The organism is Kitasatospora sp. NPDC018619 (assembly GCF_044391605.1).
In the GTDB taxonomy this organism is placed as follows: domain Bacteria; phylum Actinomycetota; class Actinomycetes; order Streptomycetales; family Streptomycetaceae; genus Kitasatospora.
In genome coordinates, this window is sequence record NZ_JBISAI010000012.1 from 3785 (window position 1) to 60614 (window position 56830).

Here is a 56830-nt window from a genome sequence, read left to right on the forward strand (position 1 = left end):
GTTTGTGGCCAAGGCTTTGGCGCGGCTCCGGCAGCGGTCCGCAGCGGGCGCAGGGCAGGTAATAATTGTTGAGCTCGGACCCGGACACGGTACGCCCCCCCCCCCCCCCCCCCCCCGCGACGGCCTCGGCGGCGGCCGCTACCGTGCTGCCGCCCATGACCGCCCGCCCTCCGCCGCTTACTCCACCGTGGCGGTGGGCTGCGTCGTGGTGACCGGACTGTTGGTCGGTGGCCGGTACCGGTTCCCGGGTTGCCGACTTTCTACCCGGTCGGTGGGACGGCGGATCCGGGGAACAACCTAGTCGCCGAGACCTCTGTGCACTACGGCCGACCGGCGGCACCTCAGACGCAATGCGGTGGCCCCACGCAGGAGTCGTACGTGGGGCCACCGATAGTTGATGCTCCAGAGCAAGCGCCGTCCGGTGCCCTCCAGGAGTCGGATCCGCGCTGCCGGCACAGCCCGAAGGACTACGCGCAGCCAGCTTGCGGGATCTCCAGGTCACGACCGATGCGACGGTCGTAGTAGGTCACCTTCCAGCTCCCGCCAAGCTCCGCTGCGAGATCCTCGGCAAGGGTCCGGCCGGTCTCATAGAACTGATCCTCGGCTTCCTGCGACGCGAACCCGGACGACATCGGGTCATCTCGACACAACGTTTCGTCATATGCATCCGACCAGGCGTCCAGGCGGCCGATCAACCCCGCACTCAGCGCCAACGCCGGCTCCGCGGGAGACAGATCTCCCGCGTCCTCACCGGTCAACCACAGCGGGTAGCACTCGTAGTCCGCAAGCACGCGGATCAAACGCTGTTCAGCCATTCGGCACTCCGGTGCCCTTCATGTTCGCTCCGACGATGAATCCGTTGCTTCCCGTGGTCACCGCAACCGTCTGGGTCTTCCCGTTGAACTCGACCTCGTAGATCGGCCGTCCTGTTCCCTTGCCTTGGTAGCCCACGACCTTGCCTTCGGTGACAGCCTTCATCAGAAACTCCGGAATCTGCTTCTCGGAGATTCCGGCCCGGACGAACTCGTCTCCGTGCTCCATCACGTGCACGAGTCCGGCCTTGGGGCCGCCGTTCTCCAGGAAAACGACTTTACCATCTGCGGTGCGCGCAGTAGCGACCACGTCATCGGGGCTGAACTTGACCCCGTTTTTCGCCATCTCGCTCAGATGGCCGGCATCCGCCGAAACTCCGGTGAATCGGTTGAGCCGGGACGCTTCCGCCAAGCCCTCGAGCCCCTTGGCCGTCTTGGCGAGCTCGGCAAGCTTGGCCACCTTACCAGCGGGGAAGAATCCCACGGCGAGTTCAGCGCAGGAGCTGACGCTCTTCTGCTTGATGCACTCCTCGGCGCTGTCCACCCCGGCGAGGGCCTTAAATATTTGCTTCAGCGCCGCATAGTATTCCTTGTCGATGTTGACGACAACAGCCTTGTCACCCTTCATCCACTTGCACGCCTCGGTGGCTATAGGGCTGATCGGACCACCGGCAGGGCACTCGTTCTTCCGTCGCTCCTTCTCGTCCTTCTCAAGCTCCGCCCGAAGCTGCTTCTCGAACTCCTGCTTGAACTCGTCCTCGACCCGTTTGGCCTCGGCCTGGATCCGCTCCTCCTCGGCCTTCAGGGCGACGGCCCGCTCCTGCTGCTCCTTGGCGACGACGAATCCCCACGCTTCAGTGGCTGCCTGCTTCGCCGCCTCCGCATCGTGTCCCGCCGCGATCGCGGAGTCGTGGGCCTCGGAGGCGGCCTCACGGGCCGCAGCGGCGGAGCCGCGTGCCTGGGCTGCGGAAGCCTTCGCCCGGACGGCGGAGTAGGCGGCCTTGTTGGCGTCACGGGCGGCAGCCTGCGCCGCGGTCCGGGCAGTGGTCGCAGACTTCGCCGCACGGGCGGCCGAGTTCTCGCCGGCCTGCGCGGACTCCTTGGCTGCCGCGGCGAACGTACCGGCCTGGCTGGCGGCGGCCTGTGCCTGGACGCGGGCATTGCGCGCCTCGGCGGACGCGTCGTTCGCCACGGCCGCAGCCTCCGTGGCCTCCCAGGCGTTCTGCTGGGCCTTTGCCGCGACCTGTGAGGCCTCAGCGATCAGGCGGCTCATCTGCGCCGAGTGGTTGGTCGCGAGCTGGTCCTTGCGGTCAGCCGTATATTGGCCGGTCTGCACGAAGGAATGCACGGCCTCCGGCGGCCCTGACAGCGCGATCTTCGCTTCCGCCTGGACCTCCGGGCCACCGCTGGCGAGCGCCTGGAGCGCCTGGACGCGTTCGTCGATCTGACGGGCGGAGTACTGGCCGGACTGGAGGAAGGCCGCGATGGCCTTGGGGGAACCTTCCCGCAGGACCTTCTCTCCTGCCTCTTTCACACTCGTGTCGCCGGTGGCGATCAGCTGGTAGACCCGAACGCGGTTCTCGACGACCGCCGCGTCGTACTGACCGACCGTATAGAAGGTCTTGACCTGCTGGGCATCGCCCCTCAGAGCCTCGCTAGCCGCCGTGCGGACGGCCTCGTCGGGGCTGTCCTGGGCAACCTCCACGACGTTCTGGCGCAGGTCTTCCTGCTCGGCGTCGCTCCGGCCGGTGCGCACCCAGTCCAGGACCGTTTCATCGGTACCGGCCAGGGCGTCCGCTGCGGCCTCCCGGCTCCAGGGACCGCCTCCGGCGTTCAGAGTGCGAAGCGCTGCCCGGCGTCCCTTGACCGCGAGCGCCTTCGCGTCCGCCTCCGGGTGGGTGGCCTCCTCGGCCAGCGCGGCATCCGCCTGCTCCTGTGTACGCCAGTCGCCGAGGACGACGCCCAGATCGGCGGTGGCCAGATCGTCGGCCGTCTTCATGTCCCGGGCCACCTCGACAGCGGCGGCGGTTCGGGCAGCGAGGTCCTCGGCCTCCGTCTGGCGGGCGAGTTCGAACACTCCGTTGGCGGTCTTGACTGCCTCAGTCGCCTCGGTTGCGGCCTTGCGCGCCTCCTCCGCCTGCCGGGTCGCCTCGGCCGCCGCACCGGCCGCCTCACCCGCGTGCTGGGCGGCGTTGGCCGCGGCGTCGGCTGCGCTCTGGGCGTGCGTCGCCGCCGACCTCGCGGCGTCCCGGGCCTGGAAAGCGGCTGCGGCGGACTGGCGGGCCAACGCCGCGGATGCGGTCGCGGCCCGGTCTGCCTCCTGGGCGTGACGACGGGCCTGTGCGGCCGCGGTCTGGGCGCGATTGGAGCCTGCACCCGCGGCAGCCGCAAAACGTCCCGCCCGGTCGGCGGCATCGGCGGCGGCCTTCGCATTGCCGCCTGCGCTCTTCGCGGCGTCAGCGGCCTCGCCCGAGGCCAGGGACGCGCGGCCGGCGTTCTCAGCGGCCTGCGCCGCGCGCTCGGCGTCCCTGGCGGCGTTGCGGGCCTCCTCGGACCGCTGGCGGGCCTCCGCCGCCTTGCCCGCGTCCGAGGACGCGTCACTGGCCGCCCTTCGGGCGCTGGTCGCCGCCAGGGCAGCGCCGCTGGCAGCGCTGGCGGCCTGGGCCGCCGCGCTGGAAGCGATGCGGGCAGCCTGGTTGGCAGCTCCCGCCGCGGAGATGGCTCGCTGCGAGGCGGCCGCGGCGCCTCGGGCCGCATCCGCGGCCTGGGCGGCGGCCTCCGAGGCGCGGGCCACATCCTTGCCCGCCTCCTCGGTCTCCTTCGCCGCGGCCTCCGCTGACTCCTTGGCCAGCCGGGACGCCGCCACGGCGCTGGCGGACGCTGCCTTGGCCGCGTCGTTGGCCGCCTGCGCCTGGGCGCCGGCCTGTTCCGCTCTGTCGGCCAACTGCGAAATGGTTGCGCGCTCCTGGTCCCTGGCCTGGGCCACGAACTGACCCACTTCCAGGAACTCCGCAATGTCGGCGGGTGTGCCGCGCAACGCGACCTTTGCAGCGTCCTTCACCGCCGGGCCGCCGCTCCCGAGCAGAGCCATCACCCGTGCGCGATTGTCGATCTCATGGGCGTCGTACTGGCCCTGTTCGAGGAAGTTCTTCACGTCCTCCGGCGTGCCCTTGAGTGCGGCGGTGGCCTGCTCCCTGACGCTGATACCGCCAGTGGCGACCAGCTGGAACGCCTCGACGCGCCGGTCCTGCTCCAGCGGGGTCTTCCAACCGTCCCGGAGGAAGGCCCGGAGGTCATCCCCCGAGCCCTTCAGCGCCTTGGTGGCGGCCTCACGGACACCCGGACCACCGACGGCAAGCATCTGGAAAACCTCGACACGATCGTCGTGGTACTGCGCTTCGTTCCGCTCGGCCTCGAGAAAGCGCTTGACGTCGTCGTCCGAGCCCGTCAGCGCAGCTTCGGCGGCGGCCTTGACCCCAGGGCCGCCTGTCATCCACAGCCCGACGACGCGACCACGGTCCGTCAGCACCGGAACCACAGCGGGGCTTCCCTCGGTCGCGCTCGCGGGCGACGCACCGAGCAGACTGGCCCCCAGCGCAATCGTCAACAGGGCGGCGCAGGCGCCGCGCAGCCCCACCGATCGGCTTCGCCTCCGCCGATCTCCCCCGCCGACTCCCAGCGCCCCCGCAGGGCGCAAGGGATGCTTCACAATACATTCCTCTCAATGGCAGACCTGACTACGTGCACGGATCTACCAGGAGCCCGGAAGCGATGCCGATCGGCTCGAGAGACGGACGTCACCAGGGGATCCGGGCACGGAAAACGCATCGTCAGCAACCATCCCCGGCAATCGTGCTTGCACGATTCACCTGGTGATCGGTTCGGACACGATTGCTGATACCTTACACATGCTTTACCTACGCCACTCACATGTAAAGGCCCGGCCTCCGCCACGGCCCCTCGCACTTAAGGATCAGCGTTGGAGATATCCCGTTTCCGCACCTCCCTCCTCGTCGGAGCTACTGGTGCTCTGATCGCAGGCATCGGGGTCGCCTCCCTGACGGCCGCCGAGGCAGCCGGCGGAACCGGCTCGGCAGACCCGGCCATGCCAGTGGCCGTCGAGGACTTCCAGCACCCCGGCGCGGAACGGCTGCTCCTGGAGCGTCAGATCACGCTCCGCCAGGGCGACGGGCACATCTGGCTCAAGGAGGGCCAGAACAACGCCGTGCCGACCGACTGCCAGGCCTCGAATGAGATCTTCATCGAATCCCGCCTCGACAAGCGCGGCTACTGCTTCACCACCAACAGCAAGACGGGCTACCTCGCTATGGAGCTGCCGGACGTCTACGGGATATGGACAGAGGATCGCGCCGTAAGCGCCAAGCTCACCGCCGCAGGACAGGAGAAGCAGGTCGACGTGGCCCCGAACTCAATCGCGCCCGTCGGCGAGAGCCTGCCCGGCGGAAAGCGCTCCGTCCTCGTCGAACTGCGCGTCATGGGCTGAGAGGCCCCCTGCACAGGCCTCACCGGCCGCTGTCCCGCCCGGCGGGGGACCGATAGGTGCCGTCCGGACCCGCCCCGCGCAGGTCGGCGGAGCGAGCACCTGCGGACAGTGGACCCGCAGGACCCGGGCTGGGTCCGCTTCACGGTGCCCCCTCCATCTCCTGCCCCCTGCCAACCCCAAAAAGCGGCCTGCCCCGCCACCCACAGCACGGGCCCCCGCACGGTCGGGCGAGAGCACCGCCAGCGATGAACCCGTTCCCCACCCCACGCGTCGCGGGGTGTTATCGCTATGACATCCCGAGGAGACTTCTTCATGTTCCGCACATCCCAGGCCCACTCCCGGCGGGCGGGCGCACTGACAGCCGCCCTCGCCGCCGGCGCCCTGACCACCCTCGCCACGCCCCCGGCCGGCGCCGTGGCCGGCGACACCGCCGCCGACGGCACCCACGCCTACACGGCCCGCCTGGTGATCGGCGACAACCTGCGCGCCTGCACCGGCACGCTGGTCGACCGCAACTGGGTGCTCACCGCCGCCTCCTGCTTCGCGGACGACCCGACCAAGCCACAGGCCCTGACGGCCGGTGCGCCGAAGTGGAAGACCACCGTCACCGTCGGCCGCACCGACCTCACCACCAACGGCGGCAAGACCACCGACGTCTCCGAGCTGGTGCCGCGTGCCGACCGCGACCTCGTGATGGCCCGCCTCGCCACGCCCGTGGACGGCATAGCCCCGCTGACGGTCTCCGCCACCGCGCCCATCTCCGGGCAGACGCTGCGCGTTCCCGCCTACGGGCGGACCAAGGACGAGTGGGCGCCACTCAAGCTCCACACCGGCGCGTTCAGCCTCGACACCGTGACCACCACGGGCATCGGCACCACCGGCACCGGCGGCGCCGCGATCTGCAAGGGCGACACCGGCGCCCCCGTGATCCGCGAGACGGGTGGCAAGCCCGAGCTCGTCGCCGTCGCCTCCCGTTCCTGGCAGGGCGGCTGCCTCGGTACCCCGGCCACCGAGACCCGCACCGGCGCTTACAACACCCGCGTCGACGACATCGCCGGCTGGGTCCAGCAGACCCGCGCCACGTCCGTGGGCTGGAAGACCCAGGCCCTGATCCGCAGCGACAACAACCTCTACTCCGCGACCCGTCTCTACGACGGCTCCTGGACCCCCTACGAGGACGTCCAGGCCGCGGCCGGCAACGTCGGCGGCGTCCGCGCCGTCGCCACCGCCGGCATCAACACGGCCACCCACGTCATCGCGCTCGGCGGCGACGGGCACCTGCACTACGCCATCCGCAACCTCGACGGCGGCTGGGGCCAGAAGTTCGTCGACCTCAACGCCACCGTCTCCGACCTCGGCAACATCACCCAGGTCACCATCTCCCCCATCGGCGGAGACCTGCACGTCGTGGTCGTCGCGAACGGCTTCCTGTTCCACAGCATCCGCCACGCCGCAGGCCAGTGGACGTCGTTCAACGTGGTCACCGACGTCACCGGCCCCCTCAACGGCATCACCTCCATCTCCGCAGCCGGAGCCGCCGGCGGGGAACTCCACATCGCCGCCGTATCGGGCGGAAAGGTCTACCACACCCTGCGCACCGCCGCCGGGAACTGGGGCGCGTGGGGATCGGTCGCCGAGGCCGCCGGTGCCACCGCGCCCGTGAGCGCCGTCGCCATCACCCGCCAGAGCACGGGTCTCAACCTCGCGCTCGTCGCCAGCGACGGCCAGTACCACACCCTGCGCTGGGCCAACGGCAGCTGGCAGCCCATCGCCTCCCTCGGCGGCGTCATCGGGAACATCACCGGCACCAGCATCAGCGCCGCCACGGTCGACGAAGACGCCCAGTTCGCCATCGCCACCACCGAAAACAAGGTCCTGCTCACCGCCCGGCACGCCGACGGCACCTGGGCCGCCCCCGAAGCCCTTGACCTCACCACCATCCCCGGCAACCACACCGGAACCGTGATCACCAGCAGCCTCTGAATCGCCGCATCCAGGAGGGCTCCCGTTGGGGAGGGCTGTGGCCCTCCCCAACGGGAGCCCTGATCTTCACTCACCCCTTGGATGTCCGGTTCGGCGGCAGCCTGATGCCTCCCTACGCCAAGGAGCTCCGAGCTCGGCCTCCTTCGAGCCGGCGACCATCGGCAGGCTGTTGTGCGCCTCGCTCTCGGCGCACTGCTGGGCGCCCCGGCCAGCGGCGCCGACGTGTCGATCTTCCCGCTGAAGGCGGCGGCCACCGAGCCCTGGACGGCCAGGTAGCCTGCGGCCATCGTCAGCAGGCGGCTGGAGATCGTCGCCATGGCCTGCCCGGCCGTCCCGATCGCCTTGACCACGCTCTTGGCCGCCGACTCGTACTTCTTCGCGAAGCTGTGGGCTACCGTGTCGTCGCCGGCCGTCCCCGCCGAGGACGCCAGGTCGCCCGCCACCCCCGACGCGATGTTGTAGACGAAGTCCTTCGAGCCGAGGAACTGCACCGACGCCCGGAACACCACATCCGGATCGACCTCGAACCCACCAGCCGTGCCCCCACCCGCTCCTCCCCACGGCGGCCTCCAGCCCGTCTTCGCCTACCCCGCCAGACCCGGGCACCAACCCGTGGCCCTCGGCACGGCAACCCCGCTTGCAGCGGATCGCCCCGGACTCGAAGACCAGCCTCTCCGTGGGCTTGGGCAGCTCACCGCCGCCCGGCCACCGTCCGCTGCGCGTGGACGGCCGCTGCCCTGCTCTCCGCGGCCGCTGCTACTCCTCGGTGCGGGCCTGACGACGGCGCCGGGGCGAGCCGGCAACCGGGCGCAACCGGGCGCGGCACCGCGGGGCGCGGCGGGCCGGCGGCAGAGCCGGACGGAGGACACCCGGAGCCCAGCAGCAACGGGGTGCAGGCACAGCCGCCCCAGCATGGCGGCCAGGCCCTCAACGCGGAGCGCCCAGCAACGGCGGGAGTCAGCCAGGCGGTGGCAACCGAGCCGCCCTGCTGCCCGTGTCGCCGGGCCGGCCCGACGGCACGGGCAGCAGGTCGCCAGGTGGCGGGACAGCGACGGTTGGTCAGCGGGCGAGCGCGACGGTGATCACCGGGTTGTCGCAGGCGGCGGTGATCCGCTGGACGGCGGCGTGCTCGGCCGGGTCCACGCTCAGGCCCCAGCGGGTCTTCACGGTGACCCAGTCGGAGATGTAGCGGCAGGTCGCGGCGGCGGCCGGGGGCATCCACTGGACCGGGTCGCGGTCGGCCTTCGACTGGTTGGCGCGGTCGTGGACCGCGAGGAGGGAACGCGTGTCGTCGAGGTCGTTGGCGTAGGCCTGGCGCTCGGCCGCACTCCACGCCGCCGCCCCCGAGTCCCAGACCTCACCGAGCGGCACCATGTCGTCGATGTCGACGTCGTCCTTCGTCATCTGCGTGGTCTTCCTACCAGGACCCCCACACACCGGTGCCGGCCACGATGGTGCAGCGCCCGGTGACCTGCGGCGCGACGATGGCATCCCTGAGCAGCACCTCGTTGCGGGTGTTGCAGCCGTCGTGATCGGCGTCGATCCAGTGCTTGAACTGCTCACGCGAGTAGCCGTCGCGCTGCCCTTCGTCCTCGACGGGCAGCGCCTCGACCAGCGCCGACAGCGGCGCACGCACCACCTCCCCCGACACGCGATGGAGCCCGTGCGCAGCGTGGGGGGCGGTGGCGGTGGCGCGGGCCGGGGCGGCGGGCAGCAGGGCGACGGCGGTGGCCAGGGCGGCTGCGAGCGCGGGGCGAAGACGCATCGGGTTCTCCGGGGTCTCGACGACGAGGTCGTCTGGAGAACCCTCATCCGGCCGGTCACCGGCCGGACCGGCCAGCCACCTGAACGAGCGTCACGCACCGACGGGAGCCACCACTTGGCGGCTGCCGGTTCCATCGTCGACGGCACGACCGGTGGTGCGCGCCGGGCCTCGAAGCACCGTCCGTGCCGGGGACGGCGCAGCGGCGGGTGGCGTGGGCAGCAGCGCGGTGGCGAGCCGGGTCCGGCGGCTCCGAGGCCGGCGGCGGCCGCGGAGCGGGGCAACGGCCGCCCGCGCGCAGCAGCGGCAGGCGGAGGCCGGCCGAACCAGACGGCGATCAGCGGCACCTGGCGGGGGCGCAGCGGCACGGTGTGCCCCGGACCGGACAGCGGCAGGACGACGGCGGCACCGCCCCGCAGGCCGCGGCTGACGTACCCGCCCGTCGCCGGGCTCGTCTGCGCCGCGGCCATCGGCGGCTGACACCGGCCGCTGCGCGCCTTCGTCGGGCTTCGGGGCGGTGTAGCAGAGGGCGTCTCCGGCGGAGTTCGGCGGTGGATACGGTCAGCCGGCTCCGGCGTCTACGACCGGCTGTCTGGGGGGAGGTGGTCGCGAAGCCGCGCCCGGTAGAGCAGCCAGCGTGCCAGGAGACCGACCACTGCTCCGATCACAATTGTCCCGAGAAGGCTGAACCAGCCCGAAACACCACGGGACAGGGTTGCTGACACGACGGCGCTGACGGTCACCGCGACCATGGTGATGATTTGTTCACGGAATTCGTTCGTCCGGCTACTCATCGAGGCCTCCGGTATGAGTTGGTCAGCATTTGAAGAGCCCGGTGGCAACACCGCCGAGGGCCCCCGCGAAGCCACCGACGACCGCCCCGGGAACGCAGCCGGTCTCTGCACCGGCGACGCATCCGGTGACGAGGCCTCCGGCCAAGCCGCCCTTACCCGTGTCAACCACGCAGTCCAAGAAGCCTCCGCGCGACTGGGCGTCGGGCCCGGCCACGAGAACTCCCTGCACCGACTCCTCCGCGATATCAACGTGCTGACGGAGCACCGATCCTTCCAGCGACCAGGTTATTTTGTGCACGACATCCTTGGCGTCGATCACGGAAGTCAGTGCGTACTCCGCAGTGACGGCGCCACTCGCGTCGACGAACCGGATGCCACCCCTGTCGTTCGCCTGGACGGTGGTTCCCGTCGGGGCAACCAGCCGCCACAGGGTGTCGCGGTAGAACGTCGTCGGCCGGCCGGACTCGGCCAGCACCCCGTCGAACGTGGACGCACTGCTGGCGGATCGCCCGGGCGGCGCGGCGGACTCCGGCGAGCCGGAACCCCCATACCCGACGACAGCGGAGGCACCGGGTGCGGCCAGGGCCATGGCAGCCCCAATGGTCAGCCCGACGATGGAAATTCGAGCAGCACGAATACCGGACAGCTTCACTTGAGTCTCCTGATTCCGCGACGATAGGTCAGGGGCGCTTTCAGATCCAGCTGCACCGCAATCACCACCCCGAAGCAGCCGCCAGTCCGGACGCGGCGACACCGCACCGCTCAAGCCGAATCCCATGGCGAAGCAGCCGAATAAGAGGCCGATGAGGAGCGACTAGGTGCATACGGCGGCCGCATTGCTCAGCCTCATTCAGCTGCCGCAAGGCTTCACTGAGCGGTCCAACAAAGCAGTTGCAACTAGTCCCGAAGTTCCTTTTTGCTTCGGAAGGATCCTGGGACGCGGCCTAAGGGAAGCGGAAGGCTCGATATCTGATTCCCGCTAAAATGGTTCGTTGGTCCCTGCCTCCGGGACCAACGGCCCTATGGTCACCTGCCGCCCGGCTAGCGAGCACCAGCACGGGCTGCGCTGGCCCTCGGTGGTGCTGCACCAGATCCCTGGCGGACTCCCGGGCGGCGGCACCGTGCAGCAGCACAGCCACCTGGACAACAACGAGCCGGCCGCCCGGGCGGCCTGGCGGGACGCGCTCCTGGCAGGACGACGGCGGCAGCGGCCCCGCGGCGCGCCGGACGACGGCACCACGACCAGCCGGAGCGGGACAGCACAGCAGCGGGGACGGCGGACCGGGCCCGGGCAACGGCCTGTCGCCGAAACCGCCGCCGCCCGACGGCAAGGCAGGCAGAGCCCTCGGCGAGCAGCAGGGCGGGAAGCCGACAGCACAACACCGGGTGGCCCGGGCAGCGGGCGGCGGATGGCTTCGCCGGACGTGTCCACCGCGCCCAGCCCGCCGTCGGTGCCAGGCCCGTAACCGGCCGGTCCGAGCGGGGGTTGGGCCGGGCATGACGAACCTCCTGCACTTCCCCGGCCCGGCCCGTCCCCCGCTCCGGGACAACGCCGAGGCCGATCCGACGTTCTCGGCCCGCTTCGCCGAAGAACGGGCGGCCTTCGCCGCCCACCATGCCACCCAAGCGCAGCGCGAGCTGCAGGGCGGGCCGAGGACGAGCTGGCGCAGGAGCGGCAGCGCGCCGAGCTCGCCGCCGCACTGACGGAGGCCGGGCACGCGGCCGAGCGCGCGGCCGCCTGGGTGGCCGAGCTGGCCGACCGAACCGGCGACCGGGCACTGCACGAGTTCGCCGCGGCCGTCCACGCCTGCGGCCGGGACCTGGACCCCGACGACAGCGACGACGGCGGCGTGCCCGCGGACACCACCCAGGTCCTCGACGGCTTCGTCCTGCTCAACGACCGCCTCGGCGTCCAGGAAGGCCTCGCCCTGGCCGCCGTCGCGGCGATCGCGCTCGCCATGCCCCGCACCATCACCGAACACCACCAACAGCAGTAAACCCGGACGGCACCGGGAACCACCCTCACCGGGCCAGGCCGCCAGCAGACGACGGACAGCGGCCGGGAAGACCCCGGGCATGGAGGTGCCCGGCGGCAACCACGTCCCCGAGGACCGCGCACCGTCGGGGTGCTCACCAACCCCCGCGCACGGGGGCCGGCCGCCCCGACGACATCGCGCAGGCCCCCACGGCCTGACCAACCCACCACCCGGTCGGCGGCCTCGGCCTTGTCATCGCCCTGCTGGCCGACAAGCTGGACGCCGCGACCGCCGCTGGTCGTGCCGCCACCACCAGCGGTGCCGGGGCTGCTGGGTGAGTACGACCAGGAGCCGGGCGCTCGGGCCCGGCGCCGCCCGGGTGCTGGCCGACACCGTCCGGGCGCGCCGCCGGGTTCGCCGGCCGCCGTCGAGGCCGCGCTGCACACGGTGATGGAGGAGTTCGAGCGGACCGCCGAGCCGTGGCGGGAGGCTTTCGACGACGAGGACGTCCTTGCCGAGATGGCGCCGGGCCCGCCGGGCGCTGCTGGAGGCCGTCGCCCGCCACCACCACGGCGCTGTGCCGACCGAGCCCGCCGCCGACCGGCCGTGGTGATCACCACCGGCCGCCGACCGGGAGAATGGGCGGGTGACCAGCACCCAGCCCCTGCCCCGGGGCCTCACCTCCCTGATCCCCGACGCCCGCACCCACGCCATCCCCGGCGAGCTCGCAGCCGCCCAGCTCCTCCACCTGCGCGAGGCCACCCTCCCGGTACCGGTCCTCGCCGCGGCCGCCGGGCTCATCGCCCCCAGCTGACGAGCGAGGACCCGGCCACCCAGGAGGCCGCGGCCGCCGTCCACGCCCGGCTGCTCGCCGCCATCGACGGCGCCTCCCCGGGACGCTAGCCGCCTGCCCGCGCAGGGGCTGTCCCAGCCCTGTCCCAGCGCCGACGCGCAACGCCTCCACCAGGGAGAACAGGGTGGGCCAGTTGACCCGTCTCAACGAGTTTGACCACTCGCTGCTGGATTCCAGATCAGGTGAAACGCACGGTCAGCCTCTCGTCCGGCGCGCTCGATTCGTCCCCTTCAGCAGCTCGAACCAGGACGGATACGACCGCCTCGAACGCCTTATCGCCCATCAGGCTACGACTGACTTCGGCGTTCTCCCAGACAATCTCGACCGGACGCTCGACATCCCTGCTCAGCCGATCCCACAGGGCGTTCAGGTTGTGCCCGTAGTACGGACCGAAGTCCAAAGGCCCGGCAAGAACCCGGTGCAGGTCCGCCTGGCTTCCGATGTGTGTCCCGTCAATGACGACCCGCATGGTCCTCTCCACCTCTTCAACCAGCCAAGCGACTCCACAGAACCCCCTGCGGGCATCGCGTCCCGAACCCTGGCAGTCAAACTCCGCTGAGACAACCGCCACCGGTCACACTTCGTTGAAACTCGTCAAACTTCGGTGAGACGGGTCAACAGCCCCAGGACCGCCCCAGCAAAAGGCCCGGACCGGACGCCCTGGGACAGGGCTGAGACGCCGCCGTGCCGCCGTGCCCCCAGGCCCAGTGGATCCGGCCCCTGGTCGATGTAGGACGTCCACGCCGCCGTGCCGTGGTGGCCGGACAGGACCGCGTAGCGGTGGCTGCGCAAGCCCGGGCGGTGTGGGGTCCACGGCCAGCTGCTCGAGCGCCTGGCGGGCCCGGCGCGGGTCGGCGCGGCGTCCCTTCTCCAGGCGGGCGAGGGCGCGGGCGGCGGCGGGGTGTAGTGCAGGGTCGGCATCGGTCTCCTTCGTCGGGGCATGCGGAAGGGCCCGTCGCCCCCTGGTCGGGGGTGACGGGCCCTTGGCGGGTCGTGCCGGACTTAGAAGTCATCTCATTTGGATGAGTCTGCGGATACAGATGAGGGCTGCGGCGATACTGGCGAAGCCGGCGAAGTGGTCGGCCTTGCGCTCGTAGCGGCGGTGGAGCCGGCGGAAGCCGCCCAGCCAGGCGACGGTGCGCTCGATCACCCATCGGTGCCGGCCGAGGCGCTTGGAGGAGTCGATTCCTCGGCGGGCGATGCGGGCCGGGATCTGCCGTCGTCGCAGGTAGGAGCAGATGAAGCGGTGGTCGTAGGCTTTGTCGCCGTGCAGTTTGCCGGGCCTGCGACGCGTGGGGCCGCGCCGTGAGCGGATGGGCGGGATGGCGTCGGTCAGCGGGATCAGGGCCTGGCTGTCGTGGACGTTGGCTCCGGAGATCGAGCGAGAGGGGTAAACCGGTGCGTTCGGTGAGCAGGTGGATCTTCGACCCGTACTTGCCTCGATCGACAGGATTCGGACCTGTCAGCTCCCCCTTTTCAGGGCCCGCATGTTCACCGAGTCGACCGCGCACCGCGACCAGTCCAGGTCTCCCCGCGCCCCGAGCTCGTCCAAGACGACGCGATGGAGCTTGGTCCACACCCGGGCTTTGCTCCACTCCGTGAAGCGGCGATGGGCGGTCGGCCCCAACGGGCCGAAGCACGTTGGCAGTTGGGCCCACGTGCACCCAGAGGTGGCGACGAACACGATCGCCGCCAACACCTCCCGGTCCCCGTGTCGCCGCCGGCCACCGCCCTGCGGACGTACCGGAGCCTCCGGCACCACCAACTGGAACAGCTCCCACAACTCGTCCGGTACCAGACGCTCCACGATCAGCACGCCCGGATACTACTCAAGCATCCAAATGAGATGACTTCTTAGCCCCGGAGCCGGGCTGCCCCGGCCCCAGCCGGCCGCAGGTCACCACCAGAGCCCGACAGCGCACCACCGCCCACCCATCCCACCCCCACAAAACAGGAGGACAAGGGGCGCAGAGAGGGTAGGCGGAATTCCCGGCTGCCTTGGTAAGGTCACTGACCTGCGCAGGTGCCACCGGTCCCTCAGGGCGGGGGTGTCGGCGGCAGGAGCCGCCGCACGACGCCCCCGACGGGCCGCTCCCGGGCCGCACGGGCCGCACCCGCCCCACCGGCCGGGCGCGTGGCTCTGGACACGAAACGGACGGCAGATGTTCACCACTTCGGGAGGCGGTCCCGAGGGGCGTCGCGTTCGAATTGTTCGCGATCCGCGGCAGCACCGATCGCCAGGTGTTCAGTGACGGTATGCGGCTGTCGCGATCTCGATGAACGATCGGATCAACGGGTTGGTGTCACCCTCGTTCCACACCGCCACCGCTCGACTCGGCGGCATGTCGATCAGCGGCACCGCGGTCAGCTCTGCGGGCAGGTTGTGTCCGAGCGGGGCCAAGCCGACCGTGCCGTTCCACAGCACGGCCTGCAGGCATTCCTGGACGACGCGCACCAGCGGGCCCTCGCGCGGCTCGCCGCCGTTCCAATACGACTGCCAGATCGGGTCGGTTCCCTGCGGGAACTGGAACCAGCGGCGGTCGCGCAGGTCGGCCAGCTGCAGTTGGCCGCGGCAGGCCAGCGGGTCGTCGGCGCGCAGGACCACGCCCACCGGATCGGTCCGCAGCTCACGCACGGTCAGGGCGGTCTCGTTGAACGGCGCCCGAGTCAGGGCGACGTCGACCAGTCCGGCGCGCAGCCCGCAGGTCGGGTCGGTCAGGTCGGTGTCACGGATGCGGATGTCGATGCCGGGGTGGCTTCGGCGGTAAGCGGCGGCCAGCCTGGTGGCTCCCGGGTCGGTGCTGTCGCCCAGGATGCCGACGGTGATGGTCGAGGAGCCGGCCGCCGCGCTCACGCGTACGCGGACGCGGTCGGCCTGGTCGAGCAGGGCCCGCGCCTCATCACGCAGCACGACGCCTGCCGGTGTGAGGGTGACGCCGGCGGGCGAGCGGGCGAACAGCAGGGCGCCGACCTCGGTCTCCAGCTGCTTGATCGCCCGGCTCAGCGGCGGCTGGCTCATGTGCAGTCGAGTGGCGGCCCGGCCGAAGTGGAGTTCCTCGGCGACCGCCACGAAGTAGCGCAGGGTACGTAGCTCCACGCTGCGACGATACCCACAAGGTATGGGTGGTGCGGAACTGGTCTTGGACAGTCGCAGGGCCCAGGCGGTGCACTCGGAGCATGAACGACGAAGCCAAGACCAGTGAACCGCAGGGCGAGCCCGCCGTATCGGTGGTCGGTCCCGGCGACGGCGAGACGATCGTCATGGGCACCACGCGCATGCGCGTCCTGGAGGACGGCAGCCATACCGGGCACCGCCTCGCAATCGCCGAGTCCGTCCTCGCCCCGCACACCTCCGGTCCGCCGCAGCACCGCCACACCCAGCACGACGAGGGCTTCTACATCGTCTCCGGCACGGTGCGGTTCACCGTCGGAGACAAGGACTACGACGCCACCACAGGCACGCTCGTGATGGTCCCGCCCGGCGTCCCGCACACCTTCGCCAACCTGACCGACCAACCCGCCGCCATGCTCAGCACGTTCACCCCCGACCTGTATGTGCAGTACTTCCGAGACCTCCGCGACGTCATCGCCGACGGCCGGCCGCTGACGCCGCAGGCCGGCATCCACGCGATGAGCCGCTACGCGACCGAGCCCGCCACCGACTTCACCTGAAGCAGCCGGGATGACATCGCCCGGCCGTCCTCCACCCGCCCAGCGCAGCCGGGGCGCTCACCTTTCAGTTCCGGACCGCTCAAGCAAGGGTCCGGCCTTGTCCAGGGGCTGCCCCGGGACCGACAAGTCACCTGCAACCCGTGACCGTTGATGGGGATCATGAACATCGCATATTGGATCGTCGCCGGACTGCTCGCTCTGTTCTACCTCTATGCAGGGGCGATGAAAGTGATCCGCACCCGCGATCAACTTCGCCCGATGATGGCCTGGGTCGACCGCATACCCCTGCCCGCCGTCAGGGCACTGGGGACGGTCGAAATACTCGGCGCGATCGGGCTGATCCTGCCGCCGCTGACCGGCACCGCACCCTGGCTGGCACTGGCCGCGGCCACCGGGTTCGTGCTCCTGCAGATCGGTGCGATCGCCATCCACCTGACCGGCGAAGAACGCCACATCACACTCAACGTCGGGCTCATCGCCACCGCGGCCGTGACCATCTGGCCGGCCACCACCTGGCTGTGATCCAGCGCAACTGTCGGCCAGCGGAGGCGACTGCAGGCCAGCCGCTGTCCTTCTCATGAGCATCGAACACGCCGTCATCCGGGTGCTGCCCGATGACGCGTACATCTGCTGCCGCAACTCGTGAACAAAGCCAGACGCGGCACCGCAACGCCGTGAAGGCCCGCCAGGGGCCGTCAGGGGCCCGCCCGGAAGCGGGCCCCGGCACACCCGGGCCGGCACACCCGGGCCGGAACGGGCCGGGCCGGCGACCGGCCCGCACCGGGCGCCCACCATCACCACGGCCCCGCCGGGTGGGAACCCCTGCCGTCCGGACCGTCACCCACCCACGCACCCACCACCAGCAACCAGGGCACGGAGACGGACAGAAGGGGTCGGGCGACGGATACGTGCGGTCGCACCTGCGGGGGCGCCCTCCGGTCCGAGCGGGGGACGGGCCGGGCCGGGGAAGTGCAGGAAGTTCGTCATGCCCGGCCCACGGATGCCCCACCACCCAACTGCCCGCCTCGCCGAACACCTCGACCAGGCCCACACCGCCGGCCACACCACCACCACCGAACACCACCCGCGGCGGTAAGCCCGGCCGGCACCGGGGAACGCGGGGTGGCGCGCACGGTGCGCGTGCACCGGGTGCGGGAGGTTTGGGGCCGGCCCGGCCGGCGGTGTCGTCGCCGTCGGCCGCACCGTTGTGCGGCTGCGGTGCCCGCGCTGTGCGCGGCCGCCTCAGAGGAGCAGCCGGGCAGGGGCCGCCAGAGCAACACCTGCCGCCGTCCGGTCGGCCCAGGCCCGCCTGCGGGCATACGCCTGCTGCGGTCAAGCTGCAAGGGACGCCGCACCGCTCGTTCGGTAGCTACGGTGCCCAGCCGGGATCACGGCTCCTGATGAGGCTGTGCTCCCGCATGGCTCCGGTGCTGCTGGAGACGGGACGTGCGCACCGCCGGCGCGGGTGTCCGGCCGGACACCCGCCGCTGGCAGGCCGCCGTGGAGCGGGTGGGCGAGGGCCGGTTCGACGCCCTGGTGGAGACCTCGCTGGCAGCACGCCGCCGACCGCGCCCACACCGCCCTCGGCGGCCGGTGGGCCGCCGCCGGCGGCGACCGCGCCCTGCTGATCGGCTGCCTGCCCCAAGGCCTTCGCCCGGCCCGCGACCACCGCCTCGACCTCGGCTGGCTCGCCGCCGCCACCTGGACCCACGTCTCCGACTCCGTGCGGGAGCCCCTCGCCCCGCCCACGCCCGCCACCCCCGCCGGGCAGGCCCCGGCCGAAGGCCTGGACGGCGTGCCCCTCGCCGTGCTGACCACACCGGCCGACGCCCTGGTGGAGACCCTCAGCGCGCTCGCCGCCCGCCGGCGCGAGCACCGCACCCGCACCGCCGACCGCCTCACCCGCGTCATCGACAGCGCCCTGCTCCCGGTAGACCTGACCGACCTGGCCCTCTACTACCGCGCCAAGGCCCACCGCGACCTCGGCCGCGGCACCGCCTCCCGGCAGGGCATGCAGCAGGTCGCCGCCGGCACCACCCGCCCCGCCCCCGCCGCCCGCCGGGGCCTGGCCCCCTCGCCCGCCTCGAAGGCGACTCCCCCACCGCCCTGGCCTCCGCCCAGACCCTCGGCCGGGCCGGACGCCGGCACCGCGTCCTGGGCGACCTGTGGTGGGTGCACGCCGAGCTGGACCGGGCCGCCGCCTACCAGGCGCAGCTCTCCTTCGTCCGCGCCTTCACCGACCCCGCAACGGCCGACGACGACCTCCACCTCGCCGCCCAGCTCCTTGCCGGCCCCGACCTGCGCGCCACCACCCTCACCACCCGCATCGCCGCCCTCGTACGCGACGCCGGCACCGGCGGACAGGACTTCCTCGACCGCGTTGCCCTGCTCGACGCCGAGGTCCGCGTCTCCGGCGTCCGCACCGCCCTCGCCCTCGCCCTGTGCTTCCACCACGCCGTCCTCGACGACCACGACGCGCTGGACACCGCGATCCGCGACCTCGACCACCTCACACCCGGGACCACGACTACGCCTACTACACCGACATCGCCCACTTCATGGCCGACCGCGACGTCCTGTATCCCTCCGGCGCCCGCTGGTACGACGGCGACCAGGCCGTCCACACCCGCCGGCGCGCCCTCGTCACCGCCCGCCAGACCCGCACCGCGCAGTAGCAGCCACTTCCCCTCCCCCGGTCCGGTCCGCACGCAGAAGGGATACCGATGAGCAAGACGACCAGCGGCCCGGCAGCAGCCTGGCACCCCGGGCTGACCAGCGCCGGCAAGGACGGCATCCGCCATATGAAGCCCCGCCGGCGCAACCGCTCGCGCGTCATCCCCCTCTGACCGGCCGGAGAAGGCCACCCGCGGACGGGAAGCAGCACAGGCCCGGCCCCGGGGCGGCCCCGAGCCGCACCCGCGCGCTCGTCGGCGGCCGGAGGCGGTCAGACCCCGTCCGAGAGGGAGACCCGGAGCCGGCCCCCGTCGCCTGCCTCAAGAACGAGGTGCTGGAGAACCTTGGTCGCGGCGTCACCTCTCCCGGCCGGCGCTGGCGTCGATCTCCTCGACCAGGTCCTCGATCAGCGCCTTGATGGCGTCGCGGATGGGGCGGACGGCCTCGATGCCTTGCCCTGCCGGGTCGTCCAGCTTCCAGTCGAGGTACTTCTTGCCGGGGAAGTAGGGGCAGGCGTCGCCGCAGCCCATGGTGATGACGTAGTCGGAGGACTGGACGGCCTCGGTGGTGAGGATCCTCGGCTGCTGGTCGGAGATGTCGATGCCGAGTTCGGCCATGGCGGCGACGGCGGCCGGGTTGACCTGGCCGGCCGGGAGGGAGCCGGCGGAGCGGACCTCGACGCGGTCGCCGGCGAGGTGAGTGAGGAAGCCGGCGGCCATCTGGGAGCGGCCTGCGTTGTGGACGCAGACGAACAGCACGGCGGCGAGCGGCGCGGCGGTCATCGGTGAGCGGTCCTTCGTTCGGTTCGGGCATCCCGGCCGGGGCGCTTCCCATCAGCTGCCGCTGGTGTCGGCTCCGGCCGACGTGAAAGTATCAGCCCATGGTGATGTCAGTCGACACTGATTTGATGCGCGTGCTGTCCGATCCCCTCCGGCTCCGGATCGTGACGCTGCTGGCCCGCGAGACCCTGTGCACCACGCACCTGGTGGAGGAGACCGGCGCCCGCCAGACCAACCTCTCCAACCACCTCAAGGTGCTGCGGGAGGCGGGCGTGGTGGACACCGAGCCCTGCGGGCGCTTCACGTACTACCGGCTCAAGCCGGAGGTGCTGGATGCTCTGTCCACCGGGTTCGCCGACCTCGCCGCCACCGCCCGTGCCAACGCCGGCGCCAGGAGGTCCTGCTGATGTCCCGCGCCTCCGCGCCGGACACCGGAGCCGACCAGGGCGCCCCGGTCGCCGGGAAGCTGTCCTTCGGCGACCGCTACCTCGCCGTGTGGATCCTCGCCGCGATGGCCGCCGGTCTCGGCCTTGGCCGCCTGGTCCCGGGACTGAACGACGCCCTCGCCGAGGTGGAGGTCGGCGGGATCTCGCTGCCGATCGCGCTCGGCCTGCTGGTCATGATGTACCCGGTGCTCGCGAAGGTCCGCTACGACCGCCTCGACACCGTCACCGGCGACCGCAGGCTCATGGCCTCCTCGCTGGTCATCAACTGGATCGTCGGCCCGGCCGTCATGTTCGCGCTCGCCTGGACCTTCCTGCCCGACCTGCCCGAGTACCGCACCGGCCTGATCATCGTGGGCCTCGCCCGCTGCATCGCCATGGTGATCATCTGGAACGACCTCGCCTGCGGCGACCGCGAGGCCGCCGCCGTCCTCGTCGCCCTGAACTCCGTCTTCCAGGTCGTCATGTTCGGCGTCCTCGGCTGGTTCTACCTCGACCTGCTGCCCGGCTGGCTCGGCCTCGGCAAGGGCGAGCACCTCGACGTCCCCATGTGGAAGATCGCCCTCAACGTCGTCGTCTTCCTCGGCGTGCCCCTCGTCGCGGGCTTCCTCACCCGCCGCCTCGGCGAGACGAAGCTCGGCCGCGAACGCTACGAGACGAAGCTGCTGCCGAAGATCGGCCCGTGGGCCTTGTACGGGCTGCTGTTCACGATCGTGGTCCTCTTCGCCCTCCAGGGGAAGAGGATCACCTCCCAGCCGCTGGACGTCGCCCGCATCGCCCTGCCGCTGCTCGCCTACTTCGCCATCATGTGGTTCGGCACCTTCGCGCTCGGCAAGGCCATCGGCCTCGGCTACGACCGCACCGCCACCCTCGCCTTCACCGCCGCCGGCAACAACTTCGAACTCGCCATCGCGGTCGCCATCGCCACCTTCGGCGTCACCTCCGGCCAGGCCCTGTCCGGCGTCGTCGGCCCCCTCATCGAGGTCCCGGTCCTGATCGCCCTGGTGTACGTCTCCCTCGCCTGGCGCGGGAAGTTCCGCACCGACCGGGCTGTCTGACCTCCCGCACCACGGACGGGTCCGCCCCAGCAGGGGCGGACCCGTCCGTGCTCCCCCGTGCCCCAGCGCTCGTCCACCGCTTCCGGCGCCCGGTGCTCACCCGACGGCGGCGCTGCGTCGTTCGATCAGGACGGTGTCGCGCCGGCGGCCGTGGTGGCGGGCGACGCGTTCGCGGGTGCCGGCGACCCGGAAGCCGCCGCGGGCGTGCAGGGTGGGGCTCGCGGCGTTCTCCGGGAAGAAGGCTCCCGGGAGAAGGCTCCCCGCCTCGCAGTCTCGGAGGGAGATCAGGCGAGGCAGAACCCGTTGCCCTCGATGTCCTGCATGGCGATGCACGACTCGTTGACGCCATCGGCGCGCTGCGTCAGCACGTGTTTCGCGCCGAGCGCCATCAGCCGCGCGCATTCGGCCTCGAGCGTGGCCAGGCGCTCGTCACCCACGAGCCCTGCGCCGGCCCGCACATCACGATGCACCCGGTTCTTGACGACCTTGCCCTCGGGGACTCGCTGGAAGAGCAGGCGCGGGGCCACACCCGAGGGATCAGTGCACGCCAAGTAGATCGCATCCTCGGGCGGCAGCGAGCGGAAGCACTCCTCCCACGTGGCGAAGCCCTCCGGGACCGCCGGCATGACGTACCCCAGCACCTCGCACCAGAAGGCGGCGAGGCGCACAGGCTCCGCGCAGTCGAAGGCCACGTGGAACTGTCTGATCGTTGACATTGGCGCACGAAAACAGGGGCTCTGCTCATCTCCGCAGGTCGAGGGCCCCACCGGTTGTCAGGCGGAGGGCTGCTGCCGCGGGCGCCCACCACCGACCACGGTCGGTACGGGACACCCGGGAGTGCTTCCTCCCGCCGGCGACCCCGCCGGACGGAAGAAGTCGGCCCCGCGCCGAACGGGTTGTCCCCGGCCGCGGACCTGCGCCCTCACAGCCAGCGCGGGGCTGCCCCGACGCAACCCCCGGGGCGACCGTCCGGACCGGCAACGAAGGCGGACACGGCGGCCGGACCGCAACAGCAGCGGTCCTCGGACGGCACGACCCCGGACGGCAGCAGCAGGACGACGGCGCCGAGGCGGGCCGGACACCGGAGCGCCCGGCGCACCGACACCGTCGCGGTGGGGCCGTCAAGGAGGCCGCGGATCAGGTGTAGACCTCGTGGGCGTACTCCTCACGGCTCAGCTTGAATTCGTCCGGCCGGTCACGGCGGAGTTCTTCGTATCGCGCGCAGAAGACCCTGAGCGCCTCGTGGAGCGTGCAGCCGGACGCCTCCCTGATCGTCCGAAGCGCCGGGCCGATGCGGCGATCCAGGATGTAGCGGTCCAGGACATCGCGGTCCACACCCTCTGGCAACTCTTCCATGCGTCAACCCTAGTGACGACGGATACAAGCGCGCCAGTCAAGATCACTTGCAAGCGGTCGGGTTCGTGATCCCCGCCTCAGGCTGGCCGTGCGAAGACCGGCACCGCACCGCGGCCGGCCGCGGTGAAGGTGAGACGCATCGGCCGGCCCCCTTCGGGAAGGGGACCGCTCCCGTGCGAACTCGCCGCCAGGGCGAGCGGCAGACCGGCCCCAGGACGACGCAGCGCAGCAACGGCCGGAAGGCGAGCCGGGTGGAACCCAACGGCGGAGCCAGCACCGGGGCGGCCGGCAGCACCCGACGACCCGGACGGCGGCCACCCCGGCTTCCTCCGTCCACGGGCAGCACGCTGGTCGGACTGCCGCCGGTGCAGGTCGTTGTCCCTCCACAGGGAGAGCAGGTGCGGGCTGGACGGCGCCGGAACGCGCCCCGGACAGACATCCCAGTGGCAGACCCGGCACCGGTCGGTCGGGTTCGCCCGGCCGGTGTTCAGTGCCGTGTTGTGCTGGTCGATGCGCCAGCGGTTCCCTTCAGGGATCAGGTAAACGGACCAGACGACAAGCCACGGGCCGCACCCATGACGAGGCGCACGACGGCCAAGGCGCGCTGCCGGCAGCAGCAGCCCGGAGACCTGCAGGACGGGGCCCTTGCGGATGCCTTGGGACAGCGGGGCTGCGAGGGCGGGTGCGTTCCCGGTGGTGATGACGGTTCTGGTCATGGTGTGTCCTTGGGAACGGTGGCCGGAGGGTCAGCGCCAGGCCTGTCGCTCCTGGCTACGGGGGTCGTCGACCTGGGTCCACTCGGCGTCGATGCGCATCGTGGCCCGGCGCTCGTCGTCGTACGCGTCCCAGCCGGGGTTGCCGGTCCTGGCGAACCGGACCCATGTCTCGTGCATACGGGCGGCGAGATCCGCAGGGGGCTCGTCAGGGCCGAGCAGTGCGGCGGATCCGTGCAGTTGCGGAAGGTGGGCGGCATCGAAGACGAAGGGCAGCTCGACCGCGTGGGTGGCGCCGAGCTCTCCGTCCAAGGCGTGGGAGCGCCAGGCGAACTCGTAGGCGTAGGTGGCGGATTCGAGGTGGGCGGCATGCGCGTCGGCCAAGGCCCAGCTACCCGCGCCGAACAGCGCGTCGCCCATGAGGGCGGAGCGCAGCTCGCCGAAAGACGCCTCGGGGCGTGCCTTCCGGTACGTCTCGACGAGTCGTGCCGGTTCCGGGTGTGCGCGCGCCGCCGCATCGTCGACGTCACCGGTGGTCGAGGTGGCGTACTTGCCCACCGGGACCAGGTAGAGGTTTCCCTCTTCGGTGTTGGTCCCGATGAGCAAGTGGATGGCGCTGCTGAGGCCGGCGGCGACGGACTCGGCGGGCTGCGTGTCGAGGACCAGGCTGAAGGGGCTGAGTCCGATCAGCGGGTCGTGGTGCGTCTCGGTCTGCAGGTCGATGCCCGCGAGCCGGGAGCCGGCCTCGACCAAGCGGTCGTCGGAGATGTCTGCGAAGGCGTCGACCTGGGGCTCGATGCCCAGGGCCTCGGCTGCTGCCCTGGTGACGCGGGCGGCCTGCTCGGTGGTGAACGCCCCCAGGCCGCTGCCGCTCTGGACGATCGCCCGGTGGAAGAGGCCAGCGGCTTGCGGTGCGGCGAGGACGCCGCCGACGATGGTGGCCCCGGCCGACTGGCCGAAGAGGGTGACGTTGTGCGGGTCACCGCCGAAGGCCGCGATGTTCTCCCGCACCCAGCGCAGCGCGGCGACGACGTCCAGCAGGCCGCGGTTGGCTGGCGCGCCGGGGATGTCGAGGAACCCGGCGATGCCGAGCCGGTAGTTGAGGGTGACGAGGACGACGCCGTCGCGGGCGAAGGCCGAGCCGTCGTACAGCGCGGACCGCGTCGATCCGGCGACGAATCCGCCGCCGTGGACGAACACCATGACGGGCAGGTCGCCGGTCGCGGCGGCGGGCGTCCAGACATTGGCGGTGAGGTAGTCCTCGCCGCGATGCCAACCGGTGCCGAAGTAGGGGGACATGTCCACGCTGCCGAGCCGGCGTTCCGACTGCGGCGCGTTGGGCCCCGGCACGGTGGCGTCCCGTACGCCGTCCCACGGCTCGTGCGGCTGCGGCGGCTGGAACCGGCCGGCGCCGCGGGGCGGGGCGGCGTAGGGGATGTTCAGGAAAGCGGCGGTGTCGCCCTGGCGCAGGCCGCGGACGGCTCCCTGCGCCGTGGTCACGACGGGCTCGGGGTGGTGGCTCATGTCTCGTCGTCCTTCCGCAGGACTCAGGCGTGCTCGGTGTACGGGGCGAAGGGGGCCCAGCCCGTGATGGCGAACTTGTCCCCCTCTCGTGCCACTTCGGCGGCACCGTGGCCGCCCAGGTGCGCGGGGATCACGAGTGCGTTGTTGTCGGCCGCCCAGCCCAGCACCTTGCGGCGGGTGGCGCGGGCGCCCGCGGGGTCCTCGCAGAAGCAGCTGTTGGAGTCGGGCTCGATGATCTGCACGGGGCTGTGCAGCATGTCGCCGACGAACACGGCGCGGTCCGTCCCCGAGGTGAGGGTCAGTACGGAGGATCCGGGGGTGTGTCCGGGAGCCGCGTCCAGGCGGAGGCCGGCGTCGATCTGGTGGCTGTTCTCCCACAGCAACGTCCGGCCGGCCTGGTGCACCGGGGCCACGCTGTCCTCGAAGACGTTCTGGTTGCCGCGGCCCAGCAGCGGCTTGTGGCCGTTCTCGGGGTTCCAGAAGTCGAAGTCGTCCTTCGGCATCAGGTAGGTGGCGTTGGGGAAGGTGGGCACCCACCGCCGGCCGTCCAGGTACGTGTTCCAGCCGACGTGATCGATGTGGAGATGGGTGTTGATCACGATGTCCACGTCCTCGGGTGCGACGCCGACGCGCGCGAGATTGGCCAGGAAGCCTGTTTCGAGGCGGTTCCAGACCGGCGCGTACGGGCGGTCCTTGTGGTTGCCCACGCCGGTGTCGACGAGGATGGTCTTGCCTCCGCTGCGCAGCAGCCAGGTCTGGATCGCGGAATTCACGATATTGGTCTCGGAATCCAGGAAATGCGGGGTCAGCCAGGGCGCGCCGTCGTCCCACACGTGCTTCGGGCTTTCCGGGAAGAAGGTGTCGGGCGTCATTTCGACGGAGCCGAAGTACTCCCATACCCGGGTGATGGAGACGTCGCCTAGCGTGATTTGTTCCATGAGGCGTCCTTGGGAATGCGGAGGTTTTCCTGGAACCGTACGAGCGGCCTGGGCGCGCGCGGTATCCGTAACGTGACTGCACCTGCGCGCATGGCCCGGGCACCGGGCCCGGCCGCTTGTATCCTGGACGGGCCGGGCAAGGCCACCCCGGTCGAAAGCCGCAATTCCGGGAGACTCCGTGGACGAGCACGCTGGCGGCCGCGGTGCGGTCGTGGGACCGGAGCCGGATCCGGGGGCGCTGATCGTCGGCCGGGACGCGGAATCGGCACGCCTCTTTCGTGCGGTGGACTCCGTGTCGGCCGATCCGGTGCTGATGCTGGTCGGTGACGTGGGCACGGGGAAGAGCGTGCTGCTGGAGCACGCGGTGCGCCGGGCTGAAGCCGGCGGTGCTCGCATCCTGCGTGCCGAGGGGAGCGAGTCGGAGTCGAGCCTGGCCTTCTCCGCACTGCATCAGTTGCTGCGGCCGGTGCCGGCCGAGGTGGACAGACTGCCGGGGAGGCAGCGCGCTGCGATGCAGGACGCGTTCGGCGAGGGGTCGGCCACGTCGGGACCCGGTCTCATGCTGGTCGGGGTAGCCGTCCTGAGCCTGCTGTCCGGCCTGGGCGACCGCCGTCCCGTGCTCGTGGTGCTGGACGATGTGCAGTGGTTCGATCGTGCTTCCCTGGATGCGCTGTCCTTCGCTGCCAGACGGTTGGACGGTGAACCGGTCACGATGCTGATCGGGGCCCGTGACGGCGATCACCTTCGGGGACTCGACCGTCACGTGCCGATGCTCACCCTGGGGCCGCTCGACAACGCTGCGGCCAATCAGCTGCTGGACCTGCAGCCGAAGAGCCCCGCCGGCCACACCAGGTCGCGGATCCTCGACCAGGCAGGCGGCAACCCGCTGGCGCTGGTGGAACTGACGAGGACGGCGTCGGCACACGACACGGCTGCGGGGCTGCCGTCCGCAGGTCCGCTTCCGCTCACCGATCGCCTGGAGCGGATCTTCGCCGCCCGCCTGAGCGGCCTCCCCGCCTCCACCACGCGGGCCCTGCTGCTCCTGGCCGCCATGGACAGCGCCGACTCAGCGATCGCCGCCTCGGCGGGACTGCCGCGCGCCGAGGACGCGGCCTGGCTGCCGGCCGAGCAGGCCGGGCTGGTCCGGCGGATCGGCCGGGACGTCCGGTTCCGCCACCCACTGGTCCGGTCCGCCGTGTATCACGCCGCGTCCCTGGCTGCCCAGCGCGAGGCACACCTCGCGCTCGCCGAACTGCTGCGGGACGAACCGGACCGGCGCGCCTGGCACCTGGCCGCCGCCAGCCCGCACCCGGACGCGGCCGTGTCGGCGGAACTGGAGCGGACCGCCGACCGGGCCCGCCGCCGCGGCGGCCATGCAGCGGCGGCCCAGGCCCTGCAGCGCGCCGCGGAACTCGCACCGCGGCGCGAGGACAGCGCCCAGCTGCTGGTCGAAGCCGCCGCGGCGGCCGTGTTCACGGGAGACATCGCCTGGGTCGAGGAACTGGTCGCCGCGGCACACGCGCGCACGGATGACGCAACCCTGCTGGCCTCCGCCGCTGTGCAAGCCGGACGGCTGGCGGTCTTGACCGGACGCCACACGATGGTCTTCTCCCGACTGGCCGGCGCTGCCGAGGAGTTGGCGGCCTCCCAGCCCGCCGCCGCGCTGGACCTCGTGGCCGGCGCCGCCGTGGTCCGCTTCTACTCCGGAGAGGAAACCCAGCGCCACCGCATCCAGGACCTCCTGCGGCGCATTCCCGAGAACGCCTCGCAGGCAGGCTTGCGCACCTGGGTGGGTGCCGTCTCGGACCCCTTCGACGACCGGGCCCGACTCGTCTCTGCGCTGCCGCGGTTGGCCACCGAGGCGGAAGCCCGGCCGGAGCGGCTCACCACCGTCGGGATCATGGCGTGGCTCCTGGATGAGACCCCACAGGCCGTCCGCGCCTTCGACGAGGCCTTCGACCGCTGGGAGCTGCAGGGAGCGCTGCCCGAGGGGTTGGGCGGCGCGGTCGCCTGGGCCTACGTGGAGCGAGGCAGGTGGGAACAGGCCCGTGAGGCCTGCACCCGCACCACCGCGGTCGGCCGGGCGGCCGGCCTCGACCACGCCGTGGCCTGTGCGGCTGCCGTGGACGCCACCGTGCTGGCCTTCCAGGGCGATGCTTCCTCGGCCCGGACCCGGGCCGAGGAAGCGCTCGCTCTCATCGATCCGCTGGAAAGCCGCTCAGTCTCCGTCTATGCCCGTCGTGCGCTCGGTGCCGCGGCAGCCGCGGAAGGCGCCTACGAGACCGCGTACGACCAACTCCGCATGGTCTTCACGGCCGACGGCGCGCCCGTGCACTACCACGCCGCCTACCCGGCCGTCGCGGATCTGGCGGCCGCCGCTGTGCGCTGCGGCCGCCATGAGGAGGCTGTCGCGATCGTCGAGCGCTCGGCGTCCGCGCTGGCGGACAACGCTTCGCCTCGTCTGCGTGCGCTGATCAGCCGAGCCCGTGGCCTGCTGGCGGACCCCGCGGCCGCCGAACCGCACTTCCGGGCGGCTCTGGCGGATCCGGTACTGGAGTACTGGCCCTTCGAACGCGCACAGACCCTGCTCGACCTCGCCGAGTGGCTGCGGCGCCGTCGGCGCGTCGCAGAGGCGCGGGGGCCGCTCACCGAGGCCCTGGAGACCTTCCGTCGCCTGGGCGCGCGCCCGTGGATCGAGCGGGCCCGGGCCGAATCGCGCGCCGCCGGCCTCGACGTCACGGACGCGGCCCCCGACGCGCTCGCCGAACTCTCCCCGCAACAGCAGCAGATCGTCCGGCTTGCTGCCCGCGGGCTGACCAACCGTGAGATCGGCGAGAAGCTCTTCCTCTCCCCGCGCACGGTCAGCTCGCACCTCTACCGCAGCTTCCCCAGACTGGGCATCACCGCCCGTTCCCAACTGCGCGACCTCATCGAGGGCACCCCCGCGACGGCGGCCCACCAGGAATAGGGGCACGCCCGGCCACGGAAGCAGTCACCTGTCTGCTCAAAGGCGGCGGAGCCGGCGTCCGCGGAGTCGAACGACGTCTCGACCGGCTGCACACCTCCGCGCTGCTGCTCCAGGAATTCCTGTACGAGGCTCCCGTCGGGCTGCTCCGCGGCGGGCGATCGACGGGCTGGTGGCCGGCGCCCGTACCGAGGCTCTGATGCAGGACCAGGGTGCTGCCGGGCTGCCGCTACCTCGTCCCCGGGGTCCCGAGGCCATCGTTCATGAATACTTCGCCGAAATCGTATGGATTCCCCGAGTCGCTCGCACGTCGTCTCTGGTATGTGATGAGACGTCATTTCACCATGCTGGCAGGCCACTTGAACCACATCTTGGCCAGGTCACGTTCCTCCGGTTGAACCACGCCCCGTGTTTCGACCGTTGAGATGGAACAGGACTCAGATGAGAAGAACGTTCGTACAGCGAATACGACTTCTGACCGTCCCCCTTGCCGTATCCCTGCTCACCGGACTGGCCGCCGTGTCCACCGCGCAGCCCTCGGCGGCGGCCGACACCCCCGCCGTCCCTGCCGTGAACGACTTCAAGGCCGCGACCTTCGGCCTCGGGTTCGGCAACTCCGACGAGCGGTGGGCCACCCAGGTCGCCAACCTGGCCGCCGACAACGACGTCGTGGCGCTCCAGGAGGTGCCGGACGCCCCCTACCGGGGGTACGCCGCGAGCGAGAAGGTGCTGTCCTCGCAGCCCTACACGGACGAGAACGGACAGCCGGGCCTCCTGCGCACGCTGCACTACGACTGGAACCCGAGCGGCACCCAGCCGCTGCACGTCTACAAGCTGACCACCCAGGGCCGCGACCGGGCGGTCGCGCTGGTGACCCGCGTTCCGGCCACCAGCGTCATCTCGCTGCCGCAGGACGGCAACCTGAGCAACTTCCGGGCCGTCCTGGGGGCCGACCTCACCAATGCCAACGGCCGGCGCGCCGTCTTCTACAGCCTCCGCACCACCGCGCCCGGCGGCACCGACGGGCCGGGCCTGGTCGAGCAGGCGGCGGCGAAGGCCGACGGCGCGCAGTGGGCCGTCCTGGGCGGCTTCGAGCAGGAGCCGACCTGGAGCCCGACCCCGGCGGGTGCCCGCATCGTGGCCGGCCAGGGCAACACCTACGACTGCACCACCCCAGCCCCGGCCCATAAGTACGACTACATGGTCACCAACTCGCCCGACCCGCTGCTGACGGCCGCCGCCGTCCCCGGCGTGTGCTCCGGCCGCTCCGCGGTGCAGGTCAAGGGCCCCCTCGCGTCCTGCGGCAACTTCGGCGCGAGCAGCACCCCGTGCGCGCCGCCGAGCTCGAACGCGGCGCGCAGCACCAGTGTGAGCCTGCAGAACCGCACCGGCTGCAACCTGGTCCTGGAGCAGCGGGACCTGCCGCACGGCATCTGGACGTACGCGGCCCCGGCGCAGATCGGGCGGGACCAGAGCGCGGCCTGGGCGTCCGAGAGCAACGGCATCCTGACCGGCACGGAGGCGTCCGTCCGGTACACCACGGCGAGTTGCCTGACCCCGAGCAACGACAACCGCCAGGTCAAGCTGCACTGGGACAACCCGTACGCGGGCGCCAACTCCTACGACGAGGCGGGCAGCGACCGCTCCGCGTTCAAGATCACCCGCGAGGGCGGCGTCGGCAACAACGCCACCGTGTACTGGACGGTGCAGCAGAAGCCGCTGGCCATCGTGTCGATGGGTGACAGCTACATGTCCGGCGAGGCCGGCCGCTGGGCCGGCAACGGCAACGGCCAGGACAAGGGCTCGGCCTTCGGCACGGACCGCTCGTCGGTCGACTGCAACGCCAACGAGACCGGCTGCCGGCACGACCTGACGAAGGTCTACGGGTCGACGAGCTACGAGGGCGGCAACAGGTGCGACCGCTCCGACGTGTCGGAGATCGCCGGAGCCGTGGTCGAGAACATCCCGCCGGAGCGCCGGTTCAACCTGGCCTGCTCCGGGGCGGTCACGGACAACGTGCTCCAGAGCACGTTCAAGGGCGAGGCCCCGCAGATCCAGCAGTTGCAGACCCTGGCGCAGAACTACAACGTCCGGCTGGTGGCCCTGTCCATCGGGGGGAACGACCTCGACTTCTCGGGGGTCGTGACCGCGTGCGCGTCCGCCTTCATGCTCGGCAGGGCGCACTGCGCGCCGGGGATGAAGGACGAGTTCGCGGCCAGGCTCCCCGCTGTCGAGGACAAGGTGGTGGCCACGCTGAACGCCGTCCACACCACCATGGGCAACCAGGGCTACGACCGCAAGGGCTACCGCCTGGTGTCCCAGTCCTACCCGGCCCCGCTCGCCCGGGGCAACACCGCCACCGACACCAGGCAGTTCCGGTACCCGGGCGAGGGGTACGAGCGCCAGAACGACGGCGGTTGCCCCTTCTACAACGAGGACGCCACCTGGGCCCGGGACACGGTCATCCCGTCCATCGCCACGATGCTGAAGAGCGCCGCCCGGCGCGCGGACGCGTTCTCCCTCGACCTGCAGGACGCCATCAACGGGCACGAGCTGTGCCGCTACGGCACCTCGCAGGCCGTGAACGGCAACACCCTCGCCAACCCGCTGCCGGCGGAGAAGGCCGAGTGGTCGCGGTGGGTCCCGACCGTGCTCCCGTGGGGCGGCCAGGGTGATCGGCAGGAGGCCATCCACCCGAACGCCTTCGGCCAGAAGGCGATGAGCAGCTGCCTGAGCCAGGCGAGCGTCCAGATGAGCACCGGCGGACGCGAGTTCGCGTGCCGCTCCTCGGCCGGGTCCGCGACGCCCTCCCTGCAGACGGTCACCACCGACCCGAACTACCTGAACGACTCGGTGAACCGGGCCGCCGCGTTCCTCGCCGCCGCCCAGGACCGCACCGGTTCCGTCATCGACGTGGACCACACCCCGCCGCCGGTGGACCCGATCACCGGGCTGCCGCTGCCGGTGGTCCCCGCGCAGCGGGCGAAGCTGGGCGTGCCGTCGAGCTACATGGGCGGCCACTTCGGCCCCGGCGCCACCTTCGGGCCGGACGGCTACCAGTCCTCGTTCACCTACGACAACGCCCTCGTCGTCTACGCGTTCCTCACGCAGGGCGGCGACGGCGTCGCCCGCGCCAGGACCCTGGGCGACAGCCTGCTGTACGCCCAGGACCACGATCCGGTGAACGACGGCCGGATCCGGGCGTCCTACCTGCCGAACCCGTTCATCACCACCCTCGGCCGGGACTACCCCGTCGGCACGCCGTACATCGGCGGCTGGTCGGTGTACACCGGGAACATGGCCTGGGCCGGCATGGCGTTCTGCCAGCTGTACAAGGCCACCGGCGACTCCCGGTACCTCAACGGCGCGCTGCGGGCGGCCAACTGGATCCAAACCAACTCCGCCGACGACCGCGGCGCCGGGGGCTACACCGGCGGCTTCGCCGACACCTCCCCGCTGGAGAACGGCAGTGGCATGGTCAAGCGGACGTGGAAGGCCACCGAGCACAACATCGACGTCGGCGCCTTCTTCACCATGCTCAACCAGCAGACCGGCGACCAGGTGTGGAAGGACCGCGCGGACAGGGCGTTCGCCTTCGTCAAGAGCATGGTCAGCGCCGACAGCAACCACCTGTGGACCGGCACCGGCCTGGACGGGGTCAGCCTCAACGAGGACTCCGTCCCCGCGGACGTCCAGGTCTGGGCCTACCTCGCCACCCTGGACCCGGCCTACAGCCGCACCTCCGACTGGGCCGCGGGCCGCATGGCCGCCACCGACGGCCCGGTCGACCCCGCCACCGGCCAGAAGATGTTCAAGGGCATCAGCTTCGGCACCGCCGACGTCTCCGGCGTCTGGTTCGAGGGCACCGCGCACCTGCTGGCCGTCTACCAGACGCGCAAGGCGCCGGGGGACGCGGAGAAGGCCGCGGAGCTGATCGCCACGCTGCAGAGGGCCCAGAACCACGCCGAGAACACCGACGGCACGGGCATCGTCGCGGCCTCCCACGACGGCCTCCAGACCGGGCAGGGCAAGGACGACCTGTACTACTCCGCCCTCCACACCGGCGCCACCGCCTGGTACGTCGCCGCCGCGAAGGGAGGCAACCCGTTCCGCCTCTGATCCGGCCGGTCCCGTGACCTGATGACCCGCTGAACAACTGAAACCCTGTGCCCGGTACCGGATGCCTCCGGTACCGGGCACAGGCGCAGCGGGTTCGTCCGGGTGAGCGTGCGAGGTGTTGCGGGGGCGCACGGGGCGGCGGGCGTGGTCTCATGGCGGCTTCCGGTCGGGGGCCGGGCGGCGCGGGCGGGTGGAGTGGCCCGGCGCCCGAGGACTCCCGCGGGTGGGCGGCGAGCAGGTGACGCTCCGTGCACCCCTCTTGCTTCAGAGCCGCCGAACAGCGCCGAAGCCACGCCCCAGTGCCCGTCTCCGCCGGTCTCGACGAGGCCGTCCGGAGGACCCTCAGCCGGCCCGGCCGGTGACCGGCCGGACCGGGCGGTCACCTGATCGGGGGTCACGGGCGCGCGGATCCGGCTACGTGGTGGCCGAGGTCGGCCATCGCCTTCCCGGCCGGGGTGATGACGGTGGTGCAGGCGGCTGTCCGGTGGAGCAGCTGCGTGCCTGCGACGGCCGGCCCGGGCCGGCGGGCGTGCTCGGCGGCCGTACCCGCTGCCCGGCGTTGGAGTGGCGTCCGGCCGCCGCCCGGGGGGATACGTGGTTCCGGCGGCTGGGAGGGGCGGCCCCGGGGGAACGGAGGAGGTCCGGGTGCTTCGGCGCCTGTGCTCTTGTCCCCGAGCTGTGGAGCTTCCATGCCGTTCGTCCCCGCGATGCTGCGCCGTCTGTTCGTCGTCCTTCTTCCTCTGCTCGTGTTCGCCACGGTGTTCGGAGGGCCGGGGGCGCCGCCCGCCGTCGGAGCGCCGACGGGGGTGAAGGCGGGCACGGACTGGGACGCCCTGGCCCGGTGTGAGAGCGGCGGACGGTGGGGCATCAACACCGGCAACGGCTACTACGGAGGCCTTCAGTTCGACGCGGCGACCTGGCGTGCCAACGGTGGGCTCGCCTACGCACCGCGCGCGGACCAGGCGACGAGGGAACAGCAGATCGCGGTGGCCGAGCACCTCGCCGCGCGGCGGGGCCTGGCCCCGTGGCCGGCGTGCGGCGCCCGGGCGGCCCGGGACGCCGGCCGTCCCGCCGCCCACCACGGTGTCGACGCTCGCGCCCACCGGCCGGTGCAGGCCCGCCCGCACACCACCGTCCCGCACACGGGAGCCTCGGACACCTGGACGGTGGAGGAGGGGGACACCCTCAGCGGCGTCGCCCAGGAACTGGGTTTCCCCGGCGGATGGCCGGCCCTCCATGACCTCAACCGCGACACCGTCGGCGACGACCCCGACCTGCTCTTCCCCGGCCAGGTACTCTCCCTGAGCTCCTGAGCCCGGCCCCGGCCCGCCACCGGCGCCCTCTGCCGGGCCCCGCGGGGAACCGCGCTGCGAGCGGCCGCGCAACCGCCACGGCGAAGACCGGCCCGGCCCGCCCCGGCCTCGCCCTCGGTCCCGACTTCAAGGGTGCCGACCGGGTCCGTTGGAGTGAGCGGAGGCCGGACCACCGGGCGGCGCGGACAGGCTCAGCGTGCGGCTGCCCCACGGCTCGATGGAGGCGGCCAGCATCGCGGCCGGCTCGGTGTGGGCGCGGATACGCGGCTGCATGAAGGCGCGCGCCTCGTCCTGGACGGTGTCGACGACCGACTGGAACAGGTCCTCCTTGTCGTCGAAGTGGTAGGAGATCAGACGCACGCTGGAGATCCTGGCCCGTTTCGCGATCTGTGCGAACGAGGCACGGGCGTACCCGAGTTCGGCGACGGTCTCGATGGCGGCGGCGATGATCTGGGCACGGCGCGCGTCGGTGACGAAGCTGCGGCCGGACGGCGACCGCCACGGCCCGACAGCGGGCCGGGACAGCAGCGCGGCGCCGCGGGGCACAGCGGGCCGGTGGCGGGACGGGCCGGGGAGGCGAAGGCGCCGGGCTGCGGCCGGATGACGACCGCCACGGCCCGACGCCGGGGCGGCGGCCGAGGACGACGCCCCCGGGCACAGGTGCCGGCAGCAGCGTTGCCCCGCCGTGCGCCGGCCTGCCGCCCGGCGGGGCGCGGTTCGCCCTACCTCAGCACTGCACGTCCACGGACGTGACCAGGACGTTCCGGTCCAACCCCCGGGTCTGCCACGCGAAGACGGTGTCCGTCAGGAGGTTCTCGTAGTGGACGACGAACGTGTTGCCGTGGGCCTGGCCCAGGCGGTAGTAGTCGTGGATCGGGTGCACGCCGCAGCCGTCCACGTTCCAGACCGGGGTCGCCCCGCCCTTGGCGAGGGCGATGCACGCCCTGCCGTAGTCGCACTGGACGCTCCAGTACCCGCCGGCGGCGGAGGCCGGCCCGGCGGCGAAGACGACGGCGGTTCCGACGGCGGCGGCCAGCGCGGAGGCTCGGCCCAGGCGACGGGTGTTCGACTTCATTCTCGGACTCCTCTTCGAAGAACGGGTGTTCCACACGGATTCACTGAATGTCGTGTACATACCTTTCCGCTCGCGTAAGCCTGCCAGGCCGGGGCAGGCTCCCCCAGTGGCAGTTCTGCGTATTGACACCGCCGCCTGCCCGCTCCGGCACGCCGTCACCAGGAGGGACAGTGCCCGACAACGCCCGGTACACCGCGCGGCTCTACCGGCGGATGCACGACCTGGCCGTGGCGGCCTTGCACGAGCGGGACCCTTCCGCGCTCCACGGGCTCGTCCTGGCCGAACTGCTGAGCGCGTGCGCTGCCGAGGTCGTCGTGTTCAAAGAGGGGGACTGGCGCATGGACGCGGGGCCCATGACCATCGCCACCAGCAGCGGCGCGGCCACCGCGCTCACCGACGAGAGGGCACGCCGTCAGATCAGGACCGGACGCCCCTTCTCCGACTACTACGCGACGACGCCCGGCACCGCGCCGCTCACAGCCCAGGAGATCGGCCGGACACTGGACCTGGGGGACGTCCGCAGGTTCGCCCCCGGCCGCCGCTTCGCCTTCGGCATCCCCCTGCCGGGCACGTACGACCCCGTCCGCGGCTACGTGCTGCTCCGCCCGGACGACGCGTTCACCGCCTCGGACTGCGCCTACGGAGCCCGGATCCAGCCGCTGCTCCGCGCTGTCGACCGGCAGTGGGAACTGCTGTCCCAGTGGCATGCCGTGCGCCGGCCCCCGCCCTTTGGCGGCGAGGCGACCGGGGATCAGGCTCCGCCCGTCGACGCGGGGCTCACGCCACGTGAGGCGGCCGTCCTCCTTCTCCTCGCGGACGCGCTCACCGCCGCCGCGATCGGCCGACGCCTCGGCATCACCACCCGCACCGCCAACAAGCACATCGAACGGATCTACCGCAAGCTCGGCACCCGCGACCGCGTCTCCACCCTCAACCGGGCCCGGACCGGCGGGCTTCTTCCGCACTGACCCCGCGCCCCGGGAACGGGGTTCTCACCTCCTGCGGCGGCACCCGCCAGGCGATGGCTTCGCCGGCCGGGTCCGCCTTTGCCCGCCGACCGGGACGGCGAGGCGGGCCGTGGCCTCTGCCTCGGCGGCCGTCGGGGCGGTCGCGCTCGCCATGCCCCGCCACCCGGCCGCCCCGCCTCGGCGGCCCGCCGGGCGGTGGTCAGTCGGCGGCGGCCGGAACGGCGGCGGGGACCGGGTCGGGCGGCGGCAGCGATGCCGAGCCGGGGCTTTGCGGCTGCTGCGGGACGGCGGAGGAGGCGCCGCCGCGCCGGGCGCCCCGGGCGTGCTCGGTGCCCGCTTCGGCGGGTTCCCGGCGAGGGGCCGTCGGAGGCTTCGCGGTCACCGCCCGGGCCGGTCCTCCAGGGCGGGCAGGACCTTGTCCAGCGTGATCGGCAGGTCCCGGACCCGCACGCCGCAGGCGTGCCACACGGCGTTGGCGACCGCGGCGGCCGTGCCGACGATGCCGATCTCGCCGATGCCCTTGGTCCCCATGGCGTTGACGTGGGGGTCGTGCTCGGCGAGCCAGTGCGCCTCGACCCTGTCGACGTCCGCGTTGGCCGTGATGTGGTAGTCGGCGAGGTCGTGGTTGACGACGTGGCCGGTGCGGGGGTCGAGCACGCCGTTCTCGTGCAGCGCCATCGACAGCCCCATCGTCATCCCGCCGACGAACTGGGAGCGCGCCGTGCGGGGGTTGACGATCCGGCCCGCGGCGAACACGCCCAGCAGGCGCGGGACCCTCACCTCGCCGGTGTCCGCGTGGACGCGCGCCTCGGCGAACTGCGCGCCGTAGGCGTGCATCGCGTAGCGGTCGTCGGCCGGCCCGACGGAGCCGGACGCCTCGGCCCCCTCCGGCGGCCGGCTCCCGTAGCGCGCGCGGAAGGCGCTCGCGGCCTCGACCACGGCCGAGCCCCACGTCGTCGTGCCGGAGGAGCCGCCGGCCACCGACGCCACCGGGTAGCGCGTGTCGCCGATCCGCACGTCCACCTCCGCCACCGGCACGCCGAGCGCGTCCGCGGCGATCTGCGCCAGCGTGGTCCACGTGCCGGTGCCGAGGTCGGCCGCGCCGATCTCGACGGCGTGGCGCCCGCCCTCCCACCGGATCGTGGCCGTCGACGTCGGCATCCGGCTGACCGGGTAGGTGGAGGCCGCCACGCCCGTGCCGACCAGCCAGTCGCCGTCGCGGCGCACGCCGGGCCGCGGGTCGCGCCGCGACCAGTCGAACCGGGCCGCTCCCTCCCGCAGGCAGCCGACCAGGTTCCGGCTGGAGAAGGGCTTGCCGGAGCCGGGCTCGACGGCGGGCTCGTTGCGGATCCGCAGCTCGACCGGGTCCAGGCCCAGGCGCTCGGCCAGCTCGTCCATCGCCACCTCGGGGCCGAACATGCCGGGGCACTCGCCGGGCGCGCGCATCCAGGACGGCACCGGGACGTCGAGGGCGGCCAGCCGGTGGGTGGTGCGGCGGTTGGGCGAGGCGTACATCGTGCGCGCGGGCACACCGGTCTGCTCGGCGAACTCCTTGACGCGCGAGGTGTGTTCGACGACATCGACGGCGAGGGCGGTGATCCTGCCGTCGCGGTCGGCGGCCAGCCGGCAGCGCTGGAGGGTCGGGGTGCGGTGGCCGGTGAGGGAGTACATCTGCGCGCGGGTCAGGGCCAGGCGCACCGCCCGGCCGGGGAGCGCGCGGGCGGCCAGCGCGGCGAGCACCACGTTGACGTGCGGCTGCCCCTTGGAGCCGAACCCGCCCCCCACGTACGGGCAGACCACCCGCACCCGCGCCTCGTCGAGGCCGAACACCGACGCCACGGTGGCACGCGCCGGGTGGACGCCCTGGGTGGAGTCCCACAGCGTGAGCCGCCCGCCGTCCGCCGGCTCCCACAGGGCGACGGTGGCGTGCGGCTCCATCGGGTTGTTGTGGTACATCGCGGTGGTGTACGTGCGGTCGACGCTCACCGGCGCGGCCGCCATCGCGGCGTCGACGTCGCCCTCGGCGGTGTCGGTGGGAAGGTCCGGGTTCACCGCTTCGGGCGCGTACAGGTCGTCGCGGTCGGCCCGCAGCCCGACGTCGTGCGCCTGCTGCGCGTAGCCGACCCGGACGAGGGCGGCCGCGTGCCGCGCCGCCTCCGAGCTCTCGGCGACGACCAGGGCCAGGGCCTGGCCCCGGAAGTCGACCCGGGTGTCCTGCAAGGCGGCCAGCTCGCGGTCCCCGGTGGAGGCCAGGCGCTCCGCGGTACGCGGGGTGAGCACCGCGAGCACGCCGTCGAGCGCCTCGGCGGCGGCGGTGTCCAGCTCCGTCACGTGCCCGCGCGCGATCGTGGACCGGACCACGTGCAGGTGGGCCGCGTCGGGCGGCGCGGCCTCGTCGGCGTAGGGGGCGGTGCCCAGGACCTTGACGGCGCCGTCCCGGCGGGGCAGGTCGCGGCCGACGGCGGCGGGCTCGTCCGGGAACGTCATGGGGCGTCCTCTCCGGCCAGGCCGCGCAGGGTGGCGGCCAGGGTGCGGCGCAGCAGGGGGATCTTGAACGCGTTGCCGCCGTCCAGGCCCTCGGCGGGGCGGGCGGCGGCGAGTTCCGCGTCGGCGGCGGCCCGGTAGGCGTCCTCCGAGGCCGGGGCGCCGCGCAGGGCCTCCTCGGCCCGGTGGGCGCGCCAGGGCGCGTGCGCGACGCCGCCGAACGCGACGCGGGCGTCCACGATCACCCCGTCCCGGACGTCGAGTGCGGCGGCCACGCTGACCAGGGCGAACGCGTAGGAGGCGCGGTCGCGCACCTTGCGGTAGGCCGAGCGGCGGGCGATGGGCTGGGCCGGCAGGTCGATCGCGGTGATCAGCTCGCCGTGTTCGAGCACCGTGTCGCGCTGGGGGGTGTCGCCGGGCAGGCGGTGCAGGGCGGTGAAGGGGACCGTGCGCTCGCCGTGCGGGCCGAGCACCCGCACCTGTGCCCCGAGCGCGGCCATCGCCACGGCCATGTCGGAGGGGTGGACCGCGATGCAGTGCTCGGAGGCGCCGAGGATCGCGTGGTTGCGGGTCCACCCGCCGATCGCGGAACAGCCCGAGCCCGGCTGCCGCTTGTTGCACGGCGTCGTGACGTCCCGGAAGTAGACGCAGCGGGTGCGCTGCAGCGGGTTGCCGCCGGTGGTGGCCATGTTGCGCAGCTGGCCCGACGCGCCCGACAGCAGCGCCTGGGACAGCACCGGGAACCACTCGCGCACCCGCGGGTGCGCGGCGAGCTCGCTGTTGCTGACGCCCGCGCCGATCCGCAGGGCGCCGTCGCCGAGCTCCTCGATCCCGGCCGGCAGGAGGCCGGCGAGGGCGACGACCAGGGAGGGTTCGACGACGCCCAGCTTGAGGTGGTCCACGAGGTTCGTCCCGCCGCCGAGGAACACCGCGTCGGGGTGCGCGGCGACGCTGTGCACGGCTTGGGCGGCGTCGGCGGGGGCGCGGTAGTCGAAGGGCTTCACCCGGAGACCTCCGAGGGGGTGTCCCGCGGGGCCGGGGCGGACCCGGCCGCCTGCAGCACGGCGGTCACGATGTTGACGTAGGCCGCGCAGCGGCACAGGTTGCCGCTCATCCGCTCGGCGATCTCGGCGCGCTCCAGCCGGGGCGCGCCCGGGCCTTCGGTGACGGCGCTCGGCCAGCCCCGGGCGAGCTCGTCGAGCGCGCCGACCGCGGAGACCACCTGTCCCGGGGTGCAGTAGCCGCACTGGAGCGCGTCGCAGTCGACGAAGGCCTCCTGGACGGGGTGCAGGGCGCCGTCGGCGGGCCCCTCGGCGTGCGGTCCGGGGGCGCTGGGTCCGGGGGCGTCCCATGCGCGGGGGTTCGGTGCGTGGGCGGCGAGCCCCTGCGCCGTGACGACGTGCGCGCCGTCCTGGGTGACGGCGAGGGTCAGGCAGCTCAGCACGCGCCGTCCGCCGGACAGCACGGTGCAGGCGCCGCACTGCCCGTGGTCGCAGCCCTTCTTGGGGCTCGTCACCCCCAGCCGTTCCCGCAGGGCGTCGAGCAGTGTCGTACGCGTGTCGACCGTCAGTCGGCGCGGTGCCCCGTCGACCCGCACCGTGATGTCCCTCTCCATCGCACGAGACTCCCCGGCCGCAGCCGCGCTCACACGGTGCGCGACGCACCGTCACACCCGTGGCGGCAGGGTGCATCACGGCGGTGCGCGTCGGGGCGGCGGCGGTCAGTCCTCGGATCTCGGCCTCATCCGCGGGATGAAGCCGGTGCGCCGGTGCCCGCCGGGGGCGGGCGGCTCTTCCGGGGACGGTGGCGCACCGGGGCGGGCGCGCGGTCCGGTGGGACCGTGCCGCTCGCCCGGCGGTCCGGCGCAGGCCCTCGCGGGGCCGTCCCCGTCGGTCGGCCGCGCAGCCGCCGGGGCGGCGTGCCGCCCGCCGCCGGGAGGCCGCCCCGAGGACGGACGGCGCCGGGGGGAGGTCCCGGTCGGCCGCTGCGGCGGTGCGTGGCCCGTGACGGACCCTCGGGCCCTGCCCGGGCGCCGCCCGCCGGTGCCTGCCCGCAGCTGTCCCCGGGGGCTCCGGCTCCGGGTGACCGGACCGGCGGCGGCCCTGCGCGCAGGGGGCACCGACCGCAGCCTCGCGCCGGATCTGGCCGCCGTCACGGCAAGGCCCAGGGCGACGGCCGCCACGGCGACGGCTGCGGCCAGGCGGGACGAGTTCTCGCGCACGCGCGGTATCTCCTTCTGTTCGGATTCCGGCTCGGCCGCCCATCGCGGCCCTTGGGTCGAAGGTCCCCCCGGTGGGGGCGGAAGGCCTTTTCCCGGCCCCCCTCCTGTCGAATTCTTGCAATTCGGGCCGATGAATGGTCGAGTTTCCTGCCAAGAGCTCCGGCCGGCGGTGGCGCGGAATTCTCTCCACCATCCGCCGGAACGCCGGCCCCGCCCCGATCCGACGACCCCGAAGTGAAGGTCTCGGGGCTCCGGAAACAGGGCCTGGCGCAGAAGTTGCATGACTCGTCACAAGAAACGTCGGAAATGACCGTGCCACCGGCCCGCCGACGGCACGGCCGGAACGAGAGGCGATGCAGTGCGGCACTCCACCATCCATGCCTCCCTGGTGATGAACCTCGTGACTCCCACCGGAAGCTCCTTCCGGATCCCGGTGGACCTGATGTACGCGGCCGACGACCCGCTGGCGGTCCGGCTCACCTTCCGCCCCCGCGGGAAGACCCCGGTCAGCTGGTCCTTCGCCCGTGAACTGCTGATTGCGGGGATGAGTGGACCGGCCGGCGACGGCGACGTCCGCATCCGACCGGTCCACGAGGAACTCTCGGAGGTCAGCATCGCGCTCAACTCGCCCGGCGGAAGCGCCCTTCTCCTCACCTCCGGAATTCCGCTGGCCACATTCCTGGTACGCACCAGCAGCCTGGTGCCGATCGGCCGGGAAATCACCGACCAGCGCATCGATGCCGAACTCTCCGCCATCCTCGACGGGAGGTGAGGGCCGTTCGCACCGGCTGCTGACGGAGGACCGGCGTGGTGCCGGGCCGGCGGGCGCCGTCCACGCCGCGGAGGCGACCGGGGCCGGCCGCGGGGCGGCGTGCGCCACCGGCGGATGACGGCTGCCCGCACGGCTTCACTCCTTTGACGACGGTCCGGACGCATGCCCGTCCGGGCGGAGGCCGGCCCGGACGGTCCGGGCCCGGCGGGCCCGCCCGGCAACGGCTTCCGGGCGGGCCCGGTACCGGACTCCCCCAGGAATCCTTTCGGGCCCGGGACAAGCAGGAGGCGCATCTCCCGGGGCACTTCCTGCAGGCCCGGGCGAAGCCCTGCAGGCTCCTGCAAGGACCCGGGGCATTGGTCCCGGGGAATGCGGGCGCAGGTCCCTTGGGGCCGGACGCGGGGCTTCGGTAAGGATCTTTGGCGGGCGGTTCGCCCGGTCCGGACCGCCGACGCACTGCGAGCGGGAGGAACCGGTGGAGAACGTGGGACCCAACATGCTGGCCGCCCTCGGCGTGGACGCGCGGGAGGAGGAGGTCTACCGGCTCGTCCTGCGCTCCCCCGGGATCACGGCCGCAGCCGTCGCCCGCAGCTGCGGCCTCACCGACACCACGGCGAACGCCGTCCTCGACCGGCTCCGGGAGCTGGGCGCGGTCACCGCCACCGGGCCCTCCGCGTTCCGCGGGACCGATCCGAGGAGCGTGGTCGACCGCCTGACCCGGCGCCGCCTGCGCCGCCTGCACCGCGAGGCCCGCCACGTCGCCTCCTCCCGCCACCTCGCGGACAGCCTGCTGGAGGACCAGCGCGCCGGGGACCACGCCCCGACCGGCGAGCTCGGCTTCGTCGAAGGCCTCGCACAGGTCGTCGAGACGGTCGACGACCTGTCCTTCTTCGCCAGGCAGGAGCGGCTGACCACCTACCCGGCGCCGATCCTCGCCGCCGCCCTGGACGACGTCAGGACCCGCGACCTCAAGTACCTGCGCCGCGGCCTGAGGATGCGCACCCTCCTGCCTGCGGGCGTGCTCGACCGCCGCGAGGTCCACCGCTTCGCCACGGAACTGCGCGCCCAGGGCGCGGAGGTCCGCAGCACCGCCCGCCCTCTCGAACGCATGGTCGTCTTCGACCGGCGCACCGCCGTGGTCGCCGCGGACCCGCACGACCCCACCCGCGGCGCCCTGGTCGTCCACCACCCCGGCCTGGTGGCCCTCCTGCTGGACAGCTTCGAGCGCCACTGGGCCCGGTCCGTCGGCCTCGGGGAGCAGCTCACCGACCGCACCGGGCGGCTCGTCCTGCACACCATGGCCCGCGTCGACAAGGACGAGACCGGCGCGCGGGAACTCGGCATGTCACTGCGGACCTACCGCGGCCACATCGCCGCCCTCATGCGCCGCCTGGGAACCACCAACCGGTTCCACACCGCCCTCGCGGCCCGCGACCGCAACTGGATCTGACCCCCACCGCTGCCGGCGGAGCTGCCCGTCGGCCCGCCGGTAGGCCGTGGGCGTCATGCCGTACGCCCGGCGGAAGGCGCGCCGCATGACCTCGGCGCTGGAGTAGCCGGCCGACCTCGCCACCTCCTCCAGGCCGGCCCGCGGGTCTTCCACCAGCTTCCGGCGGGCCGCCTGCAGGCGTACCCGAGCGACGAACCGGCCCGGCGGGACACCCGTCTCGGCGGTGAAGGCCCGGGTGAACTGACGCGGCGAAAGGGCGGCCCGCCAGGCGAGGCTCCCGACGGTGAGGTCCTCGTCGGGGTGGTCGACGATCCACTCCAGGACCTGCCGCAGCCCGCCCCGCTCGGGCTGCGCCGGCCGCAGCTGGGTGCTGATCTGCCGCTGGTGGTGACCGCGGCGCAGGAGGACCACCAGCTGCCTGGCCACCTCCAGGGCGAGCTCCGGTCCGTGGTCGGCCTCCACCAGGGCCAGGGCCAGGTCGATCCCGCTGGTCATGCCGGCCGAGGTCCACACCTGCCCGTCACCGCCGTAGACCGGCCCGGAATCGACCCGCGCGGCCGGAAAGCGGCGGGCCAGGGCCGGGGCGAGCCGCCAGTGCGCCACGGCACGGCGGCCGTCCAGCAAGCCGGCCGCGCCGAGGACGAAGGCTCCCCCGCCGGTCGAGACGATCCTGCGGATACCGGGCGCGTGCTCCTTGAGCCAGGCAGCCACATCCGGGTCGTGCGGGACACCCGGGACCACCACGGTGTCGGGCGCAGGCTCCTTCGCCAGCGCCGACTGCGCGCCCAGGACCAGCCCGCCGCGGGCCGTCACCGGCCTGCCGCCCGGGCTCGCCGTGCGCAGCCGGTAGGCCGGCGGTCTGCGCCCGGGCGCGCAGAGGCGGTTGGCCCAGTCGAAGACCGTCATGGGCCCGGTGACGTCGAGGAGTTCCACGTGGTCCGACAGAACGATGAGCAGGCTCCGGTTTGTCATGGAAAGTCATGAAAGACGCTGGGGGCTCCGAACGCCAAGCCCGGGCGCCGCGGACGGCCCTGCGGCCCGGCGCCGCCCGGGGCGACCGGGGCCCATCAGGACGCGTGTCCCACCCTGGGGGACATCCGGCCCGGCGGCCGTCGCGGACGGGGCGCCGCCGACGGCATGATCACGTACATCCCGTTTCGCCCGGAGACCGGATCGAACGAAGGGCCCCGTCCATGCGGCACGCACGCCTTTCCCCCGGCGTCACCCCGGTCCTCGCCGGCGCCCCGGCCCTCGGCGCCGCTCCGGCGGCGTGGGCGGCGAGCGGTGCCCCCGGTGCCCCGGGGGCCGGCTGGGCGGAAGCTCTCGCCCTGGACGAGCTGCTCCGGATCGACTCGATCCGGGAGAACTACTCGTGATGCCCGCGGCCTTCATCACGCCGGTGCCCGAGCACCGGCAACGAGCCGCGCGCCGGTCCCTGGCAGCCGGCCGGAGGACGGACGCGCTGAAGGCGCTGCGCGCCGAGTCCGACCTGCCGCTCGCGCACGCTCCGGCCGCGCCGGCCCGCCTGGCCGACCGGGCCCTGCCGGTCACTGCCGAGGACGCGGCTGCGGTGCCGGCCGCCGGCGGGCCCGGGCTACGGGAGGACCTTCGGGGGCTGCTGGGCGCCGGACGGCGCGCGGAGGCCGTGCGCCTCCGGCGGAGCGCGACGGGGGGCGGCCTCGACACCGGGCAGCGGATCGCGGCCAGGCTCGTTGAGGAGCCGGCCTGAACGCGCTGCTGCCCGGACGGGCGGTGCCCCCCGCTCGGAGCAGCCGGTGCCGCACGCCACCGGGCGGCGCTGCCCTTGCGGGCCTCGTGGCGGCAGTGTTCCAACCAGCTACGAAAGGCCCGGTCATGCCCCTTCGGCAGCCCGCCCACGCCACGCCCCCCGGCGCCACCCGCCCGCTGCTGCGGATCACCACCGCCCGCACCGCCGACGGGGCCGAGGTCGTCTGCCTCGGCGGGGAGGCCGACCAGGACCAACGCGCCCGGCTCCGGCAGGCCTTCCGGCGCGCCGTGGACGACCGGCCCGAGCGCCTGGTCGTCGACCTCGCCGGCCTCACGTTCTGCGACTCCGCCTGCCTCGACGAGCTGCTCCGGTGCCGCCTGGCGACGCGGGCCGTGGGCATCGCGCTCGCCCTGGCCGCGCCGTCGGCCCGGGCCCGACGGCTGCTGGAGATCACCGGCGCGGACCGGCTCTTCGAGGTCCACGGCAGCGTCCGCGCCGCCCTCCTCCGGGCCGGGTGACCCCGCCGGGAGCAGCCGGTGCAGCACGGCCGGCCCGGGTCGGGGCCTGCGGCGGGCGGCCGCTGCGGCGGTGCGGGGGGGCTTCGGGCGGAGGGATCGGTCTTCCCGGGGTGGGGGTGCTCAGGTGCCGGCGCGGGGTTGGCCGAAGCGGCGTCCGGCGCGGTCCCCGAGGGCGGTGGCCCAGGACGGGAGCGGGCTGGTGCGGGCCGCTTCCGCGCCGGGCACGTCGTGCTCGGGGTCGCGGCCGGGGGCGGGGAGCAGGCGTGCGGCCAGGGTCAGCAGCCTGGTCGTGGTCGCGGGTGCCAGGCCGTGGACGAGCGATCCGACCCGTGCCGCCGGGGTGAGGACGAGTTCGGGGCGCCGGCGCTCGGCGGCGCGGACGATCGCGCGGGCGGCGCGTTCGGCGTCCATCGACAGCAGGGGCAGGCAGGCGGCGGCGGCGAACCACGCGTACTCGGCCGGGGCGCGGCCGTGGAAGCGTGCGGCCGTGTGGGAGCCGGTGCGCATCAGGCCCGGGATCACGGTGGTGACCGAGACGCCGCTGTCGGCCAGTTCCGCCCGGAGGCCCTGGGAGAGCCCGGTGGCCGCGAACTTCGCCGCCACGTAGGGAAGCAGGTGCGGGGCGGGGATCCGGCCGCCGATCGAGGTGATGTTCACGACCGACCCGTGCCCGGACGCCCGCAGGTCCGCCAGCGCGGCGGTGGTCAGGCGCAGTGGTGCGAACAGCATGGTTTCCATGGCCTGGCGGAAGTCGTCCTCGCGCAGGGCGTCGAGGGGTCCGACCTGGATGATGCCGGCGTTGTTGACGAGCAGGTCGAGGGGGCCGAACCGCTCGTGGACGGCGTCCAGGAGCCGTGCCGGGGCCTGGGGGTCGGTGAGGTCGCAGGCGACGCAGGCGCTCTGGGCGCCGTCGGCGTCGAGGCGCCGTCGGGCCCGGCGCAGTTCGTCCTGGTCGCGGGCGCTGAGCATCACCCGGTAGCCGTGGGAGGCGAGTTCGCGGGCGATGAGCCAGCCGAGCCCGCGGGAGGAGCCGGTGACCAGTGCGGTGCGGGTCGCGGGCGGGCCGGGCCGGGCCCGGTTGCGGGAGGGGTGTGCCATGGCGGGCCTCCGGGGGGGCGGGCGGCGCGGGTCAGGGGTGGAAGAGGATCTTGACGGCGCCGTCCTGCTTCTTCTGGAACATCTCGTAGGCCTCGGGTGCCCGGGTGAGCGGGAGGTGGTGGGTGGCGAAGTCGTCGACGCCGAGCGGGTCGCCGTCCAGGAGCAGGGGGAGGATGTCGGGTACCCAGCGGTGGACGTTGGCCTGGCCCATCCGCAGCTGGATCTGCTTGTCGAACATGGTGAGCAGCGGCAGGGGGTCGGTCTGGCCGCCGTAGACGCCGGACAGGGAGATGGTGCCGCCGCGGCGCACGATGTCGATGGCCAGGTGGAGTGCGTGCAGCCGGTCGACGCCGGCGTGTGTCATGAGGGGGGCGGCGATGCGGCTGGGCAGCAGGGTGGTGGCCTTCTGGGCGAGTTCGGCGGCGGGGGATCCGTGGGCTTCCATGCCGACGGCGTCGATGACCGCGTGCGGGCCCCGGCCGTCGGTGAGGTCGCGGATCGTCTCGGGCAGGTCCTTGCCGTGGTCGGTGAGGTTCAGCACGGTGACGCCGCGGGCGCGGGCGCGCTCCAGGCGTTCGGGCACCAGGTCCACGCCGATCACCTGGCCGGCGCCCTGGTGCAGGGCGATCCGGGCGGCCATGTCGCCGATCGGCCCGAGTCCGAGTACGACGAGGCTGCCGTCCTTGGGGAGGTTGGCGTACTGGACGGCCTGCCATGCGGTGGGCAGGACGTCGGAGAGGAACACGAAGCGGTCGTCCGGCGGTCCGTCGGGCACCTTGATCGGCAGGGTGTTGCCGAAGGGGACGCGCAGCAGTTCGGCCTGGCCGCCGGGGACCTGGCCGTAGAGCTTGGTGTAGCCGAACAGGGCCGCGCCGTTGCCGTAGTCGTGGACCTGGGTGGTCTCGCACTGGGAGTGCAGGCCCTCGTCGCAGGTGCGGCAGGTTCCGCAGGAGACGTTGAAGGGGATCACGACCCGGTCCCCGGGGGCGAGCTCGGTGACGTCGCGGCCGGTCTCCTGGACCACGCCCATGGGTTCGTGTCCGAGGATGTCGCCTTCGTCCAGGAACGCTCCGAGGACTTCGTAGAGGTGCAGGTCCGATCCGCACAGGCCGCTGGAGGTGATCTTGACGATGACGTCGGTCGGGTCGGTGATGACCGGGTCGGGCACCGTCTCGATGCGTACGTCCCGCTTTCCGTGCCAGGTCAGGGCCTTCATCTGCGCCACCTCGCTCGCTCGTGACGGACGGGCGCGCGCCGGCGGCCGGGCCGGTTCCCGGTGCGCGCGCCCGGTTGGTCCCTGGTGCGGCTGCCCGGGCGGCCGCTTCGGAAACAGGGGCCCGGCCCGGTGCCCGGGGTGCGCCGGGCCGGCGGGAGGCCGTGCGGGACGGCGTGGCGGCGGCGCGGTCCTGGTCCGGCGGCCGGCGGGGGGCCTCGGCCCGTGCCGGGGTTCGGGCGCCGGGGCTCGGGCGCCGGGGCTCAGCGGTTCCGGCCGGGGACCCAGCCGCGGACTTCGAGGTACCGGATGTCGGCGTCTTCGACGGCGCGGCCGGTCTCCACCAGCCAGGCCTTCATGGCCTCGGTGACGTCGCCGTGGTGGTCGGCCACCCGCCGGGACCACTCGGCGGCGTCGAAGCCGCCGGTGGAGGCGGAGCCGTAGGTGCGCTCCTCGGTGCCGTCGGCGCGCGGGACGAAGCCGCGCCGCAGGCCCGCGGAGTCCTCGTCCGAGCCCGCGCCGTAGACGTACTGGTCGGCCTTCATCCTCACCGTGAAGGCGAGGCGGCCGCCGGCCCGGCCGGTCTCGTGGACGACGGGGGCGAGGTGGCTCGCGCCGGACCTGATGGCCTGCCGGCCGGCGCGGCCGGCCATCGAGCCGCCGGCCTCGCCGACGGTGTCCTTGCCGCGGACCCGGGCCCGCTGCCCGCTGCGGGTGCGGCGGCGGCTGGTGTTCGCCGCGGCGATGGCGGCCAGCGCCTGCTCGTCGCGCTCGCCGCCCCGCACGGCCTGGACCAGCCGGTGCAGCGCGCCGACCATGCTGGCGCCCTTGCCCTTGGTGAAGAACTGGGAGACGAGGGAGGCGTCGCGCCCGAGCATCGCGGCGACCTGGCGCCTGGTGTAGCCCTGGTCGATGAGCTCCTGGGTCAGGCGGGCGGCCTCGTTCGGCCGGCTCGGGTCGGCGGGGCTCACCGCTCCCCCGCGGAGGCGAGTTCGGCGCGGCCCCGGCCGCGCAGCTTGAGGTACTGCTCCTGGCTGGTGGGGTGGTCGAGGGGGCCGCTCAGGTGGCCCTTGAGGAGGTAGTCGCCCACCTCGCCGCGGTAGGGCCAGGGCTGGCGCTCGGTCAGGGCGATGCTGTCGGTGCCGAAGTAGACGACCGTGCCGGGCCTCGCGTGCAGGGCGCCGGCGTGGCCGACGACCTCCTTGCCCTGGCGGTACTTCGTGTCCAGCAGCGCCGCCCGGGCGCCGGACCACACGTAGGCGGCCCACTCGGGGTGGGCGTACGGGTCGCGGGAGAAGCCGGCCTGCCGCTGCCAGGTCACCACCCCGCCGTCCTGGCCGAGGATCTCCGCCCCGGCCGGGAGCGCCTCGCCGGCCGGGGTGGTGCCGGAGACCAGGCGCGGGCGCTGGGCGAAGCCGCCGAGGCCGAACAGCAGCACCGCGCGCACGGCGCGGGAGGCGAGGTAGGCGGCGGTGCGCTGGCGTTCGTCGGCGTGGGCGCGGGAGAGGCCGGTCAGGTCGGCCCAGGCGGCCTTGAGGCGCTTGCCCCACTCGTCGAGGGGCTTGCCGTCCTCGAACAGCAGGCCGCCGAGGATCTCGACCTTCCAGGGCATCAGGTGGTTGGCGAGGGCGAGGTGGACCTCCGCGCCGCCCGCCCAGGTGGTGAACGTGGTGCCGGGCTCGGCGGGGTAGGTCCAGGCGCGGTCCCCGGTGACGGGGGCCGGGAGCAGGCCGACGTGGTTCCAGCCGGGCGGGACGGTGACGCGCACGTTCCAGTGCGAGCAGGACATCAGGGCCCTGGTCTGCTCCGCGCCGCTCATCGCGGCGAACGCGGCGGCGGTGACGCGGGTGGGGGTGCCGACCGGGGACTTCCACAGGTGCTTGGCGTAGGCGAAGGTGCGGTCGTACTCGACCAGGGCGGGCAGTTGCTCGGGGACGCGCGGGGGCAGGAGCAGTTCGGTGCGGCCCTGGCCGCCGGTGGCGTGCAGCAGGCCGCGCAGTTCCTCGGACAGGACGGGGTAGCCGCCGGCCCACTTGCCGGTGGTGGGGATGGTGCGCGACCACAGGTCCCGGCCGGTCTGGCTCGGGGAGCCCATCAGGACCGCGTCGTCCCAGTGGCGGCGCAGCGCCTGCCACAGCAGGGTGAAGGCCTGGCGGCAGGTGGCGACGTCGGCGCCGTCCGGGTCGAACCACTCCCCCATGGAGCGGATCTCGGTGCTGCCGCTGTCCGGGGCGGCGGCGGGGGCGTAGCGGCCGACGGGCTGGCGCTGGTGGACGAAGTGGCCGGCGAGCTTGTCGCGGCCGGAGCCGACGGCGGTGGTCCACCGCTCGCAGGGGGTGTTGAGCCAGGCGGCGACGGCGTCCTTGAGGGTGGGGTAGCGCTCGGCGCCGTCGTGCCAGGGGGCGCCGGCGGTGATGTAGACGCGCTCGGTGCCGGGGGCGGCGGCGAGGACGGCGTCCAGGATCTCGCCGGGGGTGCGGGTGCCGAGGTCGAGGCGCACGGTGCGGTCGCGCACGGCGAGGTCGCCGGTGGCGGCGTCCAGGAAGACGGTGCTGCGGGTCTGCTGGGTGAAGCGGGGGCGCTTGGAGGCCAGGCCGGTGGTGGCGGCCTCGAACCGGGCGCCGGGCGGGCCTTCGGGGAGGGTGGGCAGTTCGCGCGGTGCGGCGGGTGCGCTCTGTCCGGCGGGGGCGGGGGCGGACGCGGCCGCTGGGGGCGGGGCGGCCTGTACGCCGGGTTCCGTCTGCCCGGGGGCGGGGGCGGCCTCGGTGGCGTCGGTGGCCGGCTCGGCGGCGGGGGGCTCGGTGACGGGTTCGGCGGCGGGGGGCTCGGCGGCGGGGGCGGGTTGCGCCGCGGGCGCCGGGGCGGGCGCGGCGGCGCGGACGGCGGCCGGGGTCGGGTCCAGCAGCGGGGCGATCCGTACCACGTCGCCCACCGACAGGCCGGAGGCCTTTGCGACGGCCGCGGCCTGCGCGCCCTCGTAGCCCGCGAGCCCGGCCACCCGGCGGGCGCGCTGGGCGGTGAGCTTGTCCAACTCCTTCTGCGCGGCGGCGACGGCCTTCTGGGCGGCCGTGATCCCGGTGCGCAGCTCGCGCAGGCCGGCGAGCTCGGCGGTGTAGGTCTTGCGGTCCATCAGGGTGTCACTGCCCCTCGGTGGCGGGCTGGTCGGCGGTGTCCAGGGGGCGGGCCCGGCGGGCGGGGGCGAGCCAGCCGTCCGGGCCGCGGGTGCCGTGGATGTCGGCCAGGCCCGCGAGGAGGAAGGCGTAGGCGCCGCGCCGGGGGGCCCGCGGCCGCGCGGTGCCGTTCTCCCACTTGGCGAACGTCTCCCGGCGGGTCCCGAGGGCCTCGGCCACCTCGGCCTGGGTCAGGCCGGCGGCCTTGCGCAGGCGTTCGCGTTCGGCCGGCTCCGGCAGGTCGCCGCCGTCGCGGGCCTTGGCCAGCAGGGCGTCCACCGCCGCGAAGATCTCGGACATCGCGTTCCTTCCGTCTCCGGGAACGTAGCACGGGAGCGCTCCTCGGGGCAGCACTCCTCCTCGCATGGAACGTCGCTGCGGTGACCGCATCATGCGCTCATGGCGTCAGGGCCGGGTGGCGTCGCGGTCCTCGGCGGCGGTGCCCAGGGGCCAGGCCCGGATGTCGCGGTAGCGGATGGGGCCGGGGCCGCGGGCGGTGTCGCTGCCGACGAGGTGGAGGCGTTCGGTCCGCCACGTCCGGCCCGTGAAGCCGGTGAGGCCGGCGGCGGCCCGCGGGACGCTGTGGGGGTCGTCGCGGCGGGCGCGCGCCAGGGTCAGGTGGGGTTGCAGGGGGCGGTCCCGGAAGCCGATCCCGTGGGATGCGACCAGGTCGCGGACGTCGGCGGCGAGGGCGTGGAGGGCGCGGAGGTCCCCGTCGACGCCGGTCCACAGCAGCCGGTGGTCGAAGTGGCCGCCGCCGCGCAGGCTCAGGTGCAGCGCCGGGCGGCGGGCGGCGAGGGCGGCCAGGGCGGCCTGCAGCGGCGGCACGGCCGTGGCGGGCTGTTCGCCGAGGAAGGCCAGGGTGATGTGCCAGTCCTCGATCCGGTTCCAGCGCAGCCGCGGGTACCCGGCGTAGGCGGGGCGCAGGGCGCGGGCCAGTTCGTCCTTGGCGTCGTCGGGCGGGGCCAGGGCGATGAAGACGCGCAGGGCCGGGGGGTGGGGGTGTTCGTGCACGAGGGGCGAGGGTAGCCGAGGGGCGGGTCCGTGCGCGCGTGGCTGCGCCGCGGTCCGTCCCCCTCGACGGGCCGCGGCGCAGCGGTTCGGTGGGTGGCGTGGGGCGCCTCGGTCAGACGGCCTGCCACAGGGCGGGGACGTTCGGGGGTTCCCAGCCGACGAGGGCGGTGTGGCCCTGGAGGCAGCGGTAGCTGACGCCGTTGTAGGTCACGACGTCGCCGGCCTGGTAGGTGGTGCCGGCGGTCCAGGTGCCGCCGGGGTTGGGGGTGCCCCCGCCGCCGACGGTGAGGCTGTACTGGGCGGTGTGGGTGGTGGCGCCGGCGGTGCCGGTGACGGTGATCTGGTAGGTGCCGTTGGCGGCGGTGGAGGCGGCGGTCAGGGTCAGGGTGGCGGAGGAGCCGGCCTGGACCGTGGTGGGGTTGAGGGTCGCGGTGACGCCGGCGGGCAGGCCGGAGGCGGTCAGGGCGACGTTCTGGGCGGTGCCGGAGGTGACGGCGGTGTTCACGGTGGCGGTGGTGGAGGCGCCGGGCTGGACGGATCCGGAGGCCGGGTTGAGGGAGAGGGAGAAGTCGCTGGTGCCGGACGGCGTGCAGGTCGGGTCGCCGCTCTGGGCGGGGACGCTGACGGCGTCCCAGGCGGCCTTGGCCCGGTTGTAGAAGGTGCACGAGGGGTCGAGGCTCTTGGCGGCGGTGAGGGTGGCGGTGCGGTAGCGCTTGTAGGTCATGCCGCTGGTCTTCAGGAGCATGCCGCCGTAGAAGACCCGGCCGGCGTCCTTGATGCCGATGCCGGTGACGGCGGAGTTGTTGCAGGTCGGGCTGGTGGGCTTGCCGCCGCCGGGGTTGGAGCCCTCGGCGAGCAGGTAGAACCAGTGGTTGAGCGGGCCGGCCGCGGCGTGCTCCTCGGTGCTCGGGATGGACGCCGAGTAGCAGTTCGGGTTGTTGCCGACGAGCGAGGGGTTGTACATGTTGCGGATGGGGCCGTTGCCGACGAGGTTGATCATCTCGCCGACGGTGTAGTCCGGCGAGTCGTAGGGGGCGGGCTCGTTGGCGTAGGCCTCGGTCAGCGCGCCCATGATGTCGCCGGTGGCCTCGCCCAGGCCGGACTCGTTGTTGGCCCCGCCGGGGGTGTACTGGTCGATGCCGTGCCCGAACTCGTGGCCCACCACGTCGATCGAGGCGATCCACTTGTTGGCCTGGCTGTGGCCGATGGATATCGTGCTGCCGTCCCAGTAGGCGTTGACGTCGTTGAGCCCGACCTTCACCGGCCAGCTGCCGCCGTTGCCGTTGTGCCCGTTGCGCCCCAGCCAGTCGCGGAGCATGTCCCATTCCTTCTGCGCCGCGAACATCGCGTCGCCGCAGCCGGTCTCCTTGCTGGAGGCGCTGCCGGTGCCCCAGGAGTCGCCGGACTTGGAGAACACCTGGCCGGTGCCGTAGTCCGCGCACGACAGCCCGGGGCGGTTGGGGTCGCGCAGCGAGTACGAGCCGCCGGAGTTCGTCGTGCTGATGGTGACCGGGGCGGGGCCGTTCCACTCGCTGTTGACCGTGCCCGCCCGGACGTCGTCGTAGCTGTCGACGACCTCGCCGGTGGTGGCGTCGACGAAGACGTGTAGGCGGCTGGGGGTGGTGCCCCGGTGGCCGGCGAGCACGGTCTCCCAGGCCAGGCGGCCGCCGTTGCCGTCCTTGACGCGGACGACCAGGCGGCGGGTTTCGACGGAGTCGACGGCGGCGAGCCTGGTGCGGGCGGTCTTCTCGGCCTGCTGGGCGCTGATCCGGGCCTTGGTGGGGGCGCCGACGGGGCCGGTGGCGGCGGACTGGAGGGCGCGGACCCGGCCCTGGGCGTCGGCGAGGACGACGGCGTCGCCGCCGACCACGGGCAGCCCGTGGTAGCTGCGCTCGTAGGCCACGGAGTAGAGGCCGCCGACCCAGGGGGTGACGTCCTTGCGCTCGTAGGTCTCGTCGGGGCCCTTGGCCAGGGCGTCCAGGCCGGCCGCGGCGGCGGTGTCGGCGGCGTTGACGGCGGCGGCCAGGGCGCTGGGCGCCGGGGTGGGGGCGGGCGCGGCGGTGGCCGGCCCGGCGGTGGCGGCGATCGTGGCGGCCAGGACGGTCAGGGTGGTCGCCGTGGTCAGCAACCGGCCTGCGGAAACTCTGCGTTGCATCGAGGCTCCTCGCGTGTGGGGGTCCTCGACCGCGGACGGCGAAGGCTGGTGGCGCACCGCTGGGCCGGTGGTGGGGACGGCCGTGCGGGCCGTCCGCGCTCGGGTGCCCGAACACTCACACGGCGTCATGCTCGGGTCAATGCCTGGTGCGCGTGAGGCGGGCGGTTGGCGAATTCCGTCAAGCCGGCCGGTGCGGCTCCGCACCGAGCTGGGCTTTTCCTCCAGTGGTTGAGACCACGTCAGGTGACGGCCCGGCTACCGGGCGGGGCGGGCGGCCGGGCCCTCCGGCGGGCGGCCGGGGTGCCGGGGCGCGCGGCGGGCGCGGGCGCCCGGGCCGCCCCCGGGGCACCGGGCGCCGCCGCCCCGCCCGGCGGTCGCGGAGCGTGACGGGAGGGAAACCGACAGCGCTTGACAGGCCCTTGCCCGGGGGCGCGTACTGGTACGAGGACAAACAGCAGACAGGGCCCTGTGCTCCAGGTATCCGTCGGGTACCGGTGGCCGGTGCGAAGCGGCGCCAGGGCGTACCGGGATGCTGCCCGGCACCCTCGCGTCGTGGTTCGGCCCGGTGCTCGGCTGCGCTGTCGCGCGCGGGCGGTGCGCCCGTGGTGGGCGTCGCCGGGCCGGAGTGCGCGGGCCCTCTCCGAGGGGCCGCCATGAGGTCGACGTCGACAACACCCGGTGTTCGAACGCGGGAGGACGGGACCGGCGATCCGCCGGTGGGACGCCGCCGGATCGTCGCGCTGCCGTGCGTCCTCCACGCGAGCCCTGGCATCCGCCGTACGACGGGGTGCCCTGCCTGCGGCTCGTCCACGGAAAGGCGGGCATCATGGTGCTCGATTCGTCCACGCTGCACTCGAGCATCGAGGACCCGGTCCTCGACCGGATGAACTTCCTGAACGAGGTCACGTTCAGCTACCCGGACGCGGTGTCCTTCGCGCCGGGGCGCCCTTATGACGGCTTCTTCGAGGTCGAGGACGTCCACGCCGACCTGCGCCGCTACGCCGCGTACCTGGCGGAGCGGGGCGCGGGGCCGGAGCAGGTGCGCAGCGCGTTCTACCAGTACGGGCCGGCCGCGGGGCAGATCCGGGAGCTGGTGGCGTACTGGCTGCGCCGGGACGAGGGGCTGGAGGTGGCGCCCGAGGCGGTCGTGGTGACGGTCGGTGCGCAGGAGGCGATGTTCCTGGTGCTGCGGGCGCTGTTCGCGGGGCCGCGGGACGTGCTGCTGCTGGTGACTCCCTGTTATGTCGGAATCATCGGGGCGGCGCGGCTGCTGGACGTCCCGGTGGTGGCGGTGCCGGAGCGCGAGGGGCGGCTGGTGGCGGCGGACGTGGAGGCGGCGGCGGCGGCGCAGCGGGCGGCGGGCCGGCGGCCGCGGGCGGTGTACGTGGTGCCGGACCACGCGAATCCGAGCGGGTCGACGCTGGACGGGGCGCAGCGGGAGGCGCTGCTGGAGGTGGCGGGGCGGTGCGGGCTGCTGGTGCTGGAGGACAGTCCGTACCGGTTGAGCGGGCCGGGGCCGCGGCGGCCGATGCTGAAGGCGCTGGACCGCGGCGGGTGCGTGGTGCAGCTGGGGACGTTCTCCAAGACGGTGTTCCCGGGGGCGCGGGTGGGCTACGTGGTGGCGGACCAGGAGGTGCGGGACGCCCGGGGCGGGGTGCGGCTGCTGGCGGCGGACCTGGCGAAGGTGAAGAGCATGGTGACGCTCAACACCTCCTCGCTGAGCCAGGCGGTGGCGGCGGGGGCGGTGCTGGGGGCGGACGGGCGGCTGTCGGTGCTGAACGCGCGGGCGGCCGAGCACTACCGGCGCAGCATGGCGGCGACGCTGGCGCAGTTGGAGCGGTGGCTGCCGCCGGGGCGGCGCCGGGAGCTGGGGGTGGGGTGGAACCGTCCGGACGGGGGTTTCTTCCTGACGCTGCGGACGGGTTTCCGTACGGGTACGGCGGCGTTGGAGCGTTCGGCGCGCGAGTTCGGGGTGCTGTGGACGCCGATGGAGTTCTTCCACCCGTTCGGCGGGGGCGAGCGGGAGATCCGGCTGTCGATCAGCTACCTGACGCCGGAGCAGGTGGTGGAGGGGGTGGCGCGGCTGGCGCGGTTCGTGGAGGTGCTCAGCGGTGAGGCGCCGGACGGCGGGCCGCCCGGCGGGCCGGGGGGCGGGGTGCCGGCGGCGGCGGGGCCGGGGGCCGCGGCGGGGGGTGGGGCGCGGTGAGTGCGGCCCTGGACCGGGCGCCGGCCGCCACGCTCCCGCACATCCTGGGCGTGGGCACGGCCGTGCCGCCGGAGCACTACTCGCAGGAGGAGCTGCTGGACCTGTTCGGGATCACCGACCGCAAGGTGCGCTCGGTGTTCCTGCTGGGCTCGATCCGGCAGCGGTCGCTGGTGCTGCCGCCGGCGGCGCCCGACGGATCCCGGGTGCGGGAGAGCCAGGGCGACCTGCTGGACAAGCACAGGGCGTGGGCGGTGAGCATGGGGGCGGAGGCGCTGCGGCTGTGCCTGAAGCGGGTCGGGGCGGACCTGTCGGAGGTGGCGTACCTGTGCTGCGTGACGTCGACGGGCTTCCTGACGCCGGGGCTGAGCGCGCTGCTGATCCGCGAGCTGGGCATGGACTGGCACACCGCGCGGGCCGACATCGTCGGCATGGGCTGCAACGCGGGGCTCAACGCGCTGGCGGTGGTGGGCAACTGGGCGGCGGCCAACCCGGGCCGGCTGGCGGTGATGGTGTGCTCGGA

The 56830-nt window shown here is 73.2% G+C and carries 48 protein-coding genes and 3 pseudogenes (1 of these 51 only partly in view); 21 read left to right on the forward strand and 30 right to left on the reverse strand.

Annotation, left to right across the window (positions count from 1 at the left end; all coding sequences use genetic code 11):
• Positions 1-467: 467 nt before the first annotated feature.
• Together ACH5AR_RS19915 and ACH5AR_RS19920 are read right to left on the reverse strand one after the other, a co-directional pair.
• Positions 468-815 carry a hypothetical protein gene (locus ACH5AR_RS19915; RefSeq protein WP_396302751.1) on the reverse strand — a complete coding sequence of 116 codons (348 nt, stop codon included), beginning with the start codon at positions 813-815 and terminating at the stop codon, positions 468-470.
• Positions 808-4449: an ALF repeat-containing protein gene (locus ACH5AR_RS19920; protein WP_396302752.1), complete on the reverse strand. Its 3642-nt coding sequence runs from the start codon at positions 4447-4449 to the stop codon at positions 808-810. The genes ACH5AR_RS19915 and ACH5AR_RS19920 overlap by 8 nt, the downstream gene beginning before the upstream one ends.
• Positions 4450-4791: 342 nt before the next feature.
• Between ACH5AR_RS19920 and ACH5AR_RS19925 the strand changes: the two genes are divergently transcribed.
• Complete coding sequence (locus ACH5AR_RS19925; RefSeq protein WP_396302753.1) at positions 4792-5316, forward strand: hypothetical protein; 525 nt, start codon at positions 4792-4794, stop codon at positions 5314-5316.
• Positions 5317-5628: 312 nt separating this feature from the next.
• Entirely contained in the window at positions 5629-7299 is a 1671-nt protein-coding gene (locus ACH5AR_RS19930; protein WP_396302754.1) for a trypsin-like serine protease, read from the forward strand.
• A 1059-nt stretch (positions 7300-8358) separates the two neighbouring features.
• Here ACH5AR_RS19930 and ACH5AR_RS19935 read toward each other — a convergent pair.
• From ACH5AR_RS19935 to ACH5AR_RS19945, 3 genes are all read right to left on the reverse strand, one after another.
• Complete coding sequence (locus tag ACH5AR_RS19935) at positions 8359-8703, reverse strand: hypothetical protein (RefSeq protein ID WP_396302755.1); 345 nt, start codon at positions 8701-8703, stop codon at positions 8359-8361.
• A gap of 13 nt (positions 8704-8716) precedes the next feature.
• Positions 8717-9064, reverse strand: a complete 348-nt coding sequence (locus ACH5AR_RS19940; RefSeq protein WP_396302756.1) for a hypothetical protein — start codon at positions 9062-9064, stop codon at positions 8717-8719.
• Positions 9065-9877: 813 nt separating this feature from the next.
• Positions 9878-10507, reverse strand: a complete 630-nt coding sequence (locus tag ACH5AR_RS19945) for a hypothetical protein (protein WP_396302757.1) — start codon at positions 10505-10507, stop codon at positions 9878-9880.
• A gap of 845 nt (positions 10508-11352) precedes the next feature.
• On the opposite strand from ACH5AR_RS19945, the gene ACH5AR_RS19950 reads away from it, so the two are divergent.
• From ACH5AR_RS19950 to ACH5AR_RS19960, 3 genes are all read left to right on the forward strand, one after another.
• Positions 11353-11559, forward strand: a complete 207-nt coding sequence (locus tag ACH5AR_RS19950) for a hypothetical protein (RefSeq protein ID WP_396302758.1) — start codon at positions 11353-11355, stop codon at positions 11557-11559.
• A gap of 38 nt (positions 11560-11597) precedes the next feature.
• The gene (locus ACH5AR_RS19955) at positions 11598-11852 is read left to right on the forward strand and encodes a hypothetical protein (RefSeq protein ID WP_396302759.1); all 255 of its coding nucleotides are present in this window, start codon (positions 11598-11600) and stop codon (positions 11850-11852) included.
• Positions 11853-12477: 625 nt separating this feature from the next.
• Entirely contained in the window at positions 12478-12645 is a 168-nt protein-coding gene (locus ACH5AR_RS19960) for a hypothetical protein (RefSeq protein ID WP_396302760.1), read from the forward strand.
• 217 nt (positions 12646-12862) lie between these two features.
• On the opposite strand, the gene ACH5AR_RS19965 is transcribed toward ACH5AR_RS19960, so the two are convergent.
• The 3 genes and pseudogenes from ACH5AR_RS19965 to ACH5AR_RS19975 form a co-directional block, all read right to left on the reverse strand.
• The gene (locus ACH5AR_RS19965) at positions 12863-13153 is read right to left on the reverse strand and encodes a barstar family protein (RefSeq protein WP_396302761.1); all 291 of its coding nucleotides are present in this window, start codon (positions 13151-13153) and stop codon (positions 12863-12865) included.
• Positions 13154-13693: 540 nt separating this feature from the next.
• A pseudogene (locus tag ACH5AR_RS19970) lies at positions 13694-14494 on the reverse strand (IS5 family transposase).
• A gap of 435 nt (positions 14495-14929) precedes the next feature.
• Positions 14930-15781: a LysR family transcriptional regulator gene (locus tag ACH5AR_RS19975; RefSeq protein ID WP_396302762.1), complete on the reverse strand. Its 852-nt coding sequence runs from the start codon at positions 15779-15781 to the stop codon at positions 14930-14932.
• Positions 15782-15861: 80 nt separating this feature from the next.
• Between ACH5AR_RS19975 and ACH5AR_RS19980 the strand changes: the two genes are divergently transcribed.
• Positions 15862-16356: a cupin domain-containing protein gene (locus tag ACH5AR_RS19980; protein ID WP_396302763.1), complete on the forward strand. Its 495-nt coding sequence runs from the start codon at positions 15862-15864 to the stop codon at positions 16354-16356.
• Between the two features lie 159 nt (positions 16357-16515).
• Positions 16516-16878 (forward strand): DoxX family protein, encoded by a 363-nt coding sequence (locus ACH5AR_RS19985; RefSeq protein WP_396302764.1) that lies wholly within the window; start codon positions 16516-16518, stop codon positions 16876-16878.
• Positions 16879-18312: 1434 nt separating this feature from the next.
• On the opposite strand, the gene ACH5AR_RS19990 is transcribed toward ACH5AR_RS19985, so the two are convergent.
• On the reverse strand, positions 18313-18864 hold the full coding sequence (locus ACH5AR_RS19990) for a hypothetical protein (RefSeq protein ID WP_396302765.1): 552 nt from the start codon (positions 18862-18864) through the stop codon (positions 18313-18315).
• A 215-nt stretch (positions 18865-19079) separates the two neighbouring features.
• Here ACH5AR_RS19990 and ACH5AR_RS19995 point away from each other — a divergent pair, with 215 nt between their 5' ends.
• Positions 19080-19202, forward strand: a complete 123-nt coding sequence (locus ACH5AR_RS19995) for a hypothetical protein (protein ID WP_396302766.1) — start codon at positions 19080-19082, stop codon at positions 19200-19202.
• Positions 19203-19385: 183 nt separating this feature from the next.
• On the opposite strand, the gene ACH5AR_RS20000 is transcribed toward ACH5AR_RS19995, so the two are convergent.
• The gene (locus tag ACH5AR_RS20000; RefSeq protein ID WP_396302767.1) at positions 19386-19811 is read right to left on the reverse strand and encodes an arsenate reductase ArsC; all 426 of its coding nucleotides are present in this window, start codon (positions 19809-19811) and stop codon (positions 19386-19388) included.
• A 98-nt stretch (positions 19812-19909) separates the two neighbouring features.
• Here ACH5AR_RS20000 and ACH5AR_RS20005 point away from each other — a divergent pair, with 98 nt between their 5' ends.
• Positions 19910-20215 carry an ArsR/SmtB family transcription factor gene (locus tag ACH5AR_RS20005; RefSeq protein ID WP_396302768.1) on the forward strand — a complete coding sequence of 102 codons (306 nt, stop codon included), beginning with the start codon at positions 19910-19912 and terminating at the stop codon, positions 20213-20215.
• Positions 20215-21309, forward strand: coding sequence for an ACR3 family arsenite efflux transporter (gene arsB / locus ACH5AR_RS20010; RefSeq protein ID WP_396302769.1), 1095 nt, complete (start codon positions 20215-20217; stop codon positions 21307-21309). The genes ACH5AR_RS20005 and arsB overlap by 1 nt, the downstream gene beginning before the upstream one ends.
• Positions 21310-21593: 284 nt before the next feature.
• Here arsB and ACH5AR_RS20015 read toward each other — a convergent pair whose 3' ends face one another.
• The 5 genes from ACH5AR_RS20015 to ACH5AR_RS20035 form a co-directional block, all read right to left on the reverse strand.
• The gene (locus tag ACH5AR_RS20015; protein WP_396302770.1) at positions 21594-22025 is read right to left on the reverse strand and encodes a VOC family protein; all 432 of its coding nucleotides are present in this window, start codon (positions 22023-22025) and stop codon (positions 21594-21596) included.
• Positions 22026-22446: 421 nt separating this feature from the next.
• Positions 22447-22665, reverse strand: a complete 219-nt coding sequence (locus tag ACH5AR_RS20020; protein WP_396302771.1) for a hypothetical protein — start codon at positions 22663-22665, stop codon at positions 22447-22449.
• Between the two features lie 77 nt (positions 22666-22742).
• A complete protein-coding gene (locus ACH5AR_RS20025; RefSeq protein WP_396302772.1) occupies positions 22743-23381 on the reverse strand; it encodes a DUF6083 domain-containing protein in 639 nt (212 codons plus the stop codon).
• Positions 23382-23411: 30 nt separating this feature from the next.
• Positions 23412-24902 (reverse strand): carboxylesterase/lipase family protein, encoded by a 1491-nt coding sequence (locus ACH5AR_RS20030; RefSeq protein ID WP_396302773.1) that lies wholly within the window; start codon positions 24900-24902, stop codon positions 23412-23414.
• A gap of 23 nt (positions 24903-24925) precedes the next feature.
• The gene (locus ACH5AR_RS20035; RefSeq protein WP_396302774.1) at positions 24926-25840 is read right to left on the reverse strand and encodes an MBL fold metallo-hydrolase; all 915 of its coding nucleotides are present in this window, start codon (positions 25838-25840) and stop codon (positions 24926-24928) included.
• Positions 25841-26018: 178 nt separating this feature from the next.
• Here ACH5AR_RS20035 and ACH5AR_RS20040 point away from each other — a divergent pair, with 178 nt between their 5' ends.
• From ACH5AR_RS20040 to ACH5AR_RS20050, 3 genes are all read left to right on the forward strand, one after another.
• Positions 26019-28808, forward strand: coding sequence for an AAA family ATPase (locus ACH5AR_RS20040; protein ID WP_396302775.1), 2790 nt, complete (start codon positions 26019-26021; stop codon positions 28806-28808).
• 438 nt (positions 28809-29246) lie between these two features.
• Positions 29247-32924 (forward strand): hypothetical protein, encoded by a 3678-nt coding sequence (locus ACH5AR_RS20045; protein ID WP_396302776.1) that lies wholly within the window; start codon positions 29247-29249, stop codon positions 32922-32924.
• A 689-nt stretch (positions 32925-33613) separates the two neighbouring features.
• Positions 33614-34237 carry a transglycosylase family protein gene (locus tag ACH5AR_RS20050; protein ID WP_396302777.1) on the forward strand — a complete coding sequence of 208 codons (624 nt, stop codon included), beginning with the start codon at positions 33614-33616 and terminating at the stop codon, positions 34235-34237.
• A 126-nt stretch (positions 34238-34363) separates the two neighbouring features.
• Here ACH5AR_RS20050 and ACH5AR_RS20055 read toward each other — a convergent pair whose 3' ends face one another.
• A complete protein-coding gene (locus ACH5AR_RS20055) occupies positions 34364-34783 on the reverse strand; it encodes a TetR/AcrR family transcriptional regulator (protein ID WP_396302778.1) in 420 nt (139 codons plus the stop codon).
• A gap of 181 nt (positions 34784-34964) precedes the next feature.
• Positions 34965-35312, reverse strand: coding sequence for a hypothetical protein (locus ACH5AR_RS20060; RefSeq protein WP_396302779.1), 348 nt, complete (start codon positions 35310-35312; stop codon positions 34965-34967).
• Positions 35313-35482: 170 nt separating this feature from the next.
• On the opposite strand from ACH5AR_RS20060, the gene ACH5AR_RS20065 reads away from it, so the two are divergent.
• The gene (locus ACH5AR_RS20065) at positions 35483-36280 is read left to right on the forward strand and encodes a LuxR C-terminal-related transcriptional regulator (RefSeq protein WP_396302780.1); all 798 of its coding nucleotides are present in this window, start codon (positions 35483-35485) and stop codon (positions 36278-36280) included.
• Positions 36281-36479: 199 nt separating this feature from the next.
• Here ACH5AR_RS20065 and ACH5AR_RS20070 read toward each other — a convergent pair whose 3' ends face one another.
• From ACH5AR_RS20070 to ACH5AR_RS20085, 4 genes are read right to left on the reverse strand one after another with little or no spacing between them, the layout of a single operon-like run.
• Positions 36480-36662 (reverse strand): hypothetical protein, encoded by a 183-nt coding sequence (locus ACH5AR_RS20070; RefSeq protein WP_396302781.1) that lies wholly within the window; start codon positions 36660-36662, stop codon positions 36480-36482.
• Entirely contained in the window at positions 36659-38767 is a 2109-nt protein-coding gene (locus ACH5AR_RS20075; RefSeq protein WP_396302782.1) for a xanthine dehydrogenase family protein molybdopterin-binding subunit, read from the reverse strand. Before ACH5AR_RS20075 ends, ACH5AR_RS20070 begins: the two co-directional genes overlap by 4 nt.
• The gene (locus ACH5AR_RS20080) at positions 38764-39768 is read right to left on the reverse strand and encodes an FAD binding domain-containing protein (protein ID WP_396302783.1); all 1005 of its coding nucleotides are present in this window, start codon (positions 39766-39768) and stop codon (positions 38764-38766) included. Before ACH5AR_RS20080 ends, ACH5AR_RS20075 begins: the two co-directional genes overlap by 4 nt.
• Positions 39765-40379 (reverse strand): (2Fe-2S)-binding protein, encoded by a 615-nt coding sequence (locus ACH5AR_RS20085; RefSeq protein ID WP_396302784.1) that lies wholly within the window; start codon positions 40377-40379, stop codon positions 39765-39767. The genes ACH5AR_RS20080 and ACH5AR_RS20085 overlap by 4 nt, the downstream gene beginning before the upstream one ends.
• A gap of 997 nt (positions 40380-41376) precedes the next feature.
• Between ACH5AR_RS20085 and ACH5AR_RS20090 the strand changes: the two genes are divergently transcribed.
• Both ACH5AR_RS20090 and ACH5AR_RS20095 read left to right on the forward strand, forming a co-directional pair.
• Entirely contained in the window at positions 41377-41757 is a 381-nt protein-coding gene (locus ACH5AR_RS20090) for an SsgA family sporulation/cell division regulator (RefSeq protein ID WP_396302785.1), read from the forward strand.
• 475 nt (positions 41758-42232) lie between these two features.
• Positions 42233-43207, forward strand: a complete 975-nt coding sequence (locus tag ACH5AR_RS20095) for a helix-turn-helix transcriptional regulator (RefSeq protein WP_396302786.1) — start codon at positions 42233-42235, stop codon at positions 43205-43207.
• Here the strand turns inward: ACH5AR_RS20095 and ACH5AR_RS20100 are convergent.
• Positions 43103-44179: a GlxA family transcriptional regulator gene (locus ACH5AR_RS20100; protein ID WP_396302787.1), complete on the reverse strand. Its 1077-nt coding sequence runs from the start codon at positions 44177-44179 to the stop codon at positions 43103-43105. The genes ACH5AR_RS20095 and ACH5AR_RS20100 overlap by 105 nt on opposite strands.
• 221 nt (positions 44180-44400) lie before the next feature.
• Between ACH5AR_RS20100 and ACH5AR_RS20105 the strand changes: the two genes are divergently transcribed.
• The 3 genes from ACH5AR_RS20105 to ACH5AR_RS20115 all read left to right on the forward strand — a co-directional run bounded on the left by ACH5AR_RS20105 (position 44401) and on the right by ACH5AR_RS20115 (position 45454).
• Positions 44401-44583, forward strand: a complete 183-nt coding sequence (locus ACH5AR_RS20105; RefSeq protein WP_396302788.1) for a hypothetical protein — start codon at positions 44401-44403, stop codon at positions 44581-44583.
• On the forward strand, positions 44583-44936 hold the full coding sequence (locus ACH5AR_RS20110; RefSeq protein ID WP_396302789.1) for a hypothetical protein: 354 nt from the start codon (positions 44583-44585) through the stop codon (positions 44934-44936). Before ACH5AR_RS20105 ends, ACH5AR_RS20110 begins: the two co-directional genes overlap by 1 nt.
• A gap of 125 nt (positions 44937-45061) precedes the next feature.
• Entirely contained in the window at positions 45062-45454 is a 393-nt protein-coding gene (locus tag ACH5AR_RS20115) for an STAS domain-containing protein (protein WP_396302790.1), read from the forward strand.
• Positions 45455-45574: 120 nt separating this feature from the next.
• On the opposite strand, the gene ACH5AR_RS20120 is transcribed toward ACH5AR_RS20115, so the two are convergent.
• The 8 genes and pseudogenes from ACH5AR_RS20120 to ACH5AR_RS20155 form a co-directional block, all read right to left on the reverse strand.
• Entirely contained in the window at positions 45575-46552 is a 978-nt protein-coding gene (locus ACH5AR_RS20120; protein WP_396302791.1) for an SDR family NAD(P)-dependent oxidoreductase, read from the reverse strand.
• Between the two features lie 31 nt (positions 46553-46583).
• The gene (locus tag ACH5AR_RS20125) at positions 46584-47768 is read right to left on the reverse strand and encodes an alcohol dehydrogenase catalytic domain-containing protein (RefSeq protein ID WP_396302792.1); all 1185 of its coding nucleotides are present in this window, start codon (positions 47766-47768) and stop codon (positions 46584-46586) included.
• 260 nt (positions 47769-48028) lie between these two features.
• Positions 48029-48736, reverse strand: coding sequence for a helix-turn-helix domain containing protein (locus ACH5AR_RS20130; RefSeq protein WP_396302793.1), 708 nt, complete (start codon positions 48734-48736; stop codon positions 48029-48031).
• Complete coding sequence (locus ACH5AR_RS20135; protein ID WP_396302794.1) at positions 48733-50895, reverse strand: hypothetical protein; 2163 nt, start codon at positions 50893-50895, stop codon at positions 48733-48735. The genes ACH5AR_RS20130 and ACH5AR_RS20135 overlap by 4 nt, the downstream gene beginning before the upstream one ends.
• A gap of 7 nt (positions 50896-50902) precedes the next feature.
• Entirely contained in the window at positions 50903-51235 is a 333-nt protein-coding gene (locus tag ACH5AR_RS20140; RefSeq protein ID WP_396302795.1) for a helix-turn-helix domain-containing protein, read from the reverse strand.
• Positions 51236-51340: 105 nt separating this feature from the next.
• Positions 51341-51949 (reverse strand): RNA 2',3'-cyclic phosphodiesterase, encoded by a 609-nt coding sequence (gene thpR, locus ACH5AR_RS20145; protein ID WP_396302796.1) that lies wholly within the window; start codon positions 51947-51949, stop codon positions 51341-51343.
• Positions 51950-52061: 112 nt separating this feature from the next.
• A pseudogene (locus tag ACH5AR_RS20150) lies at positions 52062-52187 on the reverse strand (carbohydrate-binding protein); the annotation flags it as partial.
• Positions 52188-52199: 12 nt separating this feature from the next.
• Positions 52200-54104, reverse strand: a pseudogene (locus ACH5AR_RS20155) (M4 family metallopeptidase); the annotation flags it as partial.
• A gap of 826 nt (positions 54105-54930) precedes the next feature.
• Here ACH5AR_RS20155 and ACH5AR_RS20160 point away from each other — a divergent pair.
• Complete coding sequence (locus ACH5AR_RS20160) at positions 54931-56310, forward strand: PLP-dependent aminotransferase family protein (RefSeq protein ID WP_396302797.1); 1380 nt, start codon at positions 54931-54933, stop codon at positions 56308-56310.
• Positions 56307-56830, forward strand: the start of a protein-coding gene (gene dpgA, locus ACH5AR_RS20165; protein ID WP_396302798.1) for a 3,5-dihydroxyphenylacetyl-CoA synthase DpgA. Its footprint extends 613 nt past the window's final position; 524 of the gene's 1137 nt are visible here — the first part of the coding sequence; it begins with the start codon at positions 56307-56309; its stop codon lies off the right edge, out of view. Before ACH5AR_RS20160 ends, dpgA begins: the two co-directional genes overlap by 4 nt.

Coding starts and splice junctions, on each gene's coding strand:
- ACH5AR_RS20135 (WP_396302794.1), bottom strand. CDS start 50,895: ATGGACCGCAAGACCTACACCGCCGAGCTCGCCGGCCTGCGCGAGCTG.
- ACH5AR_RS19940 (WP_396302756.1), bottom strand. CDS start 9,064: ATGCGTCTTCGCCCCGCGCTCGCAGCCGCCCTGGCCACCGCCGTCGCC.
- ACH5AR_RS20140 (WP_396302795.1), bottom strand. CDS start 51,235: ATGTCCGAGATCTTCGCGGCGGTGGACGCCCTGCTGGCCAAGGCCCGC.
- ACH5AR_RS20015 (WP_396302770.1), bottom strand. CDS start 22,025: ATGTCAACGATCAGACAGTTCCACGTGGCCTTCGACTGCGCGGAGCCT.
- ACH5AR_RS20085 (WP_396302784.1), bottom strand. CDS start 40,379: ATGGAGAGGGACATCACGGTGCGGGTCGACGGGGCACCGCGCCGACTG.
- ACH5AR_RS20050 (WP_396302777.1), top strand. CDS start 33,614: ATGCCGTTCGTCCCCGCGATGCTGCGCCGTCTGTTCGTCGTCCTTCTT.
- ACH5AR_RS20025 (WP_396302772.1), bottom strand. CDS start 23,381: ATGACCAGAACCGTCATCACCACCGGGAACGCACCCGCCCTCGCAGCC.
- ACH5AR_RS19995 (WP_396302766.1), top strand. CDS start 19,080: ATGAGCAAGACGACCAGCGGCCCGGCAGCAGCCTGGCACCCCGGGCTG.
- ACH5AR_RS19980 (WP_396302763.1), top strand. CDS start 15,862: ATGAACGACGAAGCCAAGACCAGTGAACCGCAGGGCGAGCCCGCCGTA.
- ACH5AR_RS20115 (WP_396302790.1), top strand. CDS start 45,062: ATGCCCCTTCGGCAGCCCGCCCACGCCACGCCCCCCGGCGCCACCCGC.
- ACH5AR_RS20090 (WP_396302785.1), top strand. CDS start 41,377: ATGAACCTCGTGACTCCCACCGGAAGCTCCTTCCGGATCCCGGTGGAC.
- ACH5AR_RS20000 (WP_396302767.1), bottom strand. CDS start 19,811: ATGACCGCCGCGCCGCTCGCCGCCGTGCTGTTCGTCTGCGTCCACAAC.
- ACH5AR_RS20160 (WP_396302797.1), top strand. CDS start 54,931: ATGGTGCTCGATTCGTCCACGCTGCACTCGAGCATCGAGGACCCGGTC.
- ACH5AR_RS20035 (WP_396302774.1), bottom strand. CDS start 25,840: ATGGAACAAATCACGCTAGGCGACGTCTCCATCACCCGGGTATGGGAG.
- ACH5AR_RS20060 (WP_396302779.1), bottom strand. CDS start 35,312: ATGAAGTCGAACACCCGTCGCCTGGGCCGAGCCTCCGCGCTGGCCGCC.
- ACH5AR_RS19930 (WP_396302754.1), top strand. CDS start 5,629: ATGTTCCGCACATCCCAGGCCCACTCCCGGCGGGCGGGCGCACTGACA.
- ACH5AR_RS20110 (WP_396302789.1), top strand. CDS start 44,583: ATGCCCGCGGCCTTCATCACGCCGGTGCCCGAGCACCGGCAACGAGCC.
- ACH5AR_RS20120 (WP_396302791.1), bottom strand. CDS start 46,552: ATGGCACACCCCTCCCGCAACCGGGCCCGGCCCGGCCCGCCCGCGACC.
- ACH5AR_RS19985 (WP_396302764.1), top strand. CDS start 16,516: ATGAACATCGCATATTGGATCGTCGCCGGACTGCTCGCTCTGTTCTAC.
- ACH5AR_RS19965 (WP_396302761.1), bottom strand. CDS start 13,153: ATGCGGGTCGTCATTGACGGGACACACATCGGAAGCCAGGCGGACCTG.
- arsB (WP_396302769.1), top strand. CDS start 20,215: ATGTCCCGCGCCTCCGCGCCGGACACCGGAGCCGACCAGGGCGCCCCG.
- ACH5AR_RS19935 (WP_396302755.1), bottom strand. CDS start 8,703: ATGACGAAGGACGACGTCGACATCGACGACATGGTGCCGCTCGGTGAG.
- ACH5AR_RS20105 (WP_396302788.1), top strand. CDS start 44,401: ATGCGGCACGCACGCCTTTCCCCCGGCGTCACCCCGGTCCTCGCCGGC.
- ACH5AR_RS19950 (WP_396302758.1), top strand. CDS start 11,353: ATGACGAACCTCCTGCACTTCCCCGGCCCGGCCCGTCCCCCGCTCCGG.
- ACH5AR_RS20020 (WP_396302771.1), bottom strand. CDS start 22,665: ATGGAAGAGTTGCCAGAGGGTGTGGACCGCGATGTCCTGGACCGCTAC.
- ACH5AR_RS20125 (WP_396302792.1), bottom strand. CDS start 47,768: ATGAAGGCCCTGACCTGGCACGGAAAGCGGGACGTACGCATCGAGACG.
- ACH5AR_RS20045 (WP_396302776.1), top strand. CDS start 29,247: ATGAGAAGAACGTTCGTACAGCGAATACGACTTCTGACCGTCCCCCTT.
- ACH5AR_RS19915 (WP_396302751.1), bottom strand. CDS start 815: ATGGCTGAACAGCGTTTGATCCGCGTGCTTGCGGACTACGAGTGCTAC.
- ACH5AR_RS20005 (WP_396302768.1), top strand. CDS start 19,910: ATGGTGATGTCAGTCGACACTGATTTGATGCGCGTGCTGTCCGATCCC.
- ACH5AR_RS20075 (WP_396302782.1), bottom strand. CDS start 38,767: ATGACGTTCCCGGACGAGCCCGCCGCCGTCGGCCGCGACCTGCCCCGC.
- ACH5AR_RS20100 (WP_396302787.1), bottom strand. CDS start 44,179: ATGACAAACCGGAGCCTGCTCATCGTTCTGTCGGACCACGTGGAACTC.
- ACH5AR_RS20030 (WP_396302773.1), bottom strand. CDS start 24,902: ATGAGCCACCACCCCGAGCCCGTCGTGACCACGGCGCAGGGAGCCGTC.